The sequence below is a fragment of the Shewanella sp. Sh95 genome, assembly GCF_001308045.1.
In the GTDB taxonomy this organism is placed as follows: domain Bacteria; phylum Pseudomonadota; class Gammaproteobacteria; order Enterobacterales; family Shewanellaceae; genus Shewanella; species Shewanella xiamenensis.
Genome location: NZ_LGYY01000128.1, coordinates 1 through 57,671 on the forward strand (window position 1 = coordinate 1; position 57,671 = coordinate 57,671).

Genomic DNA, 57,671 nt, shown 5'->3' on the forward strand with positions numbered 1-57,671 from the left:
GAGGCCCGAAGGTCCCCCTCTTTCCCCCGTAGGGCGTATGCGGTATTAGCAGTCGTTTCCAACTGTTATCCCCCTCGACTGGGCAGATCCCTAGGCATTACTCACCCGTCCGCCGCTCGCCACCTCAGGAGTAAACTCCCTTGTGCTGCCGCTCGACTTGCATGTGTTAGGCCTGCCGCCAGCGTTCAATCTGAGCCATGATCAAACTCTTCAATTAAAAGTTTTTTTGTTTAACTCGCGTTAAACGACTCAATGAATTCTACTGTTTTGATCCGCTTTGCTCACTAAGAAGCATCGCGTTTCAATTCATACATTACTGTATGTACATATTGCTATGAACACTCATTCATTGATTTAATTCTTTGATTACTCGCCAAACGGCAGAGTAATTTCGATTAACTCAACACCTGTGAGTGTCCACACAGATTTGCTTGATAAATTGTTAAAGAGCATTGACCATCGCATTATCACAAGTGATTTCAGCGGGTCAGGGCTGCGTATTTTACGCATTCCCGTTTTTGCGTCAAGTAGTTTTTAAACTTTCTTTTCGCTCATCAAGGACTGAATCACTTGATGAACTGGCACTTGAAACTGCGTATCGCTGTCTGCCGTGTCAGTGGATGCGCATTATAGGCAGCGGAACTTTTTGTGCAAGCGCTTTTTTAGCCCCTAAAGACTGTACGCCGACATTTTAAGCATTATGTTTATTTTTTATCTATTTTGGCTTGGTTATTCAATTTTGATGTAAGTTTTTATCTGATAAATGATAATTCGCGCTCAATTTTTCGGCAGCAGTCTAGTGTAAAAGTAAATAATTCATTACCATATGACTTGCTGTTAACAGTTATTTATCATTTTCTATTTCATTCAGAGAGCATTTATATGCAAAAGTCATTTCTTATTGTTTTGGTTATTGCCATTCTTGGCGCAATTGCGCTATCTCAATTTGCAACAACATTACCCGCTTACATCGCCTTTGTTGCTGGCGTGATTATTACTACGCTTATCTTTAAATTTGTCCCTGATTTAGGTACCACTCAAGCTGCTGATGAACAATATGTCGGCCCGACAATGACACTCTATGTAGGTAACTTGCCTTATCGTGTGCATGAGGGAGAAGTGAAAGTCTTGTTTGGTGAATTCGGCCCAGTCAATTCAGTCCGTTTAGTTCGAGATCGTAAAACAGGCCGCCGTAAAGGCTTCGGTTTTGTTGAAATGTCCGAAGCAGGTGCTCAAAAAGCAATGGTTAAGCTAAATGACTTTAACTTCCAAGAAAGAACCTTAAAGGTTAGAGAAGCTAAGACTCAAGATTCGGAAGCCGCCGACCGTACAGGTACTGATGAATAATCTGCGTTAGCTTATCCGTTCTGGTTGATTGTGGTGATTCGCTCTAGGGCCGAAAAGCCACAATCGACTAACATAGTCATCAATCCCTCACTGATTTCCGCTTTAGTATAAAACGCCTGCATAACCGAATCTTGATGCGCGTCTTTTAGACCTTGCTGTTCGCTCTTAGTAGCTAACAGTGTTTTGACTCGTTTAGCTATTGCCTCACCTGAATCAAGCAGAGTCACACCTTGACCCAATACCTGCTGCAATTCATCACGCATCATTGGGAAATGAGTGCATCCAAGTACCAATACATCTAACTCCGCCTCGACAATCGGCGACAATATCTGCGTTAATCGCACCATATCCAGCTGACCAGTGGCAATCTTCTGCTCGGCCATCAGCACTAATTCCGAACATCCGAACAGCTCTACATGGCAGTCATCGGCAAATTGGCTAATGAGTTCGTGAGTATAGTGGCGCTTTACCGTACCTGGGGTAGCAAGCAACCCTATACGCTTACTTTTAGATAACTGCGCCGCAGGTTTAATGGCGGGGACAACACCGACAACAGGAACAGTTAAAGTGGCACGCAGCGCAGGCAGCACAACCGTACTCGCGGTATTGCAAGCAACGACAACAATAGCTGCATGGGTACGCTCGACGACTTGGTCGATTAGCGCGACACAACCCGAGACAAGTTCCTGCTCCTCCAATTCGCCATAGGGCAATCTGGCATTATCGAATAAATAGCAGTAATCATGGTGAGGAAGCAGTTTACGAATTTCTGCTAATACGGATAGACCGCCGATGCCAGAATCGAATACTAATATTGGTTGCGACAAGCCCATCTCCAGTTAATTCTTCGCCCCATGCGCGGGCGGATTTTCCCACAGCTTTGCTCAAACCGCAAAACCAAGATGCTGGACATTCGTGTCACCTAGTATAAAATTTGCGCCCCAATTTACAGCCACGGTGAATCAACAATGAATTTAGCAGCAATGGATCCCACGACCTATGATGCGCAACTTACTGCAAAGCGTATCAAGCTAGAGCAGGCCTTTGCCCAATTTGAGACGCCGAGTGTTGAAGTGTTTGCCTCTGAGCCTGCCAACTACCGTATGCGCGCCGAGTTTCGCGTATGGCATGAGGGCGACGATTTATACTATTACATGTTTGATAAAGTATTGAACGACAAAGTACGTTGTGATCAATACTTACCTGCGAGTGCGTTAATCAATCAAATGATGGCGGCACTGATCGCCGAGTTAAAACCTAACCACAGCCTACGCCACAAACTCTTCCAGGTTGATTTTTTATCAACGCTCAGTGGTGAGATTCTAGTATCACTGCTGTATCACAGACAGCTTGATGACCAATGGCGCAGCGAAGCCACCGCGCTCAAAGCCAGATTGAGCAGCCAATTTAAGGTCAATATCATTGGCCGTGCGCGCAAACAGAAAATCGATTTAGATAAAGACTTTGTAGTTGAGTCACTGCAAGTGAATGACAAAGTTTTCCATTACAAACAAATCGAAAACAGTTTTACCCAGCCAAATGCCAAGGTGGCAATCAAGATGCTGGAATGGGCTATCGACGTAACTCAACACAGCCAAGGCGATTTGCTGGAGCTTTACTGTGGTAATGGCAACTTCTCTATCGCGCTGGCACAAAACTTTAATCGCGTGCTCGCGACCGAGTTAGCTAAACCTTCGGTGGATGCAGCCCAGTACAATATCGAAGTCAACAATATCAATAATCTGCAGATTATTCGTATGTCGGCGGAAGAATTTAGCGATGCGATGGCGAAAAAGCGCAGCTTTAGACGCTTAGAAGGCATCGATCTGGATAGCTATGTGTGCAACACCATTTTTGTCGACCCACCACGAGCAGGTATTGACCCAGCCACGTTGGACTTAGTGCAAGGTTATGAGCGGATCCTGTATATCTCGTGCAATCCCGACACCTTAAAAGACAATTTGCAGCAATTAAATCAGACTCACAAGGTGACTCGTTTTGCGCTATTCGATCAGTTCCCTTATACCGACCATATGGAAACAGGTGTACTGTTAGAGCGTCGTTAGGCGACTCTATATACCTAAAAACAAAGGAGCCTGTGGCTCCTTTGTTTTTAGTCAAACCGTACCCAACTAACGATGTTCTACTTTATGTTGTAATGCTTCAGCGCCCTTGGCGACCATGCGCAGCTGCATTACTAATTGATCGGCAAGCACTTTACGATCGGCGCGCTTCATATCCAGTGCCGACGCTCCGGCGTTAAACACTAAGGTCACTAGCGCTTCTGCCTGCGCTCTGGCTAGCATAGGTGTACGGCCCGCCGTCGCTTCGGTGTAATGGGCCAATTCAGAAATAAAATGTTCAATCTCGCGAGCCACCGCAGCGCGGAATGCCGCCGAGGTACCTGAACGCTCATGCAGTAAAATTCTGAAAACGTTTGGATTAGAATCAAGAACTTCCATAAAGGTATCCACTGATATACGGATCACGCTACCACCCGCTTCAGCACGTTGACGCCCCTTGCGCATCATTTGCCTTAGGGTAAGCCCGCCCTCGTCGACCATAGTCAACCCGAGTTCATTCATATCCTTAAAATGACGATAAAAGGATGTGGGCGCAATGTTGGCTTCCCTCGCCACTTCTCGCAAACTTAAGCTAGAGAAGCTCCGCTCAGCACTGAGCTGGTTAAACGCCGCATCGACTAGAGCCCGCCGAGTTTTCTCTTTTTGCTGTGCACGAATACCCATTCTTGAATCCGCTAACTGAATGTAATGACGCGATAATACCGCTTTTGCGATTGAAACACAGCCCTATCCACCTTGACCAAACAAGATTGCTGGGCTAAATTAGCTTACAGTTGTACGCTCAAATGCGGATATTGGAAACTATAATGAATAAACCCCCTATCATCTGGCTTAATGTCACCCTATTTAGCCTAACCTTTCTCAGTGCGGTAATCCTCGTTCCTTGGTATGGCCTAGCCCACGGTTACGGTGCCAGCGAATGGATTGCTTTTGTGGTGTTAGCCTTTGCCAGTGGCCTGTCGATCACTGCGGGTTACCATAGACTCTGGTCACATAAAGCCTATAAGGCACATCCTGTAATACGTTTCATCTACGCACTTGGTGGTGCATTAGCATTACAAAACAGCGCGTTACATTGGGCATCCGATCATCGAGTGCATCATAAGCATGTCGATGACAATGACAAAGATCCTTACTCCGCCAACATGGGTTTCTGGTACAGCCATATCGGTTGGATGCTGCGCGAATACCAAGCCCAGCGTTACCATGACTACCAAAACGTGCGTGATTTACAGAACGACCGTATCGTGATGTGGCAACACAAGCACTATCTTGCACTTGTGCTACTTATGAATATTGGTCTGCCTGCTTTATTAGGCTGGTTCACTGGCAATATCGCGGGTATGTTACTGATGGCGGGACTTCTGCGCTTAGTGGTCGTGCATCACTGCACCTTCTTCATTAACTCCCTCGCCCACGTTTGGGGTAGCCAACCTTATACCGATAAAAATACGGCTCGCGATAATGGTTTTCTGGCTGTACTGACCTACGGTGAGGGTTACCATAATTTCCACCATATCTTCGAAAACGATTATCGTAACGGGATTAAATGGTGGCATTACGATCCGACTAAGTGGTTGATTAAGGCGTTATCTTGGGTGGGTTTAGCCAAAGACTTACGCACGAGTCCGCAGGAGCGAATCGAGAGTGCCCGCTTACAAATGCAACTGCTGCATGCTAAAAGCAAAGTGCTCAATTTGCCAAATGCCGATGAAATTATTGAAAAAATTCAACAAGAGTATGAGTTGATGAAACAACACTTACTCGAATATTATCAAGCCCAAAAGGCACTGTTAGAGGCCAAACGTAAGCAACTGGTCGATCAGCAATTATTGCAGCAAGTCGAAGAGCTAAAAACCCGACTCCTGAATCAGCAAAAAAGCTGGAAGAGCCTGACTGCAACTTATAGCTAGGCCACAATTATCGGTAAAAATCATACGGCCGCCTTGCATGGTGGCCGTATCCTATTATTATGATGCCTCATTCACTTTTTACAGGATGTTAGGCTCATGTCGAATTGTGCAGTATCTCCAACCGATAGCATTAAACTCACCGAATATAGTCATGGTGCTGGTTGCGGCTGTAAAATTTCGCCGAAGGTACTAACGACCATTTTAGCCTCCCAGCTCCCCGTATTTACCGATCCTAATCTGCTGGTCGGCAATCAGAGTCGCGATGATGCGGCCGTGTATAAGCTCAATGATGAAATTGGCATTATCAGTACCACTGATTTTTTTATGCCCATTGTTGATGACCCCTTTACCTTTGGCCGCATTGCTGCCACCAATGCGATTAGTGATATTTACGCCATGGGCGGCACGCCGATGATGGCGATTGCTATTTTAGGCTGGCCAATCAACAAATTGCCTGCCAAAATCGCGCAACAAGTGGTTGATGGCGGTCGTCAAGCCTGTATGGAAGCAGGCATTATGCTGGCTGGCGGTCATAGCATCGATGCACCTGAACCTATCTTTGGCCTTGCGGTCACAGGGCAAATCGCCCTTACGGATTTAAAACAAAACGACACTGCTAAAACTGGCGATCGTTTGTATCTCACAAAACCTATTGGCATTGGCATTCTTACCACGGCACAAAAGCAGAAGAAGCTAAAAGACGAAGATAGCCACATTGCGGTGAATGCCATGTGCCAACTCAATAGCGTAGGCGCTAAGATCGCTAAGATCAAAGGCGTAAACGCCCTGACAGATGTCACTGGCTTTGGTCTTGCAGGCCATCTGCTCGAAATGTGCCAAGGCGCTAAACTCACCGCCAAATTAACACTCGATGCAGTGCCGCTCTTACCTCGCGCCCTCGACTATCTTGCGCAAGGTTGTGTTCCCGGCGGAACCCACCGTAACTACGACAGTTATGGCGAACACTTACCCACTCTAACCGATTATCAGAAAGCCATTTTGTGTGACCCACAAACCAGTGGCGGCTTGTTAGTGGCGGTATCGAATGAGGCCGAAGCAGAACTGGTGGCACTGCTTAATGCCCATCAAATTGAGCCTATCTGCATTGGTTCGTTAGAAACGCCCACCTCCACCGCCAACGTGGTGCTGTGTTAATGACAACAACGATAATCCAGGCCCAGCAATACCACGATATCTTCGTCGCTGGGCAGCCATTAATCGACTTAAGAGCGCCAATCGAGTTTGACCGCGGCGCGTTTCCTTCCTCGGTAAATCTGCCGTTAATGGTTGATAAAGAAAGGGAAAAGGTCGGCACTTGCTACAAAGAGCAAGGACAGCAAGCCGCGATTACCTTAGGCCATTCACTCGTACATGGCGCAGTAAAACAACAAAGAATTGATGCTTGGTTACACTTTTTATCGGCCCACCCCGAAGCTTATCTTTACTGCTTTCGTGGTGGCCTGCGTTCACAATTAACTCAGCAATGGCTTAAAGAAGCGGGCGTTGTCGTACCTTATGTACAGGGTGGCTACAAAGGCATGCGCCAATATTTAATTGGTGTGATTGATGCCGTTCCTAGCCAACAACGCTTGTTAAGCCTAAGTGGTATGACGGGCTGCGGTAAAACGGATTTTTTAAGACAGCGCAAAGAGGCAGTGGATCTTGAGGGTATCGCCAATCACAGAGGATCGAGTTTTGGTAAAAACATCGACCCACAACCAACGCAAATAAACTTTGAAAATCAGCTCGCGATTGCACTACTCCGCCACCAACAGGGCAATCATTCCTGCTTACTACTTGAGGATGAAAGCTTTCTGATTGGCCGCTCAGCACTGCCGCAAAGCTTTTATAGCGCCATGCAGGCAGCCGATATTGTAGTACTCGAAGAAGATGATGACATTAGGCTAAGTCGCTTACTCGATGAATATGTTCATAAAATGCATCACGGTTTTGTTGAACGCTTAGGTATTGAGGCAGGCTTTGATGTCTTTAGCCAATATCTTTTGCAGAGTCTTACCAGTATTCGCAAACGTCTTGGTGGTAAGCAATATCAAGAGCTGCAAGACATCATGCAACAAGCTCTGACGCAGCAACTCAATCAAAACCAAACCTCACAGCATTTAACTTGGATAAGCCTGCTACTGCAAAAGTATTACGACCCTATGTATGAATACCAATTAGCAAAAAAAGCACATCGAGTGCTTTTTAGGGGAAATCACCAAGACATGCATCAGTGGCTGGATAACTTATCACAAAATAATCTTGGCTAAGCGAGTACAGCTCAACATGCTAAAACAAGAAAACCGTGTGCTAACGCCACGGTTTTCTTACTTACATCTACGCGTTAAGACTTATTAAGCAAATTCAAGACACTATCCCTGAGCGAGTGCCGATCAGCATTTTGCCCATCCACCACATCCGTTAAGCTTACCGATACTTTGGACCAGAAGCGTTTCGGCATTGTGGTCAATGCATGGCCATCTTTATGACTAAAGTAAGAGCCCCACAGGCCATTGAGCGCCATAGGGATTACGGGCACGGGATCGCGGGCCAAGATTTTATCGATACCAGGACGAAACTCGCCGAGTTCACCATCGGGGGTTAAACGACCTTCGGGGAAGATACACACCAACTCGCCATTCGCTAACGCCTCATGAATTGATTCAAAGGCTTGATTGTAAGTGGTCTCACTCTGGCGCGGCGAACAAATCGGAATCACTCCTGCATGGCGGAACAGATATTTCAGCACCGGAATTTCACTGATCGATTTATCCATCACAAAACGAATCGGCCGGGTCGACGCGCCCATAATGATCAACGCATCCACATAGCTCACATGGTTACAGACGATAATCCCTGCACCTTCCTTAGGGATCTTTTCTCGCCCAGTCACAGTCACCCGATACATCACATGGCTGAGTAAGTAACTGATAAATCGTTGTGTAAACTCAGGCACCTGCGAATAAACATAAAGCGCAACCACAAAGTTCATCACCGCCAACAGTAAGAATAACTGTGGAATACTCCAGCCAGCCACACCGAGTAACAGCATAGACAACAACGCTGACGCCACCATAAAGAGCGAGTTCATAATGTTATTCGCGGCAATCGCTTGCGCACATTCTCCCTTCGCAGAACGCGCTTGAATAAAGGCGTACAGAGGCACGATAAACAGACCACCGCTGACCCCAATCATAAAGAAGTCCAACATCACTCGATAATGCTTCTGCTCGGCAATAAAGCTTTGTAAGCCATAAACAAAACTAGCATCCGCAGGTGCAGGCGGAATCGCCCACAGCAAGTCCACACCAAACACGGTTAACCCGAGCACCCCAAAGGGCAACAAACCTAACTCCACATGGCCAAAGGAAAAACGCTCACAGACAAAGGAGCCCACCGCAATCCCGATTGAAAACATCCCCAGCAACAGCGACACCACAGTCGCGCCAGAGTGCAAATGCAGCTTGGCAAAGTTAGGGAATTGGGTCAGATATGTCGCCCCCAAAAACCAGAACCAGCTAATGGCGAGGATGGCCATCCAAATAGAAGGCGTTTGGCGTGCCTTCTTAATGGTGCGCCAAGTGCCTGATAATGGACGAAATTGGATTTTCTGTACAGTGCCCTGCGGCGGTAAAGCAGGGATCGCACGGCTAGACAAATACCCCGCCAAGGCAAGGGCTGCGACCGTGATGGCCGACCACAAAGTGGCGTTGTTTTCAGACACTAAAATCCCGGCACTCAAGGTACCGATCAAGATAGACAAAAACGTCCCCATCTCAACCCAGGCATTGCCCGTCACTAACTCATCCTCTTTTAAGGCTTGAGGCAAGAGGGAATATTTGACAGGTCCAAAATAGGCTGACTGGCTACCGGTTAAAAACAGCAGTAATAACATCATCATGTAATTCTCACTCACAATAGCGAGTGCGGCGCTGAACATAATGATGACTTCGAGCAGTTTTAAGCGACGGATAAGTTTGGCTTTATCCATATTGTCGGCCACGACGCCGGCATGGGCAGAAAACAGGAAAAACGGCAGGATAAAGACCCCTGCAGCCAAATTAACAAACATGTCGACGCTAATGGGTAAATCATTGACTTGGCTGAAGGTGACGAGCAACAACAACACATTTTTATAGATATTGTCGTTAAGTGCACCCAGACATTGGGTTGCGAAATACGGTAAAAAACGTTTTGTTAGCAGCATGATTTTTCCCTCTGATAACCCATTCCCTGTAAATACCCTGTCACATGACTCTCTAGTAAAGCGGGTAAAGATGCCGTATCGGCAAACAATTTATTATCCAGTGATAAGGCGGTGAGTCCGTGGATGCCGCCCCAAAGCACTCGGCTCATTTGAAGTTGCTGCTCAGCAGTCTTATTGGGGAACAATAGGGCTAACTCACGCTCAATTAAACTGAATAAACCCGCAATAAGTTGGCCTTGGGATTCGGGCAAAGGTTCGGAGTCGAGTAGCTGCAGTTCAAATACCAACTTAAAACATTGGCGCTGTGCATGGGCAAACTCAGCGTATTTTTGCGCCATGTTGATGATTTTATTGCGACTATTATCTGCATTTACCTCGGAGAGCTCATGCATCAGCGCCTGCAGCGTTGCCTCAGAAACGGCTAACAAAAGGTAGTTATAGCTACCAAAGATATTAATTAAGGTACTCGGCACATAGCCAATCTGGCTAGCAATCTTGCGTAAACTCAGTTCTTGTGTCCCTTGCTGTTGCAGCAGTGCCATTGCCGCTTCTACTGCCATAGTACGAATTTCATCATGACTATGTTCTTTGCGTCTCGCCATAGGTCTCACTCCCTGTTGAATGGTGTGAGATTAACAGCCTGAAAAATAAAAAACAACGTTCAAAATAAGTTTATTTTGCGTACAGCATGAAGTAAAAGGCATAAAAATGAGGAAAGAAAGTCTAACTCTGGGCAATCGCTCGATGCGAACCTTGGAGGGAATTTAACTTTTAACGCATAAAAAATGACGCCCTCAATTGAGGGCACCATTTCGAGATTGAACTTTTACCTAGCGGCAGTGATAACTCATCACGACTCTGTCGGCCCCAGCGCCAAAATAGTCCGCTTCGAAGGCAGTATCGACAAACCCTAAACGCTGATATAAACCATGGGCAGGATTATGGGGATCGACAGTTAAATCCACCCGCTTAACCAGAGGTGGTATTTGGCTTAAACATTGTTGTATTAATTGTTTACCAATGCCTCGTCCGCGGGCTTGCTCACTCACCGCCACGGACAGGATCCACATACAGGTAGGGTCGCCACTTTGAGCGCAGAGCACATAACCTAACAGCTTACCGCCATCATCTATGGCAACAAGAAAATGCTCAGGCCAACAATCAAACCCTTGGCGGAAGAAAAAATCGGGATAACAATGATCGCCAAAGATAGCCTGTTCAAGTTGAAAAACGTCGGCTAACTCTGACTTTAATACTGGACGAATCGACTGCATGTAAACCTATTCACCAATTAAAATTTTATCCCACTCTAAATTGGGCGCACCAACAACAATAAAGTTAGGATTTTCAAGCGTCTCACGCTCGTTATAAGTCAAAGGTTGCAGCTCGGTATCCATGAGCTGACCACCCGCTTCCTCAATAATGATCTGCGCGGCGCCGGTATCCCATTCACCTGTCGGCCCGACTCGCACATAACAATCGGCGCGTCCTTCGGCGACCAGACAACTCTTCAAGGCCGCACCGCCCATGACCACCAGTTCACAATGCTTAGGATGATTGAAGAGGGTCAACACGGATTGAGGATCCTGACGACGACTCACCGCTAACCTTAGGGAAACTTGCTCACGGTGCTGAATTTGCCGACTACTGATACGCACTTCTTGCTTATCGGTGCGTTTATAGGCACCTAATCCCGCGATGGCGTAGTAACACACCTGCGTCATCGGTACATAGACCACGCCCATTACTGGACGATTGTGCTCCACCAACGCAATGATCACCGAAAAATCACCACTACCGGCAATAAACTCTCCCGTGCCATCGAGAGGGTCGACTAACCAATAACGTTTCCAGCCTTCACGCTCACTCAGGGGAATATCGGCAGCCTCTTCGGACAAGATAGGAATCTCAGGCGTCAACGCGGCTAAGCGTTCACAGATGAGCTTATTCGCCGCTAAGTCCGCCGAGGTGACAGGGGTATTATCAGACTTAGTCTCTCGCTCAAAATTACCCTTAAGGTAAATCTCACGAATAGTGCGACCCGCATCCGTTGCTATCGCAATCACCTCGTCGATTAACTCTTCTGGCTTCATAACCACTCCAATCGCTAACATCGCGAATGATCCACAAGCACTCAATTGCTGAATGCTATAACAAAAAAGATTATTTAAGTTGTAAATGTTTCTGCGCTAAAAACAATGCGCTCACACTACGGGATTCCGAAAAATCGCTATTTTCGAGTAACGCTTCCCACTCGGCCAACGCCCAAGGCACCACATCTATGGGTTCTGGCTCATCGCCTTCGAGGCGGCTTTCATATAAATCTTCTGCTATGAAAATTTGCATCTTGCTAGAGAAATAACCCGGCGCAAGGCTAAGTTCTTTCAATAGGGTCAGCTTACGGGCCCCAAAACCGATTTCTTCCTGCAATTCTCGATTGGCCGCTTCGATAGCTTGCTCACCAGGGTCTATTAATCCCTTAGGAAAACCTAGCTCGTAATTGTCAGTACCAGCGGCATATTCACGGGCTAACAGCATGTTACCTTGATGAATGGGTACAACCATCACAGCGCCACGGCTTCCGCCCTTCATCCGCTCATACTGGCGCTCGACACCGTTAGAGAATTTAAGATGGACTTGTTCAATTTGAAACAAACGGCTCTTAGCGACAACTTCAGTATGCAAGATTTCCGGCTTGTGGTGCCGCTGTGACATAACTGCCCCTGGATAAAAATAGCAACAAACTAACTAGGATAAGTGACAATCTTACTATCCTGTCTTTAATCTACAACCTGAATTTAGTGCGGCTATTCCAAAGACCACCACCCAAGTAATGGGATTTAAGTAACGCACTAAGCAATAACAAAGGAGAAGCGGCTAAAACTTTCCCGCTTTTTATCGCGAAAATTCACCCACAAAAAAGGGGCTAAGCCCCTTTTGATGTCGACATCATTTAAAACTGATAACGCAGATTGAGTTGATAGCTCAATAGGTCATTCGGCTCTATAGCAAGGTATTGATAACCTAAACCCACAGACCAAGCATCACTAAATTGGTAACTAAAACGCACTCCCGCATACCAATCTGTGCCATCTAAATCGGTCGTTATCGTGGTATTGCCCATGGTACTACTAATATCCGCTTGCCAATGGAACAAGCCTACAGGCACTTCAAAGCGCCAACCTTGATGCTGCAGCAAGGTAAATCTCAAGCCCAACATAACCCCATCGGCAAGCACTGGGGTGACAGTTTTCACCAACTCATGGTATTGCGCTGGCGTTAGCGTTGCGCCCTTAATCCTTGCACTTCCTTCACCAAAATCGGCATAGCCCAGTTCTAACGCTACAATCGGTGTCCATTGATAACCTAGGCTCACCCCAAATGCGGTATCCGAGTCATCGACGCTGAGGAGTTGTCCCTCTCCGACTTGGGCGTTTAACTCAGGCAGTGTTTTATCGGCCTGCGCTTGTCCGATAAAACCCTCAACATACCAGTCTGTTGCCTGTGCCTGTTGCGTCACACTGAGCAATAACAGGCAGCCTAAGACCAATCGCTGTAACTTTCGGCGACGCAATATCGCGCATGCCAAGATAAATGCCAACGCCCATAAGGTCATACTGCCTCCTCCTGACTTATTATCGATAATGACCTCTTGATAGGCTTTCACTGTGATAAGCACCTGCCCCGTCGCTTCACTACCTTGGCCATCGCTAATCCTATAGGTCACGGTATCCACACCATCGAATCCTGTTTTAGGGATATAGCGCAGTTTATTGGCTTCGATAGTCACAGTGCCCTGTTGAGCCGTCGCACTTAATAGGGTCAACGTATTACCATCCACATCGGTGTCATTACTCAGCACATCGATAAGCAAGCTGGTACGGTCATCGGTAGCGGCGCTGTCATCGACAGTCACAGGTGCAGTGTTACCATTCACCACGATCGTCAGCTCACTACTTGCCGTACCGCCTTTGCCATCGGTAATGCTATACACCAACACATCGGTGCCGATAAAGTCTGTCGCCGGTGTGTAGCTGAGCTGCTGATTGGCCAGCACGGTGACTGTGCCAAACTCACTAATCACTTGCGTGACGCTCAAACTATCGCCATCGCTATCCGTATCGTTGGCAAGTACATTGACATCGATACTTTGGTTCCAAGCAATTGCTGCCGAGTCGGGATTGGCGACAGGCAAGTGGTTACCATTGAGCATCACAGCAACGCCACTTGGGTCGACGATAGTACGGTTAGCCACACCATCATCATCGTTAGGGCCACCGTCTTCGATAGTCAACTGCACACACCAATGGCCTTCGGTTAATCCCGGCGTCCAACGGCTATCCCCCGGTGGCGGGCAGAAACCACGTTCACCCTCAGTACTGGCAACAGTGTTGTTTGCATCAATCACAAAGTCTCGCCAGCCCGCTTGCGCATTAAACTTGCGGTAGACGGCATTCGCTGGAACGGGCGAGCGTTGTGGCAATACCAAGCTATAGCTTTGGCCCTGTTGTGGCAGACCCGTCGCGATAAAGTCGAAAATACCACCCACATTGGCAGCTAAAGCATCTTCAGCTACGGCTTCAGGCTGTAGTTGCACGCCGCTCTGTCCACGGCTTAGGGCAATATTTCCCAAACGTAAACAGACGCCCGCCTGCCCTTCGGCCAAGAAGTACACTGGCTGCAATTCCCCTTCAGGCATCACATTACAGTCATTGTTCGCATCCAAATAATCTGGGATGCCATCACTATCGCTATCGCTATAGCCTTCTTGAACATCAGGGATTAAATCGCCATCCGTATCGGCACTCGTCAATGCAGCTAAACTTGGACGCACTACGATGTACACTGTTTCGGTACTCGACAGCATAGGCGAACCATCATCGGTCGCTGTTAAGCTCACGGGATAAATCCCCGGCGTTACCGCGGCTGGAGAGAACATCATCCCCGTCGCATCCGCTTGCAAGCTTAACGCGCCGCTAGCCCACGTCAGCGTCAATGTATCTTGCTCATTGGCATCGGAGGCGGTGGCACGAATATGCACATCGCCGCCATTTTGCGCGACAATGACTTGTTGCTGGCCAGCTTGAGTCACCGCCAAACTAACCTGTGGTGCAATATTGGCTTCGGTAATCACCACTTGGGTCTGCTGCTTACTACCAAGATTCAGGCTTGGGTCAAGGCTGATTAGTACCTCTTCATTCCCTTCACTCACACCATCGTTCAAGGTAGTAAAGTGGATTTCTGCCATTTGTCCTGAGGCTATCTCCACTACGCCATCAACCAAATCATGGTCGCTGCTGTCAGCCGTTCCTGACACTGTGTAAGGAATACTCAGCGGATAGCTTGGTGCCTCTCCGTTGAGGTGAACACTCACGGTCACTTGATTCCCTTCTGCAATAACTTGATCTTTGCTCAGCGAAATCAATGGATTGACTTTGACCTTCTGCGCTTTAATCGCCTTATTGCCCTCGCTGTCTATAGCCTGCCAATAAGCTAAGTAGTTGCCAGGAGCGAAGAACAAGCTCTTATTCACCAGCGACACGGGTAATGGATGGCCATTACGGTCAACCGCCTTGGCAAAACCGAGTTTCACCCGCGTAAACAGGCCAGTCGCATTCACTTCCACATCATCAGGGAGGGTGATCACGGGTTGACTCGCTGAATCAGCGCCTTCAATCAGCAGATTCACTTTGGCGGTTGCTCGGCCTTTGTTGCCATCGCTAATGGTATAACGTAGTGCAACTGGCCCCACATAAGCCTCGGGCGCGGTAAAGCTGAGTCCATCAGCAGTGATTTGTACACTGCCAATATCCGCAGCAGCACCATCAATGCTTAAGGTGTCGCCATCGACATCCACATCGTTTGCCAACACAGCTAACGAATAGGTGTCATTTGCAGTACTGGTTAAGGTATAGCTGTCATCGATAGCTTGAGGATCGTCGTTCACTGGCGTAACCGTAACGGTGACTGTGGCAGGCTCTGAGCTCAGCTCTGCATCTTTAGCGATAAAGCCAATAGAGTCAGTACCATTAAAATCCTTCTCTGGCGTATAGAGCCAGACACTACCGTGCTGCTCTAAGGTACCGGAGGCAGGTTGGGCGCTGATCTCATAGGTCAGAGGATCATTATCGGCATCCTCACCCGCAAGCGTGATCATCACCGAACTGTCTTCCTCTAGCGTCACTGTCTGATTGGTAGCGACAGGTGCATCATTAACGTTTGCCACCACAATGCTGAAGCTTTGCTCTGCGGTTAAGCCATCCACATCGGTGGCGCGTAGCACTACCGCATGGCTGCCGACATTGGCATTAGTTGGGGTACCACTTAACACGCCAGTCGCGGCATTAAAGCTCAGCCAGCTTGGCAGTGTCACGGTGCTTAAGGTGAGACTGTCGCCGACATCGCTATCCGTCGCCACTAAGGTGTAGCTGTAGGCTGCATCTTGGGTAGCACTGGTTAACGCCGTTGAACTGATGGTCGGTGCATCATTAACGTTTGCCACCACAATGCTGAAGCTCTGCTCTGCGGTTAAGCCATCCACATCGGTGGCGCGTAGTTCCACGGCATGACTGCCAACATTGGCGTTAGTTGGGGTACCGCTTAACACGCCAGTGGCTGCATTAAAGCTCAGCCAACTTGGCAGAGTGACTGCGCTTAAGGTGAGACTGTCGCCGACATCGCTGTCGGTCGCCACCAAGGTGTAGCTATAGGCTGCATCTTGGGTAGCACTAGTCTGTGCACTAGAGATGATGGTTGGTGCATCGTTGACGTTTGCCACCACAATCGTAAAGCTCTGGTCAATCGTCAGACCATCCACATCCGTAGCGCGTAGCACCACGGCATGACTGCCAACGTTAGCATTAGTTGGGGTACCGCTTAACACGCCCGTGGCGGCATTAAAGCTCAGCCAGCTTGGGAGTGTGACGGCACTGAGAGTCAGACTGTCGCCCACATCGCTGTCCGTTGCTACCAAGGTGTAGCTATAGGCCGCATCTTGGGTGGCACTGGTTAACGCCGTCGAACTGATGGTCGGTGCGTCGTTGACGTTTGCCACCACAATGCTGAAGCTTTGCTCTGCGGTTAAACCATCCACATCGGTGGCGCGTAGCACCACGGCATGGCTGCCGACATTGGCATTAGTTGGGGTACCACTTAACACGCCAGTCGCGGCATTAAAGCTCAGCCAGCTTGGCAGTGTCACGGTGCTTAAGGTGAGACTGTCGCCGACATCGCTATCCGTCGCCACTAAGGTGTAGCTGTAGGCTGCATCTTGGGTAGCACTGGTTAACGCCGTTGAACTGATGGTCGGTGCATCATTAACGTTTGCCACCACAATGCTGAAGCTCTGCTCTGCGGTTAAGCCATCCACATCGGTGGCGCGTAGTTCCACGGCATGACTGCCAACATTGGCGTTAGTTGGGGTACCGCTTAACACGCCAGTGGCTGCATTAAAGCTCAGCCAACTTGGCAGAGTGACTGCGCTTAAGGTGAGACTGTCGCCGACATCGCTGTCGGTCGCCACCAAGGTGTAGCTATAGGCTGCATCTTGGGTAGCACTAGTCTGTGCACTAGAGATGATGGTTGGTGCATCGTTGACGTTTGCCACCACAATCGTAAAGCTCTGGTCAATCGTCAGACCATCCACATCCGTAGCGCGTAGCACCACGGCATGACTGCCAACGTTAGCATTAGTTGGGGTACCGCTTAACACGCCCGTGGCGGCATTAAAGCTCAGCCAGCTTGGGAGTGTGACGGCACTGAGAGTCAGACTGTCGCCCACATCGCTGTCCGTTGCTACCAAGGTGTAGCTATAGGCCGCATCTTGGGTGGCACTGGTTAACGCCGTCGAACTGATGGTCGGTGCGTCGTTGACGTTTGCCACCACAATGCTGAAGCTTTGCTCTGCGGTTAAACCATCCACATCCGTAGCGCGTAGCACCACCGCATGACTGCCGACATTGGCATTAGTTGGGGTACCGCTCAGTACGCCTGTGGCTGCATTAAAGCTCAGCCAACTTGGCAGTGTCACGGTGCTTAAGGTGAGACTGTCGCCGACATCGCTATCCGTCGCCACTAAGGTGTAGCTATAGGCTGCATCTTGGGTGGCACTCGTGAGTGCGGTTGAACTGATAACGGGGGCGCCATTAGGCTTCACTGCGTTACTCGCCGTGGAGGGGCTACCTGTTCCGGCTGAGTTTATTGCTGCAACCGTAAATGAATAGGAAGTCCCATTGGTTAATCCCATTATCGTGATGGGTGAAGAAGTGCCCGAGGCCGTAATACCGCCTGGAGTCGATACTAAGGAATAGCCCGTAATGGCATCACCACCAGTGAATGCCGGAGCACTAAAACTCACCGTTGCTTGAGCATTCCCCGCTGTGGCAGTGCCGATTGTTGGCGCGCTTGGCACAACGGCGTTGACACTGAATGAACGACTAACTTGAGTCGCCGCCAAATAACTCGCATTGCCCGCCTGATCAGCGTTAATCGTACACATGCCTGTGGCTACAAAGGTCAAAACACCACCGGAAGTAATCGTACAGACAGCGGGTGTTGATGAGGTAAAGGTTGGGATCAACCCACCCGTTGCGTCGGTCGTTGCAGTAAGTGTTGGCGATGTACTAAAATTCTGATCGCCCGGATTGAGGAAGGTAAGCGTTTGGATCGCTTTGGGCGTAATTGGGTTAGATGCGCTGGAGGCAGGGCCGAAACCCACTGCATTCTCAGCTTCCACCGTAAAGGTATAGGTCACACCATTAGTTAGACCACTCACCACAATCGGTGAATTTGTGCCACTGACAGGTAAGACATCATTTGGCGTCACCGATACAACATAGCCAAGAACATTGGATCCCCCGTTATTAGCAGGAGGCACAAACGCCACACTTGCTTGGGTATCACCCGCCGTTGCCACCACACTGGTCGGTGCCGTTGGCACTATGGGGTTCACAACAAATGACTGACTGACCTGTGATGCAGCCAAATAAGCAGCATCACCCGCCTGATTGGCATTGATTGTACAGGTGCCAGCGGTCACGAATGTTAGCGTAGTGCCGCTCACCGTACAGACACCAGGGGTGGATGAGGTGAAAGTGACAACATAACCACCGCCTGCAGACGAACTGGCTGTCAGCGTTGGTGTAGTCCCAAAGGTCTGTGCTCCCGGGTTGTTAAAGGTGATGGTTTGCGGTGATGCCGGGGTAATAGAATTCGATGCTGCCGAAGCCGCCCCCGTGCCCGCCGAGTTAGTCGCTGTCACCGTGAAGGTGTAGGAAACACCATTGGTCAAGCCGGTCACTGTAACCGGCGAACCGGAGCCAGTACCTGTTGCACCACCTGGACTAGCAGTGACGGTGTAACCACCAGCAAGGATCGATGCACCACCGGTACTGGCAGGTGCAGTAAATGTTACCGTTGCCTCGGCATCACCTGCGGTTGCCGTACCGATGGTTGGCGCATCAGGAACTACCGCATTCACCGTAAAGCTTTGGGTTACTGTAGTCGCCGCATTGGTTGCGCTATTACCAGCCTGATCGGCATCAATCGTACAGGTACCTGCGCTTACAAAGGTCAGAGCAACGCCACTCACCGTACATACACCAGTGGTAGACGACGAGAAGGTGACTGTGAGACCGGAGTCTGAAGTTGCAGACAAGTTCGGTGTGGTACCAAAGTTATAGTTGCTCGGCTGGGCAAAAGTAATTGTCTGGTCGGCTTTGGGGGTTGCCGAGTTAGATGCGGCCGAGGCAGTGCCTGTACCTATCCCGTTGGTCGCCGTCACAGTAAAGGTATAGGCAGTGCCGTTGGTGAGACCGGTGATGAGAATCGGTGAACTGGCACCCGTATTTGTAAATCCTCCGGGGTTAGAGGTCACGGTATAACCAGTGATAGCAGAACCACCGTTATTGCCGGGAGCACTGAAAGCAACAGATACCTGGCCATCACCTGCGGTTGCAGTGCCTATGGTTGGCGCATCAGGCACTGTCGGAATGGCCACAGTATGGGCGGAACCACTCGTATAGGCGGCTGGACCTACGTTGCCAGCAGCATCGCTGATATTCGTTGCGCCATTCAGGTTCAGCTTGATAGTACCGTTGCCGGTGATACCACTGACGGTCACCGTCACACTTGAGCCAGAGGTCGCGGAGACACTGGCGACAGTGCCGGTCGCGCCACCGGTAGTACCAAGCGCAAAGTCATCGGTAGAAATGTTGTTGACGGATTCACTGAAGTTGACCGTGAAATCGACACTGGTATCAGTCGAGACTGCGCCACCAACAGGAGCTGTGCTAGTTACAGACGGTGTAACGCCATCCACAACCAGCGCTTTATTGGCGCCCAATGAGTTGGCCGCTCCGGGCGATGCCAGTGTAAGCGTCGCATTATTCGTAGCCGCATCGCGAATAGTGCCGCCATTTAACGACAATGAATTGGTGGCGACATAATCCAAATCGCTGTTGTTGTCGCCCGCCTGAACCGTATAGCTGAAGATCAAGCTGCTTGAGCCACTACCACTCGCATAATTAATGGTGCGATCTGTTGTGCCTGTTTCAAGGGTTAATTGCGGCGTACCAGTGACATTGACCACTTCACTAAAGTTAACTTGGATACTGATGCTATCACCCACTTTATAAGTGCCATTGGCTGTACTGGCAGTCACAGAAGAAACGGTGGGGGCTGTACTATCCACAAGAACACTGCTTGTGGAGCCGACAGAATTTAGCGTCAGCGTCATGTCATTATTGGCAGCATCTTTCAAGGTTCCGCCGTTCAAACCAAGCGCACCTACGGTAATACCATCAGAATCAACCAAACCACTCTCAACCGTGTAACTAAAAACCAGCGCCGAGCTTCCAGAGCCCGACGAATAGGTTGCGTATTTGGTTGTGCCACCAATAGTCAATGCAATGCGAGGGGTACCTCCACCAGTATTCACGATCACGTTTTCGCTGGTGTTAACTGTGAAACTCAGTGATTGCCCAGTGATATAAGTTGCGCTGGAAGGAACGCTTACGCTGGTGACTGTTGGAGGGGTGACATCAGGAACCGTATTAAATACAAAGCTATCAAATACATCAAAATAACCGCCGCCATTTGAAGTAATAACTACCTTGTCAACATTATCAAAGGGATTGTTGTTTAACGTTACAGTAAATGAGCCATTAGCCTGACCAAAGCCAGACCCAGTACTTTGAGTCCCCACAGATGATCCGTCTCTAAAGCCCTCAACCGAGGCAAAACCACCACCAAATGCATTGATGTAAAAACTAACGAAGTCAAATTCATTGCCCGAGGTGGTTTCGACAGTAATTGTTTCAACTCCAGAATACATACCTGCAAATAACCCGGCAGAATTACTCTGACCATCATCCGTATCCTGAAACCAGTTAGCGGCGCTGTAAGTTATTTTAAAGTCACCCTGTGTAAAAACATTTGATCCATGGTCTGCACTCTCAACAAAACCAGAAGCATTGAAATCGACAATGACATTAGAAGGAATTGAAGCCGCATTGACACTCATACTTAGCAACACTACTGCTGCAAAACCCAGTTGAACGATCCACTTAATGCCTGTATTTATATTTACGAATCCACAAGCCGGAGTTTGATATCGCTCATCGGGATGATCTGTTTTGCAGCATGACATATTAAGCCCCTTAATAGCTGTGTACGAAAATTTTTGATTTAGCTAAAGTAGCTAAAACCAGCAATCCAGAAGATTTAATTCCCTCTGGATTACTGAATTAATTTAATAGCAATTATCCAACGTTAATTACGCGACGGATAAATACCCTCTAACGCGATAATAAAATTCATCCCCAGATAGGGATTGCGAATTCCGACAGGCTGTCCTCCACCAACAGGATTGACGGTTACGGTGCCAGCAGGTGTAACGCTACCATGCACTCCACCGAGGCTGCTCTTGGTAGAATCTGGCGCCGTACTGGTAAACAATCCATGAAACGCAACACTGGTAGGCCCCGCCTTAGCTGTCGTAGCAGAGAGGTAGGTAGTCGCGCCTGCTGCCGGAGGAACCATTGCAGTGGCCGTGGTGGTAGCAACATCAACCGTTGCTGTTACGCTACTTGCATTACCAATGAAAGTAGCTGTTGGTGCATGAATGGGTAGCTGATTGGTAGTGAGGTTAACGTTTTCAACACCGGCAACTTGTCCCAAAACAACATTACTTAACCCTGTCCCAGTTCCGGTACCCACAGGGGTACGGCTTTGCAGGTTAGGCAACCCAAATGTTGTTGTGCCATTGCCGCCATAGGTTGTGCCGAGGATAGAGAAAAGCGCGCTGTTGGTGGAAATGGCCAATAACTGTCCATTGCAAAGCGCCCAGCCACGCGGAGCGAAAGTACCAGCGAACATGCGGATTTCTCCAATAAATGGATCTGACATTGTATTTCTCCTGAAATAACGATTTTGTCTATGTAACGTCTTGCAATGACTTAATTACTCACGACAATTAATCGACAGCGAGTTCCTTTTGCTGATGACAACATCATTCACATCACACAATCGAAGGCCTATTGTGAAACATCATGAAAACAATTTAGCTACAACTAAACATATCTGAAAAATCGGCAAACACAATTACGCAGAAATAATTTTGTGTAAATTATCAGCCGACGTTTAAGGCCACAGCATTGACTCATAGGTTTCGGAACGGCTTTGAAACTGAAATCCATGCCGTAAATAAAGTGATTTAGCTTGAGTATTTTCACTCTCTACTGATAAATGAACAGGTAACTGACGTTGCCTCGCCTCAAGCTTGACCGCCTCTAATACCGCAGAGCCTAAACCGCGACCTCGCATACTTGGCGCAATAATAAAATCAACAAGATGAACCCTATGCTCATTGGTATCGAGCATCAGTTTGCCGACCGCTTGTTGCTGATAAAACAAAATGTAGATGATGGCATGTGGATATTGCTCCCGATAGGAGACTTGTTGCAGCCGATATTGTTGATCCAACATGTTCTGTACGACATCAAGGGGTAAACCAAGCTCATAGAAGAAGGTTTTAGTTGAATAAAAAAGTTCTGCCATAAATAGGTTATCGCTTGCATTGGCAGGCTTAATACTCAAGCCAGTGAATGGATTTAACTCAGCTAGCATCATGGTTTTTATCTCGAACTAAAGGTTGCAACAGTTGCTCATAAGCATTCAATAACAGCTGCCATGAGAGAGTTTGTGATTCATTTAATGGGGTAGATAGCACGGGTACCATGGGTACAAACAATTGCCCTTGTCGCTTTACATCAAAGCGCCAGTGGCCTTGCCAATGCTCAATATCTTCTGCGGCTAACGGCCATTCTAAAATGGCCGAAAGTGCGCTGGGTTTAAGCGCATTTAATTGTTGATAATCCATTAAGATGCAATGACTTGATTGATAAAGTGCAGCAGTTTGCTGGGCAAAACCATGTAACACACCCATTCGAAATGCATCTACACTAGGCTCACCATGTGTGTTTTCACTAAGCGGCAATGCATGGAGAAATACAGCCTTCACTCGCCCCGCCATATGCATCCCAGCCTCTCGTTGATGCGAAGCCAAAATATCTCTGGGATGGCGCATCAGACATAGCACTCGACTATTAGGATAGAGTTCTAGCAACATGGGCCAACAAGCTAAATCCCACGCATTCCACTTGATCACTAGCTCACGCTCATCAGGCCTCAACCGCCCTTGTAGCCTTAAACATAAATCCACCAGCAGTGGTGTTAAGGCCGAAGGCCAAGCATCATGGTGCATCACATCGCTGCAGAGCATAGATTCGGATAACACTCGGCAAGTTTTGAGTAGGGAAAAACTGCTTGAAACGAGTGTTGACCCACAACGAGACCAATGGAAAATCATCAAGTTAGGATTGATAGCGGGCAAACTTTCGCGTTGGGATAATAAGGGTTCGAGCAAGGTTTGAGGCTGGATAAAACTAGCCAGTAAACCACGACGAGCATCGCAGATATCGTCCTCCAAAAAAGGTTTTGATAACCGCTTAAAAACCGGAACCCAACTGATTGTTTTGGTTTGAGAATGATAACGAGAAGGAAACCACACTTGGCTGAAGCGTACTAAATCTGGAATGAAGCTTTGTTGCTGTAAGGCAATAAATGCCAGCATCTGTTCTAAATTTAGCTCGGGCCAATTGAGGAAGTCTGCCATCAGGGCAATAAAATGCTCAACATCCTGCGCTTGATGCAGTAAAAACAATGATTCAGGCTGATGCAGCAATTGCCAATAGTGTTGCTGCTGTTCATGCATATCAATCATTAGCTGGCCATTGGATAGAAGTTAATATACTGCACCATGCGGGGTAACACGCCTCGATTTGGCGTCGGTCCATGGGGCAAGGCATGGTGCCAAATAATTAAATCCCCTGCGTTTGCGGCAATGGGTTTAATGGGCCACTCTTCCCAAAGCTGTTGCTGCAACTCAATATCAGTCTTGTTTTGTTTCTGTAGCCAAGTTTCTATTTTTAGGTGAAAACCGGGTACACAGCAAAATGCCCCCTGTTCGGCAGGGGTATCCGTAAGATAAATCAATCCTTGAGTCCCAAATGGCACAGGTAGCTGCAGTGGCATATCCCAATGCATATTTGGGCCAGGAAACTGCCAAGTGGGCGTTTCAGGGGGATTAAAACTCACTCTATCAGTCGTCATCACTAAATCGGTACGCTGCCATAATTGTTCAAAGGCTTGGCGGATAAGAGGTATTTGCCGATTGGCATCGAGGATGGGATGGCGAAATAACTGCAGCATGATTTTCTGCATTAACTCATGGGACTGATACCAAGTTGATGGATCATTTTCATTCGCACCAAGCTGTTGCCAAATCACGGCTCGACTGGCCGCGCATTGGGCTTTTGACAACACTTGCGGGATGACTAAATAACCTTCCCGTTGCCAAAAGGCGAGTTGGGCATCGGTAAGCACTTGGGGTAAAGCGTTACCATAAGCTAACTCGGTATTGCCGCTTTCTAGCTCAGCTTGGGATAAGGCACGCAATTGCTGATTAATACCGACAATATCCGCGGTGGTCAGTTTAGTTTGTCTTTGAACGAAGGCGATAAAATCAGTTTTTTTATCACATTGATAGAGCGCCTTCATCCCAGGCTCTAATCCAATACCGCACAGATCCAGCAGCGCTTTATCTAGGCTCCATTCTCCCTCTGCCACCTCATTGGTTTGTCCACGCTTTTGCAGCTCAATTTTTTGCCATAGTCGCTGCAAGTGATAAATGCCCAAACAACTCAAATCCTCACTGCCAACAAGCGCCAATTTCTGCTGCTGATATTGGAAGATAAAATCGGGATATGCTCCCAGCTCGTAACGGAAGTCCACTCTGCTAAGAGGTTTAAGCCACAGGGATTTTTTATATTGGGAGAGGGTTAATTGTGATTGGTTTTCAAGTAATTGATGTTCGCCATAAACCCTGATTTTTGTCGTCAGTTTTAGGCTTATGGGTTGGGGTTCATAATCGGGTAACAATAAGCTCCCCACTAGCCCACTTCTGTCACCTTGAGCGAGCAAGCGGGCCTGGGCTAAATCGAGACAGAATAAAGGGCCCAAATAAATGGGTAGCCGCTCTTTTAGCTCGAGCCACGCATCCAACTCAATCGACTCAGGGATCAAACATCCATCCTCAGATAAAAAACGTTGTAGATGGCTAAAAATCTGTACCTGCGGTTCCTGTTGCAGTAGGTGTTTCATGGTTTCAGAAATTATCAGATCAAAGATTTGTGTTGATGCTGGCCGCCAAAGCGTAGCGTCAGCACAAATAAGCGCATCGACACGATCCGCTACATCGAAATATGCCAGCAGCTTTTCAACACTCTCCAATGACGCTCGATGAATGTCGAGTAAGGTTACTCGCACTTGCTTCGCCGTAAATAGCGGTAATAAGGCTAAGATTAACCAAGCAAAAGGCCCGGTTCCAGCATAGAGTATGTGCACAGGATGGTTCGAGTTAGCTTTAAGTTTGTCCTGTATCGCTTGATAAATTCCCTGAATAAACACTCTGCTACGTTCGGGATCTTCTGCACATTGCGCCGCAGTTGTCGGTGATACCGCCTTGCCAAAAGCCGTAATACTCGCCTCTGTATCGAGAAACAACGCCGGGTGCAGTTCCAACCCAGTCAATTGGCATAACTGCGCCAACATTGGATCGATAAGCCGCTTTGCCTCCCCCGCTGAATGGGATTGCAACAGCGCCTGAGCAAACAGCTTTAATCTTAGATACGCCTCGAGCTGCCCTGCATTAGGCTTTGATCTTGGCATCATGGATAAGCTCCTTTAACCACGAGTTGACTTCACAATCGATCACCAAATTAATTCTGGCATCCACGCCTTTATTCGCGACCCAATGGGTTTGGTCAGCATTGATATACCAAAGCTCTCCGGCCCGCATAGGTACACGTTTCTCATCCACATAAAAATAAAGCTGATCATGGGTTTGTAGGGGCAAATGTAATCTAGCCTCACCCTGTTCAAGTGATAATCCTTGATCCCTATGGGGCTTGATTTCAGCACCAGCGTGTAAACGCATTAAGCGCACCGATTTAACTGGGCAAGCAAGGGATTGAATAAACTGCAGCAGCGCGGGGCTCGATTCCAGTGAAGGCAAATTATCCCAATCTGTCGCGGCACTAATGGAAAAGGCTTGTAAAATGGGATGCGCGACTCGATATTCCTCGGCGCAGCGTAGAGCCAACACATCCCAACCGCCCTGAGAGCCCGCGTGATAATCACGTTGGTTAATGTGTGGCAACCACTCATGCAGCAACAAAGTCGTGAGTTCTTGCTGTAAACTAGTGATATTTGGAGCTTGGGTAAGTAAGGCGAATGAGCAGATATCCATATCCAAGTGTCTCATTTTTAGACAAAAACGAATTAATCAAGCCTAGCACAAAGTGTCATGCTGACAAGATAAGCTGATCTACAAGCCGACCTAACCACACAGGATATCCCATGTTTGACTGGAAGAAGATTGATACTGTACTGCTCGATATGGATGGCACCCTGCTCGATTTGCACTTTGATAACCATTTTTGGTTGAGTCTGGTGCCACAGGAGCTGAGCAAGCAGCGGGGATTAAGCCAGAGCCAGGCACAACAACTGGTGGAAGAAGCCTACGGCAGAGTCGCAGGCACGTTAGATTGGTATTGCCTCGATTATTGGCAGTCCGAGCTGCAGCTCGACATTATGGGGCTTCACCGCGACTTAGTTGACCGTATTCAACTGCGCCAAGACAGTATGCCTTTTCTCGATGCCCTCGCCGCCGCGGGCAAAAAACGCATCTTAGTCACCAATGCCCACCCTAAGAGTCTTGCTCTTAAGCTGGAGCACACTGAACTGGGGAGAGGTTTAGATGCGATGATCTCAAGCCATGAAACGGGTTATCCCAAGGAACACCCACAATTTTGGCAAACGCTATTCGAAAAATTCGCCCTCGTGCCAGAGCGCTGCCTGTTTATCGATGATAGTGAACCCATTTTAAATGCAGCGCGCTTAGCGGGCGTGGGGCATCAGCTCGGGATCAGCAATCCCGATAGCCAGAAACCTGCCAAAACCTTCAATGATTTTCCGGCCATTAGCGACTATCGTTTATTGCTTAACGATCTCGCGAGTTAACCCCTCGAAATAGAAAAGGCACCCAAGGTGCCTTTATCAAATCATGCATTAGGTTACATTACTGGCTAGATTAAAGCCCAGGAATACGCCCCTGATAAACAATAGGGAAGTAACCGTCATCTCCACGCTTGCCGAGGATATTAAGAGATTTACGCATATCTTCCGGCTGTTCGTTGGTCTCTTTGATCTTAGCGGCAACCTTGACCATATTCCCCTCGTCTAACTGTAAGGTACCGATAATTCCCAACTGGTTTTTGCTTTCGTCGGTAGCGAGCTGAGCTTTACCCTCAACACAGCTAAGGCCCAACTCGATATTACCCAGTGGATAATCGCCGAATTGATTCTTCACATTGGTTTGGTTTAAGAATAATTTACCCGATAATTGTTCGCACCAAGGTTTACCTTGTTCTAGGGTTTCCACCAGCAGGCTGACTTCACCATTAATTTCGGTTCTAAAGGGCAGCTTAGTATTACCAATTAAGAAGCTATCGGGCGCTTCAAAGCGCAATCCTTGAGCGCTGATACCGCCCATAGTCCAAGTGACGACACCTTTGGCACTCACAGGGGTTGCACGGCTACCCACTTGAAAATCCAGCTTCACTTTGCCTAAAAACAAAGACCAAGGGCTGAGTTCCCAACGCACTTGCTCCAATTGGCGCTGCTGAATATTCAAAGTTTCAATGCTACCCGCCCAAATACTGCCACTCACTCCAGAAATTCCCACATTCGCTGGGAGTGGTGCGAGGCGCACGGCCACACCGGCAGGAAACAACGCCACTAAAAACACGATATAAATTAGTACACCAATAATAATCTTTTTTATCAGACTCACAGCTACACCTTAACCTATTGCGCTAGTTGGATCCGTCTTACTTTGACATAGCCAGGCGCGTCAGCCTCCGCCAAATCAACACTCTCAAGGGATAAGCCCTTTTGCTGCACTAAATCATTCAAATAACTGAGTAACGCGTCGAATGGCACATCATCCATCCACACTTGGATTTTATCGCCCTGGGGCTGCATACGAGTGATCACTAAGCCATAACTGCCCGCTGTTTGGTTGACGACTGAACTTAAACTGCCGCTCATCGTCGGCTTAGCGCCGCTTTGTTTTAAGCCAGCGATTTTATTCGCCGTCTGCTTTACATAGGTCAAGGTTTGCTGCTGTGCCGTTAAGTTGCGCAGTGCATTGGCCTCAGCATTGGCGATTGGCGTCCAAATCCCCCAGTAAAATAGACCGATCACTAAAAATACGGCGCCAAAACCTACGATCTGCTGCTCGCGCGACGCAAGCCCTTGCCACCAAGTCCGCAAATTATCCATCTTATTTGCTCCTCAAGGTTAAGGTGCTGGTGACCTGATCTTCACCGCTATTCATCGTGCCACCATCCATTTGGAAACGACGGCCGACAATCTCTTTAAACTTCTCAATTTGTGCGTAATTTTTAGCAGTGACTTGCATGCGGATTTCATTACGGGCACTTTCAAATCGCAAGCTATTGGGTTTTAGCTCAGGTACTTGTTTAAAGGCGTCTTGTAACCCCGCCAGCATGGCAAAAAACTCTGCACCACTGCCTTGGCCTTGGAGTGCGCGCAGTTGGCTCTCCATCTGCGAGCGTAAATTCACGATGCGTGAATTGCCTGGTATCACTTGTTGATAAATGGCTTCACTTTGCGCCTTCAAATCGGCGATTTGGCCATTTACCTGATGAATGGTTAAGCCTTTATTTACCAAAGACAACACAATAGCAATGGCTAGTACAATTGCCGCATTTTTCCATTGCAACAGATGCTTACTGTATTCGCGCTTAGGCGTATAGACACCCGTCAGTAAGTTAATCGGCGCATGTAAAATGCCGCGCGCCAGCACCAACATAGGTAAGTCGAGTGGCTGTGGCTTAAGCTCGACACCGTCCAACTCCATCTCGGTGTAACTGGCTACCGACACCTCGTCTGTCTGAGCCGTCAGTTGCTTCATTGCCACTGGCAACCAAGATAAAGGCAGGCTATGGCCCGTTCCTAATCCTGTACGCAACAATAACTCGTTACCGAAACGCATGGCCGCCCATTGGCATTCCTGCAATGGCAAGGCCAAGCAATCAGGCACAATACGCTTCACTTTTAAGCCCGCTTCGGCCAAACAGCTGAGCCAAGTTTGCATTTGCTCATGGGCAACGGCGACCACGCTGAGGGCATCGCCATTGCGTGGACCAACGGTAAAGTGCATCGCATCCACATCCTCGGCGATGGATTCTTCCAACATAAAAGGCAGGGCCTTTAAGGCTTGGCGTTGGCCTTTTTCGGGCAGATTCACGCTGGTGAGCGTCATGGCGGAAGCTGGCACCAACACATCAATGGGGCGATTGCCCGCGCGCTCAGTTAAGGTTGATAAACCTTGGGCGTTGGCCAGTTCGCCTGAGGCGATAATTTCTTGTTCTTGTTCGGACCAAACCAGCCAAGAGCATGCCTGCTCTGCGGTTCTGCCTAAGCGAATAAATAGCCGTTCACTCACAGTTTTTCTCCACCAGCTTCAACCTTAAGGGATTGAGCTTGTTTGCTATTATTTTTGTCCACCAAACTGACGGGTGAGCACATCCATTTTGTTACCGCTGCCCTTTTTGAGCACACTCTCCATCCTAAAAATGGCGTTGTCGACCTTTGCGCCCGAGGCAAGGAGGAAATATTGACTGTCGATCACAAAAGTCGACTTCATCGCATCTTCCCATTTAATCGACCCCATTGAGGAGGATTCGTAAAAATCATCAATCTTGGCAAAACCATCGCCAGGGCGCTGGTTAATAATGCTCTCCGCCTCACCGACGGAAATCTGATTATCGAGCATGGCCGCCAGCAGCGCTGCTTGTTCGACATCAATGGTATTCACATTCAACAATTGCCTGTCATTCCCCGGGATGACACAAATATAGGGCAATAATTTCAAATAAATATCCTGTGTGTATCCCATCACTGCCCGCAGCTCACTCCGATGATTCATCAGAGTGTTGGCGGCACGGTATGGCACATGGCGAGCTTCATACTCGGCATCTTCAGCGCCATAGGGGCTGGTGATCGTGTCTTCGTCGATATAATCCTTTAGGGTTTGAGTGAGATGATCAGCGGTAAAATCATCCATACCTAAACTCACTAATAACGCCTTGTATTGCTTAGCCGCCAAGGGCAATTTAGGTTGACCGTTTTCCACATCTTTTGTGGTGACGGACAAGGCATTTAAGTTAAAACACGAACGCATATCGGTGATCTTGCCTGCAATCTCGCCATATTCTGCCGGAAATACCACATCGCTCATGGCCCAATATTGTTGCTTATGGACACGCCCCTCTGAATCGTCTAAGTCCTGCTTGAGGATCTTCTTCGCCAGCTCTTCGGCGGAAATAGCATACCAATAGGCCTGATCGTACTGAGCTAAGTTTAAGGTGCGGCGCATCGACAACTGATTACGACTGGTAATATTGGTGGCAATAATCACCACCATGGCCACGATCAGTAATACGACGATCAGCGCGACACCACGCTGTTTAGTAGGAGTTCGCCTTATCATGCGCCATCCTCATTTTCTGGCTCACCGGTGCCGGGATCTTCTTCCCCGTTACCGGAACCATCGCCGTTATTATCTTTGTCACCGTTGTCTTCTTTATTGTCTTCGGTGTTTTCGTCTTTGTTGTCTTCATCACTAGACTTTTCTGGCGCCGCCGCGCCCAGAGGCAGCATAAACTTACGCTGAATCTTACCTAGACCTTCAATCTCAATTTCGATTGCAATGGCTTTGGGTAACTTAGTCGCCTCAACCTTGCGCTCCCACTTATCCTCCATAAAGAAGGAATACTCGACCGAGAGCACCTTATCGATAATCACCGTCTTGATTGGCTCGGCGCCAAATTCCGGCTCAGGGTAAGGAAAATACCAGCGTTCTAATTTTCCTTCTCGTACGACATAGGCGACTGACTGCAAACTGCCACGGGGCAATAAGCCATCTGGATTGAGCCAGCCCAAGCGGTAAAAGACTAAAGCCTCGGATTCCGAATCTAAAAGGTCATTCCCCGTCTGAAATACCGTTGTTCCGCGGCCACCTTCGAGGAGTCTGGGTGTGCGAGCAACCATCTGTCCCAAGTCGCGCTCAATCGCTCCAAAGCCCTGTTGCAACGCTTTTAAACGGGTTGAGAAATTCTTTGTCACTTCATCATTGGTCAGAACTGTGCTGAGTACCGCATTGGCCGCTAAGCCCAACATGGCAAAAATCGCAATCGCGATCAGCATTTCCAGCAGGGTAAACCCCCGATGAGCATTAGTTTGTTTTAAGGACATAACTGCTCACTTGTGCTGCAATACGCTGATAACGCTCATCTTCACTGACACTAATACGGATCATGCGAAAATTATCATCGGTGGTTTTCACCACTTCTTTTCGCCAGTACCAATCCTTACCCGCCAGTTCTACTTGGCCCTCTTTTTTACCGATTTCCGGAAATTGAGGCTCGAGTCTGGCATCGACCATTTGATTGTCGGCTACCCACTGAGCAAGGGTGCGCGACTCCAAAATCGGCATATTCGCCATTTGCTCACCCAAGCTTTTGGTGATTGAAACGGCGGCAATCGCAAACACCGCCAAGGCGACGATCACTTCGAGTAACGTCATGCCCTTAGCGTATTTCATCGGGGCGCCCTAGGGTTAAACGGCCAAGGGCATCGCCCACCACCAATACGTCGAGGGGGCCTTTATCTGTCTTGGTAATAAAACTCAACTCAAAGGCGCTCATTTCGCCGCTGGGAAATAGCAAAATCTGTGGTTCAGGGTGCTTTTTCTTATCTTCCGCAGAGGGCTCGATTAAAGGTTCTTTAAACCAAGAGTCATCTTGTTCGTCCTCTTGTGCGAGCGGTAAACCATCGAGCACCAAATTAATCACCACACCAGGTTCCATTTGTTTTTCAGACAGAATTCTGTCCTTTTCCAATGGACTCCATTTACCATCTTTATAAAAAACAAACTGATAACTGGTTTTTTCCACCACGATACCGATAAATTGGCCGCTTAATACGGTTTCATCCAGCACTAACTCTGTAGCGGCGATAAATTGCTGCGCGGTTTTTTCCAGCGCCTGTTGTGGCCCCGAATTGCCAATAGACATGGTCACCGCCGCGGCGGTGAGTCCCATTAGCAAAATCACCAGCATCACCTCCATCAAGGTGAAGCCGGCGTGGCGCAGCGTTAACATCTTATTGGAAATTCTGTAAGTTCCAGTTACCGATATCATCTTCGGTACCTGGTTGACCGTCTGGGCCTGCACTAAAGATATCTAACTTGCTGTTTTCGCCAGGGCTTAACAGTAAGTAGTTATTACGCCATGGGTCCTGTGGTAAACGCTTTACATAACCTTCTTCGCGGTAGTTACGAGGCTCAGGTGAAATCGTTGGTTTTTGCACCAAGGCTTCTAAACCTTGCTCAGTCGTTGGATAAACACCGTTATCTAACTTGTACATATCTAAAGCGTTTTCGAGCGCGACTATGTCAGATACCGCTTTTTGTTGGTCGGCTTTATCTTTGTTGCCCATCAGATTTGGCACCACCATAGACGCCAAAATACCGAGGATAACGATTACCACCATCACTTCAAGTAAGGTAAAACCCTTGTGCTTTTTATTCATTTGCATCGATTACATCTCCTAAAAAACCTGTGCCATTCTCAGCCGTATGACTGAAAGGCAATATTCCATAATGTCAAAAACTAGCCACTAATCAAATTGTTCAGCGCCAATATCGGTTGCAGAATGGCCATTACGATAAAGAGTACAACCCCCGCCATACTCACCACTAACATGGGTTCGAATACGCCGAGGGCGAGCGTCACATTACTCTCAAACTCGCGATCTTGGTTATCCGCAGCACGCTCAAGCATGTCTTCGAGCTGACCACTCTTCTCCCCCGAGGCGATCATATATAACATCATCGCCGGGAATAGCTTAGTGTTAGTCAACGCGGTACTGAGGCTAGTTCCTTCCCGTACGCGCGCCGTTGCATCATCCACCGCCGCCCGTACCCGCATATTTTGCAATACCTCGCTGGCAATGCGCATCCCGTCCAACAAAGGCACCGAACTGGCGGATAAAATACTCAAGGTACGCGCAAAACGCGCAGTATTGAGCCCTTTACTCACTCGGCCAATCACTGGCATTTTCAGCAAAAACGTATGGTATTTCATCTTGAAAATCGGTGATTTGAGTAGACGCTCGAACACTACCAACAGAATACCAATCGCTAAAACAACAAACAGACCATAGTGTTGGACAAAATCCGAGGCGGCAATTAAGAAACGGGTCGTCGCCGGTAACTCGGCGCCCATATGCTCAAACTGGCCAACGACCTTTGGTACCACAGCCGCAAGTAACACTGATACCACCCCAATAGCGACAATCGTCAGCATGATGGGATAAATCATCGCCTGTTGCAGTTTAGATTTAAGCTGCTGGCGACGTTCGGTGTAATCGGCTAAGCGATTTAGCACCACTTCCAAGTGGCCGGATTTTTCCCCCGAGGCCACCATAGCGCGGTATAAGTCATCGAAAATATGCGGAAATTCAGCCAAGGAATCGGCCAGACTATAACCCTCAACGACCCGGGAGCGCACCGCCATGATCATACTGGCAAGTCGCGCCTTCTCACATTGCTGGCCTACCGCCTTAAGACATTCCTCGATCGGTAAGCCCGCCGCCACCAGTGTCGCGATTTGACGGGTGATCAGCGCTAATTCCGCCACTGAAATCCCGCGCTTAAAGGGCGAAAATCCCGCACCTTTCGCCTTGGCTTCTTTTTCAGTGACCGGCAGAATATCCAGCGGCATCAAGCGTTGATCGCGCAATTGGCTACGTGCGTGTCTGGCGGTATCCGCTTCGATCACGCCCTTAAGCTGCTTCCCCTTGGCGTCCAGCGCCTTATATTCAAATGCAGGCATAGCTTACTCCTCGCGGGTCACCCTTAGGACTTCTTCCAGAGTGGTGATACCTGAGAGCACCTTGCTCATGCCATCGTGGCGAATGCTTGGTACCGACTGGCGGATATATTTCTCAATCGCCAGTTCGCCACGTCCACCGTGAATAAGCTCGCGCACATTATCATCGACCAGCAATAGTTCGTGAATGCCAGTACGACCACGGTAGCCACTGTTACCACAGGCCTTACAGCCGTTGGCACGATAAATATGGCGTGGATCATCGGCAGTAATACCCAGCAGTTCACGTTCACGCTCATCGGGCACATGCTCTGTCTTACATTTTGGACAGAGGGTACGGATCAAGCGCTGAGCCAATACCCCAAGCAAACTTGATGAGACTAAGAAAGGCTCAACACCCATATCCTGTAAACGGGTAATCGCGCCCGAAGCGGTGTTGGTGTGGAGAGTCGAAATCACTAAGTGACCCGTCAAGGATGCCTGCACCGCAATTTGGGCGGTTTCAAGGTCACGGATTTCCCCGATCATCACTACATCGGGGTCTTGACGCAGAATCGCCCGTAGACCACGGGCAAAGGTCATGTCCGCCTTAGTGTTAACTTGAGTTTGGCCTATGCCTTCTAATTCGTATTCGATGGGGTCTTCAACGGTTAAGATATTGGTATCTTTAGAGTTAATCTCAGTAAGTCCAGCATACAGCGTGGTACTCTTACCCGAACCCGTAGGACCCGTTACCAAGATAATGCCGTGGGGACGACGAATAAGCTCATCGAATTTGGCTCGGATGCTGTCCGTCATACCCAGCTGTTTTAAATCCAGATTACCGGCATTCTTATCCAGCAAACGCAGCACCACACGCTCACCGTGGCTCGATGGCATGGTCGATACCCGCACGTCCACCGCGCGGCCCGCAATCCGCAGCGAAATACGGCCATCTTGTGGTACACGTTTCTCGGCGATATCGAGGCGCGCCATCACCTTAATCCGCGACACCAATAAAGATGACAGTTTACGGTTTGGCTTGAGCACTTCTTTGAGCACGCCGTCGATACGGAAACGCACGACTAGCTGCTTCTCGTAGGTTTCGATATGGATATCCGAGGCTTCTTCTTTAATCGCTTCTGATAACAGGGCGTTAATGAGCTTAATGATCGGCGCATCATCATCGCCTTCGAGCAAATCTTCGGTTTGTGGCAACTCTTCTGCAAGAGTAAATAAATCCATTTCATTGCCAATGTCTTCCATCAGCTGCTGCGCTTCGGAGGAATTGGCTTGATAGGCCTGAGTCAGTTTGACCTCAAACTTACTCGGCTCGAGCTGTACCAAAGGTAAATCCACGCCCGAGTAGCGACGCGCTTCAAGCATCGCCGCTAACGGGGTTTTGGCGGTATAAAACAGGTTCAAGGCGCCATCATCGCCATAGGCTAAAATCACCTCATGGCGGTGGGCAAAGGCAAAGGGTAAACGCTCTTTGCTGCTGGAGCGAAATACCTCATCACCTTCGGCTTCAATACCTAGTTCATTGGAAACTAAGCTTAAATCCTCGACTTGGGATACTTGTATTTCACTCATTGTGTTTTATCTTTGTTTTTGTTTTCATCCAGCGACTTGAGAGTCGGGTCAGTTTTACGCATCTGAGTCTCTAGCCCTTTGCCTTCTTTATAACGATCTAAAATATCGTTCACTTCTGGCGGCACATACTCAGACTGGTTCCACTCATCTAATACCGGCACTTTAGTCTCAGGCATTAGATTGACACCACGCTCTTGCTGTTCAAGCTGCAATGCTCTGAAATAGTTGTATTTACGACCTGCGATACCTTCCATCGTCACACCATCACGGATAATGGTGGGTTTGATAAAGATCATCAGGTTCTTCTTGGTCTTCTTACTGGAAGAAGATTTGAATAGATGGCCAAGTACTGGAATATCGCCGAGGAATGGCACTTTCTGCACGCTTTCTTGCACTTCTTCGTTAATCAAACCACCGAGTACCACGATTTGGCCTGAATCAGCCATAACAGTAGTGGTTAAACGGCGAGTCGCGAAGGAAATATCCACACCCGTGTTACCGTTTACGCCGGAGACTTCTTGCTCAATCGCAAGCTTAACCGCGTTACCTTCGTTGATCTGAGGCACCACTTTTAACTTCACCCCAACCTCTTTACGTTCAACGGTTTGGAATGGGTTGCTGTTGTTTGAGCTGGCGGTAGAACCAGTCAGAATAGGCACTTCATCACCGACGATGAAAGATGCTTCTTGGTTATCTAAGGTAGTAATAGAAGGTGTTGCCAGTACGTTTGAGTTAGTGTCACTCGATACGGCTTGTACTAGGGCACCAAAGTCACCCATGGCAACGCCCCATGCCATGCCATTCACTTTACCTAAGGCTTGAGCAAGTAAGGTAACATCGCCCTTTGTATCTGGGTTTTTACCAATCACGTCACCTGTGTTTGGATTGGTAATATAGGTTCCTTCTTTATCCTGCGCCTGCCATACACCCGCGCCAATCTCACCTATGGTTGGGCCTAAGTTATTGAACTGAGTGCCACCATCCGCTTTCGCGGCCCATTGCACCCCAAAGCCGACGTTATCGCCTTCGGCAACTTCCACGATAATGGCTTCGACTAATACTTGGGCGCGGCGAATATCGAGTTGGTTGATCACGCTTTCAATAGTGCGCATTTGATCTGGCTCAGCGCTGATCACTAATGCGTTAGTATCAGTGTGGGCCATAATATTGATTTCATTACGACGTTTGCCACCACCCGCTGCCTGAGCGCTAGGATCTTTTTCACCTTCCAACTTTTGGGCAAAACCAGTTAGCACTTCAACTAAGTCTTCGGCCTTGGCATACCGTAAATAACGTACTTTCGTATTGCCCGTGCTGGCTTGCTCGGCATCGAGACGGTGGATCAGCTCCACCACCCGTTGACGACTCTTTTCATCACCACTAACCACTACGGCGTTAATCCGCTCGTCGGCCACCACTTTGGGTGCTTGTCCGGGAAGCTGCGCTTGGTTAGCTGTCGCGCGGTACAGGGTATCGATAATTCGCACCATTTCGCCAGCAGAAGCATATTCAAGTGGCACGACTTGAACAGAGGTATCACCCTGTTTATCTACACGGCGAATGATTTCAACTAACTTATTAACCACCGCAGCGCGGCCAGAGAGCATCAGCACGTTTGATGGATCGTAGTTCACTACGTTACCACCACCAGCGTTATCGTTTAACTGACGTAATAATGGTGCTAATTGCTTGGCTTCGGTGTTATACAACGCCACGATGCGGGTAACCATTTCATCGCCTAGGCCAGGATCGTTGTCATTAGCAACACGAATCGCCGCGGTTTTCGCATCTTTGTCTTTGATCACTTTGATAACGTTATTTTCCATCTCGACGATGGCATAACCGTATACTTGCAGCACGTTGAGGAAGAACTGGTAATACTGCTCATCATTGAGCAGATCATAGCTGCGAACGTTGATCTTGCCGCGAATCGTCGGGTCAACAATGATGGTTTTGTTCAAGTTTTTACCAACAATATTGATAAACTCTTGAATATCAGTGCCTTTAAAGTTGGCCGCATATTGTTCAGACCAAACAAATTGCGAGGTCAGCATAGTGGCGCCCGCCACAACTCCAGCAATCAGTTTGCGTCGAATCCGTTTGTTATTCATTATTTTACTTTCCCCTAACGCGTGTTATTGCGGCAAACTAAACATGATTTCAACCAACTGTCCTTCCCGTTCAACCATAACAGAAACTTCAGTTAATTCAGACAATTGGCTCATCATTTCTAACGCCTGACTCATTACGGTCAGGTCGTATCCATTAATCGATTTAGCAAGGTCATTGGGTTTAAAGCCTGCTTGCTTAAATAGGTTCACATCTTTACCAGGATTGAGGCGATAACCAACAACGTTTTCTCCCTGTCTCACGGGCGAAATTGCAATATAGTCAGTAATTTTACTGGGATCGGCTAAGAGTTCACTGCGAGATTCGGCCAGTTCTTGAGAGATTTCAGCATTCTTGCGCTGATCCACTCGGCTAACCACTTCAGCTTTTCCGCTCTTGGCCTTTTGTAATTGTTGATTCGCTGGGCTTTGACTGGTGTAAACCAAACCATCAAGCATCAAGGTTTCATAGCGACCCGCATTGGTAATGATAATCCGGTCTGCATAGACTTCTTTTAACGAAGCGGATGTACCCTTAATTTTATCACCCAAACTGTAGGTTTCTTGGCTACCACTGGATTCAATAATCGCCAGACCTTTTTGGTCAGCGGTGGATGCCACCACCCCCGTCAGCTGAATAGAAAGGGAAGTCTTTGGCGCATCGGTTACGGTTTCGACCACTTCGACTTTAGGTTTATCCGCCTTGGCGTCGGCTTTGCCGAAAAGTGCGAGTTGCTGTAATCCTGCCAGATCAATTTGCCCAGCCCCTTTACCCGCCGTGGTCACCGCAGTGGGAGACCATGCTGTAGGAGAAGAGGTGGTAGGCACGAGTTTCCATGTAATTTGCGCGGCTAAGAGTAAACTCAGAATAAAACCAAGCCAGAAAACAACCTGACTCAACGGCTTATGCGGAATACCTGCAGCTTTTGCGATAACGTTATCTAATAAATCCATATTTATGTGGACCCTCAATACAGGTCTCTGTTCTGATTATAAAAATTATCATGTTCGCCACATGCTAACCTAGGCCGCATTTGGCAACAACCCCATAACAGTATTGCAATTGGCGAAAATTGGCCATTTATGCTAACTTTGCCCGCCTAAAAAGGGTGTGAAGCGCACCACTCTTTAACATAATAGCAATGCGACTTAGGCATTTTATTACTCAGCATGTGAACTCATCGATCTTTTATCTTGGAGACACTATGACACAAAGTTCAGGCGACAGTGGCTGCGTTCGACTCGATAAATGGTTATGGGCCGCACGTTTTTATAAAACCCGAGCCATAGCCAAAGAAATGATCAACGGCGGCAAAGTACATTACAACGGTGCGCGCACCAAATCTAGTAAGAATGCTGAGATAGGTGCCGTCCTTAAAATACGACAAGGTTATGACGATAAAGAGATCGTCATAAAAAAATTATCAGAATCACGCCAAAGTGCATCAATTGCACAGGAATTGTACGAAGAAACCGCCGCCAGCATCGCTAAACGCGCGTTAAATGCCGAAGCAAGACGATTGAATATTCTTAATAATCCTGCACCAGACCATAAACCGGATAAAAAGCAACGACGCCAACTTATCCGATTTAAAGAATGCTAAGAATTACGTAAAAGTTACCTAATAGTGAGATACAAAATGACCCAAGATATTTTACACCGCTACCTATTCGATAATGCCGATGTGCGTGGTGAACTGGTGCAATTGCAAGATAGCTATCAGCAGGTAATAGGCTCACATGCCTATCCTCCTGTGCTGCAAACCCTGCTCGGCGAGTTGCTAGCGGCGACCTCTTTATTAACCGCCACCCTAAAATTTAGCGGTGATATTAGCGTGCAGTTGCAAGGGAATGGCCCAGTATCGCTGGCGGTGATCAATGGCAATAACCAGCAGCAATTACGCGGTATCGCACGCTGGGATGGCGAGTTAGCCGACGATGCCAGCCTAGCCGATCTGTTTGGCCAAGGTTATATGGTTATCACCCTCACACCGGACGAAGGCGAACGCTATCAAGGCGTGGTCGCCCTTGATAAACCCACCTTAGCCGCCTGTGTCGAAGACTACTTTAACCAGTCAGAGCAATTACCCACAGCAATGTGGTTATTTGCCGACGGTAAACAAGCTGCTGGCATGTTCCTGCAAATATTACCAAGCCAAGAAGATCATAATGCCGACTTCGAGCATTTATGTCAGCTGACAGCGACCATCAAGGCGGAAGAGTTATTCACCCTAGAAGCGCAGGACGTATTACACCGCTTGTATCATCAAGAAGAAGTACGTCTGTTCGATCCTATCGAAGTCAGCTTTAAATGCACTTGTTCACGCGAGCGCAGCGCGGCGGCGATTAAAACCATCGATCAAGCCGAAGTCGAAGCCATTCTGGCGGAAGACGGTAAGGTCGAAATGGGTTGTGAATACTGCAATGCGAAATACGTATTCGATGCTATTGATGTTGCAGCAATCTATGCCAATGGCACCACTTCAAATACCCAGCAGTAAGTTTTTACTTACTGTCAAAAGGGCACCTTGGGTGCCCTTTTTTGTACCACCTCAATGATCCAGCTCACACTTTAGCTACGGATAGGATACAATCGGCACACTTTGTCCCCTAGCACGCCTCGGGCGATAAATAAAAGCAAAATCGGCAGACGATCGATAAAAAATAACCTTACAAATACAAGTCAATGGAGACCTCACTATGGCGGATGGATTAAACCGCGTTCATTACAACCCCTCAACAGCACAACTGGTCGAATTTGCCCTGCTCCGCGGCGAAGGTGAATTAACCGCCAATGGTGCGCTGGTTGCCAAAACTGGTACACGCACAGGTCGCTCTCCTGGCGATCGTTTTATTGTTAAAGAACCTAGTTCAGCGGCTGATATCGAATGGGGACCCGTCAACCAAGCATTTGAACCCGGTGCTTTTGAAGGATTATGGGCGCGTGTAGAAGCATTCCTCGCCGATAAAGAGTTGTTTGTATCTGACCTCGAAGTCGGTGCAGACCCAGAACATTACCAGCCAGTGCGCGTGACGACTCAATACGCTTGGCACCAACTGTTCGCCCGCAACCTTTTTATCATCCCAGAAGAATTTAACCGTCAAGACAAGCCTGTATGGCAAATCATCAACGCACCAGACTTCGTCTGTGTTCCTGAGCGTGATGGTACCAATTCAGATGCAGCGGTGATCTTAAACTTTGCCGAGCGCAAAGTGTTGCTAGCGGGCCTGAAATACGCTGGCGAAATGAAGAAGTCGATGTTCTCTGTACAAAACTTCCTGTTGCCAGCCCAAGGCGTATTGCCAATGCACTGCTCGGCAAACGTAGGTAAAGACGGCGACACCACCCTATTCTTCGGTCTGTCGGGTACGGGTAAAACCACCCTGTCTGCGGATCCAAAACGCTTCCTGATCGGTGACGATGAGCACGGCTGGGCACCGGGCGGCGTATTCAACATCGAAGGCGGCTGCTACGCCAAATGTATCGACCTGAGCCAAAAGAACGAGCCTGTGATTTGGGATGCGATTCGTTTCGGTACTGTGCTGGAAAACGTGGTAATGGACGAACACCGCGTACCTAACTACAAAGACAGCAGCCTGACGGAAAACACCCGTGCGGCTTACCCGCTCGAGCATATCGCCCAGCGTAAAGAAGACAACCGTGGCGCCGAGCCGCACGCAGTGGTGTTTTTAACCTGCGACGTGTCTGGCGTGTTGCCACCGGTTTCTATCCTGAGCAAAGAGCAAGCGGCTTACCACTTCCTCTCTGGTTACACCGCGAAAGTCGGTTCGACTGAAATCGGCTCAACCTCTGCGATTCAGTCAACCTTCTCTACCTGCTTCGGCGCGCCGTTCTTCCCACGTCCTGCGGGCGTGTATGCTGAGCTGCTGATGAAGCGTATCGAATCATTCGGTAGCCAAGTATACCTAGTTAACACTGGCTGGACTGGCGGCCCACACGGTATTGGTAAACGTTTCGACATCCCAACCACCCGCGCCATTGTCGATGCGATTGTCAGCGGCGAGCTGAAAAACGTTGAAACCGTTCATTTAGATACCTTAAACCTCGCGGTGCCTGTAGCGGTTAGCGGTGTCGACAGCAATCTACTCAACCCAGTGAACACTTGGAGCGATAAAGCACTGTACGCCGAATACGCCCAAAAACTGGCCGAAGCCTTCACTAAGAACTTCGCGAAGTATCAAGTGTCAGACGCCATCCGTAACGCTGGCCCAAAGGCATAAACGCGTAGCGGATTCATTTAGATAATGTAATCAAACACATTGTTGAGTAAAAAAGCGCGGATTCAGTGATGAACCCGCGCTTTTTATTTGTCGGTTAATTTTGTAACTAAAACCCACCCGCACTAACGTCGCTGCGTTAGATTTTTATGTGTTTTATTTCTTATCGATTAGTTAAACCAAGCTTAAATTAATGCTGCGTTTTTATAATCACCAATAACAATCATCATTTTTAGGAAGCGGCACCCAAATGGAAAATCATAAACCTGCCACAGGATTCCAGCGATTTCTCAATACTGTCGAAACAGTAGGGAATAAACTCCCCGACCCCGCAGTATTATTTGCACTATTTCTAGGCTTGGTCTGGCTGATCTCTTGGGGGTTATCGGGCGTCAGTTTTGATGAAATCGATCCCCGAACGGGTAACCCGATTCAAGTCGTCAATATGCTCGAAGGCGGTGCATTAACCGCCTTTACCTCAACACTCGTATCAACCTTTGTGACTTTTCCGCCGCTCGGTGTCGTGCTGGTTGCAATGCTTGGCTTAGGTGTTGCAGAACATACAGGCTTTATTAATGCGGGGCTGCGCTCAATTTTATCCGTGACACCCAAGATTTTACTCACTCCGGTACTGATCGCAGTGGGTATCCTGAGCCATGTCGCGGTTGACGCAGGTTATGTACTCGTTATCCCACTGGGCGCGGTGATCTTCTATGCTGCGGGTCGTCATCCCCTAGCCGGTATTGCCGCCGCTTTTGCTGGCGTATCCGGTGGTTTTTCTGCAACAGTGGGCGTGCCATCGAGTCTTGATCCTATGTTAGCGGGCTTAACTCAGGCGGCCGCAAGATTATCGGCCGACCCAGCTGCCGCAACATTAACAATTAACCCACTGAATAATATTTTCTTTACGTCAGCTTCAGCCGTGTTAATTATCTTAGTTGGCTGGTTTATTACCGATAAGATCATCGAACCGCGCCTAAAAAACACTGCGGTAAATGGCGATCCAGCAACACTCCCCACACTTGATGAGCTGCAACCCCATGAGCGCCGCGGACTCAGATTTGCGATGCTATCCATGTTATTGTGTGCATTAGGATTAGTATTCACCGCCTATGGTGACAACTCTGCTTGGCGCGCTACTGACGGCGCCTTAACCAGTGCCTCCGCACCATTAATGCGCTCCATTGTGGCGATTATTTTTGTGTTCTTCCTTATCCCCGGCATTGTCTATGGCTATGCCGCTGGCACGGCAAACAACCACAGAGCGATTATTCAGGGCATGAGTAAATCCATGAGCGGTATGGGTTATTACATCGTCATGGCCTTTTTCTGTGCTCAGTTTATTTATGCCTTTGGCCAATCCAATTTAGGCGCATTAATGGCCATTAAAGGCGCGTTGGCGTTAAAGGAATTGGCCCTTCCGATGGGGGTGACTTTGGTGGGGATTGTGTTTCTCACCGCGTTCGTCAATCTATTAGTCGGCTCGGCGTCGGCTAAATGGGCGTTGATTGGTGCCATTATGGTGCCCATGTTAATGGAGCTGGGCGTATCGCCCGATTTGACTCAAGCCGCTTACCGCGTAGGCGACTCGTCGACCAATATCATTACCCCGCTGATGCCTTACTTTCCGCTGATAGTGGTGTTTTGCCAAAAATACGTTAAGGAGTCAGGTATTGGCACCCTAGTGGCGCTGATGCTGCCGTTTTCAATCAGTTTTCTCCTGCTTTGGAGCGGTTTCTTATTGGCATATTGGGCATTAGGTCTGCCATTAGGTATCGGTAGCTCATTCACTTTCCCAGCAATGCCTTAGGGCGAAAAGAGTATCGAGTGCTAGCAACATTGAATTTATAATAAACAGGGCACTCGATCCTCAATAACCACTAAACACTGCACCACTTACCACCTCGCTTTAAACGCCGATGCCGACGTAAAACGTCGGCATTTTATCTGATTAAAAACATATAAATACAAATACTTAAATATCGATAAACGCATCTCGCTCATAGTAAAAGATAATAGCTTCAAGCAGTTCCTGTTCACTGGGCTGAGCTTTTTGCAGCTTAAGATTAGCAATGACATCCTCGATTTGATCCGTATTTAGCAGATAACCATAGTCACTCCGGCCTAAGCCATCCTCAAAGGCATCGATTTCGGCATCCGATAGATCCCTAGTATCAGCCACTATCGGGAACAACAATGTTGTCAGTTGAAGGGATTCACCTTGATCAAGATCTTGATAGACCAGCCAATAACTTAGTCCCGGTTGTTCGATGCATTTTCTTATCCAGCACTGTAACGACTCAGGTTTACCAAAGAATGAAGTGATATTCATAATGTCCTCGAAATGGTGTTGTCATAGGGAAAACCGAGTAAGTCAAAGAGTTGAATAGTCATGGAGGCTATTTGGCTATTCACCACTCTCAAGATTCATACAAGTAAAAGATGGGAATTATCGCGACTCAACCGGTGCCAAGAATACGAGAGGATATCTGCGCCCATCAAAGCCTAAATCACAATTCATCAATTCGATGGACAAAAAACAAGTCTAAATTAAATAAAAACCATTTTAATATGATAATTTTTAAACATTCTTTATTTATAGGTTATGTTATTTAGGTTTTGGTTATTTTCATACCAAGGTTGATGATGTTTCACAAAACCCGTTACAGCAACTGTGATACCTTAGGCGCCCAAAAAACCTGTCGGGGCTTAGCTTTTTACGCTAAAAGCAAAGGCTGACCTGTAAATAGATAACGAGTCTTAAGACACAAAATGCTGCGGCAACCGGGGAGTTTCGCAAGAATGAAGAGCAAGAGTTTATTAGGCAACATTGGTGTTCAAGTGGTTATCGCCATGATTATTGGCGCACTGGTGGGTTTTATGATGGGTGAAAGTGCGAGTATCTTCGCACCGCTTGGTACCATTTTTATCCATTTAATCAAAATGCTAGTGATCCCACTGGTACTGGTTTCTATCATCAGCGGTGCCGCCAGCTTAGGTGATAGCCCCTCGGCAGGTAAGATTGGTGTGGGCACTTTTGGCTTCTTTATTGTCACCTCAGGCCTTGCCGTCGCTTTGGCATTAGTGATGGGTAAGATGTTTACACCCGGCGCAGGTGTTGACTTTACCGCCCACAGTGGCAGTGGCTTGATGGAAGTGACCGCCGAACATGGCGCACTCCCCGGAGTGATCGACACCTTTATCGGCATGATCCCAACCAACGTGTTCGAATCGCTAAACGGCGGAAATATCCTTCAAATACTGGTATTTAGTATTTTCTTTGGTATCGCACTGACGAAGGTCAAAGGTGATGGCGCTAAGCCCATCATGGCGGCGTTAAATACCGTCGTCGACGCCTTTGTGTGGATGATCAACTGCGTGATGGTGATTGCCCCTATCGGTGTGTTTGGTTTGATGGCCGATTCCGTCGGCACTTTTGGTTTTGATGCCTTAGAAGTCGTATTTAAGCTGTTTGCCGTGTTTGTGGCCGCGATTCTGCTCTATGGTTTTGTGTTCTTCCCCATAGTGGTGCAACTGTTTTCTAAGGTCTCGGCACGCCAATTTATTTCGGCGATGAAAAAGCCGCAGGTGATGGCACTGTCTACCGCGTCATCAATGGCAACGCTGCCAGTAAATATGGAAACCTGCGAAGAAGATCTTAAGGTCTCTAAGGCAACCACCGCCTTTGTGCTGCCCTTAGGTGCCACTATCAATATGAGCGGCAATGCGATTTATTATGGTCTGGTCGCGATGTTTTTCGCGCAAATGTACAACATTGACCTCTCAATGACCGCCTATGCTGCGATTATCTTTACCTCCACCTTAGGCGCCATTGGCCAAGCGGGTGTGCCAGGTCCGTCATTTTTAGTGGTCGCAGTGCTATTGGCTGCGGGTATTCCCATTGATGGTTTACCGCTGTTATTCGCCCTCGACCGAGTGTTTGACATGATCCGCACCGCGCTTAACATCACAGGTGACGCCGCCTGTGCCGTGATTATGGATAAGTACACTGCGGAGCAACCGACTCAAGAACCGAGTTAGCACGCACGCGCATCCTAAGGCTTGAATAGGCTTGCTTATTCAAGCCTTTTTTATGACTGAGCCTTGTACAGACCGCATGCTATCTTACTGATTTAATATCAATTACCTAGCTTTAATGTGATCTTGGCGGTGCCTTGGACTAAGCTCAAACAGCGCCGCCTCGCAATTTGCATTTCTTTATCAGCCAAGCCACACGGGCGAAGTGCCTTTCTGCGATAATGGCTTGGCTACCATCAGTCCAAAGGAGTGTTGCATTATGTCCGTCTTTGCCCCTGCAAGCCCTTTTGCCGACTTTATATATCGCCATTTCCGCGCCATTCACGCCCTCAAACTCGGCCTCGCCCTGCTGATTGCCGTCACCATTAATGCCATTTGGTCACCGCCGCATTTTATTTGGAGCATGGTGACGATTGTGATCATTATGATGAGTCTGCCACAGGTGGGTGGTGCGATTGAAAAGTCACTGCAACGGGCGGTAGGCACTTGTTTAGGCTCGGCTTATGGCGTGATGTTAGTGGCCACACTCGACAGCTATTGGGTAATTATGGGGCTGTTAATTTTAGGGGTGACGCTGATTTGTTTTATCTCGGCGGGACGCTACAGTTATGCCTATCTGGTGGCAGGATTCACCATTATTATCGTGGTGGGCGATGCTAATCATGATACCTCTGAGGCGCTATGGCGCACGGCAAATATTCTGCTGGGTTGTGTTATCGCAATTCTGGTGTCGCTGTTTATCTTCCCGATTAAAGCCAAGCAGGACTGGCGTAGTCAGCTCGCCAATGCCATCGATAATATGGCCAAGGTGCTGACCCAACATTTACAGGCCCCCGCCAACCATGATTTAGATTTTCGCGCCGAACTCGAAGCGGCGATGAAGGCGGTATTAACTCAGAAGAAACTGTTTTTCTCCCTCGAGTGGGAAAGCCAAACCCTAAAAAAACATAAAGTGCTGCTGGCGGAATTAATCAATAAACAGGTGCGGCTGATCACCCTGCTCGAATTATTACCTTTGAGCCGCTGGCAGGAGGCCGACAAAGAGGCTTACCACCAAATCAACAAAGTCGCCGCCGAGCTTACGGCTTATCTGCAACGCCTTAGTGAATTTGTTGCGGGTAAAACCGCGGCTTTACCGACGCTGCCCACCGCCCTAGAGCAAGAGTTGCAACACAGATTACAACTTAGCTTGGCCAGCTCGGCACCGAATTCGCCCCCTTTGGCGAATGAAGTCGCACAGGGATTTGCCCTCACGGGATACGGCTGGCTTATCTATCAACTCGCCATCGCCGTCGAAGCGCTCTACGCCGATATCGAGATTATCGAAGTCGCCTATCGCGGACAAACCGTGTTACATAAAACTACCAAGCGCGCATAGGCCGTCACCACGGGAATAGCAGCGAAAAACCACTCCCTCAGACCAAGATAAACCCTTGGCAGCCCTTGCACTTGTAGGGGCTTAATGAAAAGATACCGCCCTAATAAAAATTCGATGTGTGGACTGTTTTCATGCGCTTGTTTTCCCCTTCCGTTATCGCCATTGCCTGCTTATCGGCGGGCTCATTATTCACAGCCCAGTTAGCCGTTGCCGCGAATACCGAAGTCGCACAACCCGAAGTGACTAATTCTGGAGCTGCCAACGCTGAAGTTGCCAGCACTGAGGCCGCTAAAACCGACGCGGTTGAAACCAGTGCTAGCAACAGCGCTTTGAGCGCGACAGAAACCGCTCCCGAAGTCGCAGCGACACCAACTCGCGCTAATACCTTTGTCAATGATGCCATTCTCCCGCCGAGTATTACTTGGCATGGTGGCAGCGAAGCTCTGTTACTCAGCGCCGATAACGAATGGGCGACGCCCTTCGAGCAAAGCAACGGCACCGAAAGCCCAAGCTATGACGACACCATCGCATGGCTCGACCGATTGGCGGCCGAAACCACCAAATTGCAAAAAGTCAGCCTAGGTCAGAGCCCTCAAGGCCGCGACATTTGGATTTATGTCGCCAGCAGTGAAGGCATTAACGAATCGGCACGCCTAAAGCAAAACACTAAGCCGACGATTCTGGTGCAAGCCGGTATCCATGCCGGTGAAATCGACGGTAAAGACGCGGGCATGATGCTACTGCGGGATATAGTCAAAGGTGACAAAAGCGAGCTACTCGAAAAAGCCAACCTGTTGTTTGTACCGATGTTTAGTGTGGATGCCCATGAACGCAGCGGCGAATTTAATCGCGTTAACCAACGTGGCCCGGTGAATATGGGCTGGCGCACCAATGCCAATAATCTCAACCTGAACCGTGACTATGCCAAGGCCGACACCTTAGAAATGCAGAATATGCTGCGGGCAATCAATGTGTGGCAACCGGATCTGTATATCGATGTGCATGTCACCGACGGCATCGATTACCAATACGACATCACCTTCGGCTACAACCTTGCCCAAGGCTTGAGTCCCGCCAGTTTCCGCTGGCTCGAAAATAGCTATCGCCCAGCGGTAGAAGCGGCCTTAACCGCCCAAGGTCATATCCCTGGTCCATTGATTTTCGCCATCGACAATACCGATATCACTAAAGGCATGTCACTGTGGAACCCGAGCCCACGCTTCTCTAATGGTTATGGTGATGCCCGCCATCTGCCGACTATTTTGATTGAGAACCACAGCTTAAAACCCTTTAAGCAGCGCGTACTTGGCACCTATGTAATGCTTGAGCAAACCCTTAAAACCGTGGGCGACCAAGCGACCAAGTTAAAGAGTGCGATTCAAGAGGATAAATACCGCGCCTCGCCACTGATCACGTTAACGTGGAAATCAGCGCCACTGGCTAAAGGCTGGGATTTTAAAGGCATCGACTACACTCTTGAGAAAAGTCCGATTAGCGGCACCGAGGTAGTGCGTTGGACAGGCGAGCCTAAACTGTACCCGAATTTACCAGTGATGGCCGAAAGCGTGCCGGATATCAAAGTCACTCGCCCGAGTGCTTACTATATTCCCGCCCAGTGGACACAAGTGATCGACCGCTTGAATCTACACGGCATTAGGATGACACGTTTAAGCAAACCGACTGAGCTTAAATTGCAGCAATATAGCCTGAGCAATCCGGTGTTTAATACCAAGGCGTTCGAGGGGCGACTCACAGTGAAGGCCGACTCGACACTGGCGAAACTGACCACCACCTTGCCCGCGGGCACAGTGAAAATCAGCACAGATCAACCCTTAGGCGATCTGGCGATTTTACTGCTTGAGCCACAATCACCGGACTCGTTACTGCAATGGGGCTTCTTTAACCCTATCTTTACCCGTACCGAATACATTGAGGACTACGCAGTAGAGCCGCTGGCCGCTAAGATGCTTAAGGAAGATCCAAAGCTACAGGCGGAATTTAACAAAGCGCTGGAAAACCCAGAGTTTGCCGCCGATCCCGAGGCACGCTTACGCTGGTTCTATGAACGCAGCCCTTACTACGATAATCAATATCTTAAGTATCCAGTCTACCGTAGCCGTTAATCCCGCAGTTAAAAACGGCAAGGATTAAGCAGGCTTACGCGCGCTAATGCTATATACCAAGGGTACCTGTTGCCCTTGGTGTTTTAGTACATAACGGCCATCGGCTTGAGCCTCTAGCCCTGCAAAACAGTTATAGGGGCTAAACGCAAATTCGTGGAAGAACGCTAACTCCAAACCCGCCTGCAATAAGGCATTGATCACCTCAGACAAGCTATGCGACCAGCACATTAAGGTGTGCTGCTCATCACCGGCATTCTCAGTATAAGTCCCTTCCTGCTCAATATCTGGCTCTCCGCGATTAAAATAGCTATAGCCATCGAATAGCTGCTGCGCCGGATGAAACTCGGCCATGTAAAACTGTCCGCCGGGCTTTAAACACGCCGCAATGGTCTGCGCCCACAGTGTTAAATCCGGTAGCCACACAATGGCACCATAGGAGGTAAAAACAATATCTTGCGGCTCAACCTTGCCCGCTACGCTGTAGACATCACTACAAATAAACTCGCCAGACAACTGCGTCTGCTGCGCCAACTTGCGCGCCTCAGTAATCGCCACCTCGGATAAATCAACCCCAATCACTTTTGCGCCCATTCGCGCCCACGACAGCGTATCTAAACCAAAATGACATTGCAGATGCAGTAGACTTTTGCCCGTCACCGCAAGCTCACTCTGCTCGATTTCCGTTAAGGATGTGTTGCCACTCAAAAAGCCTTCAACATCATAAAAATCAGAGGTTAAATGCACCCGAGTGCGGGCATCCCAGGCGGTTTTATTGGTCGTTAAGTAATCCATATGAATCCTTTCTGGTTACGCTTTTTATCAAGCTGGAATGTTGGACACACGCTAACTGAATAAGTGAGTAATTTCACCACTCTTTGGGAAAAATCACTTATTCAGCGGACATGTCCGCCTGCGCCCAAGCGGACACATTTAACTTATCCGTATGATTATTAATACATTTTAAAATTGGCATAGGATGTGCAATCTCGACTGATATCAAGCTTATCGCTAATAGCTCAGCACTCAGTCGGTCGTCGAGTGTCGATAACAAGGAAGAAGAAAATGTCACTACGCCCTTTTATATTCACCCTCGGATTTGTCGCCCTCTTTACGGTTGGCGTGTCACTCACTGGCTGCATTATCAATGTGAACGCCGCTGGCATGCCGGATTTAGACCACCAGCAACGTGAACTCAGCCTCGATGCTCAAGACTTACAGGAGCTCGTTGCCGAAACAGGTGCGGGCAGCCTTGAAATCATCGGTGTCGAAGGCCTAACCCAAATTAAGTTAGTCGCTGATATCTATAGCAATGACGATAGCAAAGTCATTCTCACCCTTGAGAAAAAGGCCAACAAAGCCAAGCTTAAGGCCGACTTTGAATCCCATAGCAGCTTTAACAATTACTCACCCTATATCGACCTTAAGTTACAAGTCCCCGCCGGATTAGCGCTGGACATAGACGATGGTTCGGGTGCGATTTTGATCAACAAGATGACCGCGGATATCAAGGTCAAGGATGGCTCGGGCGAACTGGCAATCCATGGTGGCAATAATGTCAGCATCGACGATGGTTCTGGCGCGATTGAAGTCAGCCAAGTCAACGGCAACCTAGCGATTGTCGATGGCTCTGGCGGCATCCAAGTCAATGATATTAAAGGCAGCATCACCATCGATGACGGCTCAGGCGAAATCAACGTCGCCAATGTGCAAAGCACAGTCACCATTAACGATGGCTCAGGCAATATCAATGTGGTGAACACTAAGGGCTTAACTATTCTCTCGGCAGGTTCAGGGGATGTGAGCTTCGATAAAATCGATGGCCCAGTAAGCAAACACTAAGCCCGTTAGACCAATATCAACCAACTTCCCGGCGTAGAGACTGATGTTGCAGTACCCAACCAAATGTCAGTCTTCTACCCACCCCTTTTGCGTTACCGTTCCATGGACATTCTTATGCACTTTATGCCACTAACCCCTTGTAGTGGCATCTTTTTTGTGTCTGAGACTTTCTCAGGCTCAATTCAGGTAAGCCTTTGGTAACGTTTTACCTATTTGTTTTTCGGAGCAAAATTTAGCAATGAGTATATAAATAAGGCTTTATTTTGTTTGTTGATATGTTTAAAAAAGTCAAAGTCGTGGGGCTTAACCCCACACCCGACCAAGGAGGACTGCTCGTCCTATCCTCCTTGCTAATGTTTTCACAAGCAGCCAAGACGCCCCTAGCGAAGTTACATGCATTAATTACTGGCTTCGTGCTTATTCGAAAATAGCTAACGCTTCCGATGGGGCATCCCTTCCCCCCGAAAGCTACGCAGACATCCTGTCTGCGTCACGCTATTTTCTTCAACGCCCTTCAGCAACTTCGCAGGGGAGATGAACTTCTGGACCATCTGGGCAAACTGTTAATTCTGAAAGAGTTTTTCCAGTCCTATCATTCCTGTAAGAAAATTTAACAGTGGGTGTCTCGATAAACTTTACTGCTTTGATAACATTACTTTTTATGATTTTTTGAGCAACTAACCTAACATTTCAACTAATTTTACTGTAAATTCTGTATGTCGATGACAGATAAACTTTTGATTTAGGTCTTATTATGAATCTTGTGCAAGAAATTCATCAAGCTCACTTCTTTACTGATAACCAAGATGTCACAGCAAGTCCACCAATTGTGACAGCATTAATGAATTCTATTGGTAAATTCAATTTGATTCCTAATATGGGGCAAGAAATAAACGCGATCACTGGAGAACGAAAACTAATCCCAATGATGGTAAGTCCTGACCAGTCTTTGCACGTTGAATTTCCTAGAAATGAAATTGTGATTATAGGAACAGTTGGATCTCAACATGAGTTTATGGGCAAATCTCTTGGAATTTTCGAAGCTCTCGCATCAGTATTCCCTGAGAAAAAAGGAAACCGACTGTCGATACTAAATAGCAGAATTTTCAAGGCTGAGGAGGATACTTATAGCTGCCTTTATAGACAACTTTTTACTCATCATAAAGCGCAACCCTTTGAGTGGGATAACCGTATAGTAGAAAGACGAACACTTCCTAAATGTGGTGAAACTATAAATAGTATAAGTTCAATTCGTAGATGCGAAATAATGGGACAAGCGCCTAGTCTAGCAGAGCCAATGGATTGTGTTATTTTTGACCTAGATAGCAACACTGTACAACACAACACAAAACTCCGCTTTAGCCTAGAGCAAGCTCATGTGGTTTTTAAAGAGTTACATGAGAATAACTTAGCATTATCTAAACAACTGAAAAGATATACAGAGTAAATTATGGCCATCAACGCAAATTTACGTTCTAGAAGCACCCAGATAATGAATCTAATGGAGCTACTATCAAGTAGTACCTCAAAACCAATAATTACGTCCTCAAGTTCAACATTAGGTATTAGCCAAGTTCGCGATGCAAAAGTTAACCAATGTGCTGAGCTTATTGTTGATTTTGTACTAGATGATGAATACATAGAAGGACAAACAAGTAAATCTCAGTTATATATTGAAAACTTATACTACCAAGATCCTCAAGTTCTCAAGGATAGCTTTCAGAAAGCTTGGTTAAATATTTACTCACATGGTGAACACGCAATGTTCACATTTATAAGTATTGCATCTTCAATTCGTTATGAGTGGTTAGAGGATCGTGCAGACACCTTGATTTTTGCTGGTTACTGTCATGCCAGTGGATTGGTCAATGAAGCAACTATTAGAGCAGTTGAATCTTGGGAGCAACCTGGGCACATAGCTTTATTAAAAGAAATGAAGCCCTTAAACATACTGTGGCTAGAAGAATATAAACAAAATGTAATCAGGTACTTAGAGACTTTGTGATGGCATATTTATTACGAAAATTCTCCCTTAGCAAATGGCAAAATAATCTCGAAAACAACCATGAAAATTATGAAGCAGACGCCATTACAGGCTGCACAAGAACAAAAGGAAATACACTTTCAGTTTGGCAATCTGCCACTACAAACTTTGATGATGATGAGGTAAAAGATCTCATCGTTGCTTTGGCTATTTCAATGGATGAGCCAGCGACTATAGATGTACTTTGGTTAGAAGAAAATTGGCTAGCTGAAAGTGGACTCGAAATTGAGTCCAAGCTTGCAAATACTAAATTTTCACGTATTAATGACAGACATAAAGATTTAGTTAATCTTGATCACAGCAAGCTAGGTATTATGGCTCATCATATTGTGAATCAGGCTAAAGATACTAATAAGCGTAAAAAATTTTTGAAATCAGAAGTTATAGAACTTGTTGCCACATGGTCAATGAAAGAAGATACCTTTCATTTAGAACAACTTAAACCTAAATGGCAAGAAGCAGTAACAGAAAAGATAAAAAGAATGAACGATAAAAAGTAGTATCATATTCTTCGCCCACTACCTTAAGTGATTAATATAAATTGGGTTCTGCTTTGCTCCAGTCAAAATTATATTTGACTACCGTATACTATATCTCATACCACATCATCTGGACGCATAGACAAATTTATCAAGAAACCCACGGTTAAATTCTGCGGTGAAACAACAGAATTGGGGCAGGTAGGGCAAAAAATACTCCGAGGTTAACGGGATTAAGCACTGACATGGAAGTGACCGTCCGTGACATGGATGTCACGGTCGAGCATACAAGGACGTACTTGCTGCGTGTCACTGAAATGATAGTGCTTAATCATTTTACAAGTACATCAAGGATGTGAGTACGGCTCTAGGGAGCTATGCTCGACAGATTCAATCAACGCCAACTTCTGAGCGCGGCTTAACTTTTTAACTGCGATTTCACGCCTTAGCGCATCCCCGTGACTGCCGACGACTTCTTGATACATCAAAGTTAATGGCCCTTTACCACGCAGGTACTTTGCTGCCTTGGGGCTGCTTGATTGATGTTCGTCAAAGCGGCGTGCGACATCTGTGGTGATGCCGGTGTATAAGTGGCCATTGGCGCAGCGGATAAGATACAGATACCACGTTGATGCTTGTTCAATCTCTGATGTTGCGCCTTGCTCCGAAGTCACAGCTTGCTCAGCACCTAGCGCTTCTGGCTTGCTAGAAAGCGGAGCTTGGTTAACAGCTTGCGCTTGGCTAGCCCCTTTTTGGGGGCTAGCCGAAGGAGTTGAAATAGCGGCTTCAATCACTAAATCGGTCACCCGTTGGCGCCTACTTGGTCATGCCTAGCAGACTTAAGAAGAAGGCATATTCCTGCGCTGTATCTTGGTACTGGCGGTAACGACCACTCTTACCACCGTGTCCTGCATCCATATCAACGTGGAATAACAACACCTTATCGTCCGGTTTGTACCATTTATTTTGCACTTCACGCAGTTTTGCTACCCATTTAGCGGGTTCAAAATACTGCACCTGTGAATCATGCAAACCTGTGGTCACCAATAGGTGGGGATACTCATGGTCGGCAACATTGTCATAGGGCGAGTAGCTGAGCATATAGTCGAAATAGGTCTTGTCGTTTGGATTACCCCATTCATCGTACTCATTGGTGGTGAGCGGAATCGACTCATCGAGCATAGTCGTCACCACATCCACAAAGGGCACGTGTGCTGCAATGGCAAAGTACTTTTCAGGCGCCATATTGGCAATCGCGCCCATTAGCAGCCCACCAGCACTGCCGCCCGAGGCCACCACTTTATTTTTATCGCCATAACCTTGTTCGGTTAAGGCGCTGGTGACATCAATAAAGTCATTAAAGGTATTCTTTTTATTCAGTAATTTGCCCGCATCGTACCAAGGGCGGCCTAACATTTCGCTGCCGCGCACATGGGCGATGGCATACACAAAACCGCGATCGAGCAGACTGATCACCGATGAAGAAAAGTCAGGCTCAACAGTATAACCATAGGAACCATAACCATATTGGTACAGAGGGTTGGTGCCGTCTTTCTTGAACTTATCCTTACGATACACCAAGGACACTGGCACCTTAGCGCCATCGCGGGCGGTGACAAATAAACGTTCGGCGCGATATTGGCTGGCATCGAAGCCGCCGAGTACTTGTTCCTGCTTAAGCAGATCGCGTCTATCGGGATTGCTTAGGTGGTACTCATAAATCGCCTCGGGCGTGGTCAGACTGGAGTAGAAAACCCGCAACTTATCGCTATCTTGCTGGGCGTTAACATCTAAACCCAGCACATAGGCGGGTTCATCGAAACTCAGCTCAAAGGGCTTTTGGCCATTGAATGGCATCACTTTAATCCGTGTCAGGCCATTTTCACGGGTTTGAATAATCAGGTAATCCTTCAGCACCAGCTCATCTTCAAGCCGCGCATTGGGATTGTGAGCAACCACTTCCTGCCATTTGGATTTATCGGCGGCATCCTTAATCGCCACTTTCATCAAACGGAAGTTAGTCGCCTGCCAATTGGTGAGAATGTAATAACTGTCACCCAGCTTAGAGACACTGTATTCATGGCCTTCTTCCCGCGCCAGTACAGGTTTGAACAGGCTTAAAGGATCGTTTGCATCCAGCACTGACACTTCGCTGGTTGTGGTGCTCTCGTGGAACAGCACGATTTGCGACTCATCTAAACTCTTGCCGAGAGAGATGTAATAAGCATCGTCTTGCTCCTCATACACCAACACATCTCTCGATTGTGGCGTGCCGAGTTCGTGGCGATACACGCGATAGCCCAGCAGGGTTTGCAGATCTTTGGCGATATAAAACACATGGCGATTATCATTGCCCCAAACGATACGACCCTCTGTGTTTTCAAGCACATCGGTGATCATGGCGCCGGATTCAATATCTTTAAAGTAGATGTTATACACGCGGCGGCTTAACACATCTTCACCGAAGGCCAACATGGTTTCATCTGGGCTGACGCTAACGCCACCTAAACCATAAAACTCATGGCCCTTGGCGCGTTCATTCACATCGAGCATCATTTGCTCAACCCCGTCACTGCCTTTGCGGGCGATCAGCGGATATTCGCTGCCCTCTTGGTAGCGGCGGTAATAGCTATGCTGGTGCCATTGGTACGGCACACTCGACTCATCGGCCACTAAGCGCCCAGTCAGCTCGTTAAACAACCCGTCTTGCAATGACTTAAGCGGCTTAAAGTAAGCTTGGGTATAACGATTCTCAGCCTTAAGGTGCGCCAATACTTTGGGATCTTGGCGTTTATCGTCGCGCATCCAATAGTAGTCATCGGTGCGTGTGACGCCGTGCAAGGTCATCACATGGGGGATTTTTTCCGCAACGGGCGCAGAGACTTGCCCTTTTGGAGTGGAGCAACCGGGTAATAACATAGCAAGACCTAAAGTAAGCAGCAGAGTGCGCATGTATACGTCCTTGTGACGTTCAAACACCATCGTGGGGCACGACGGCAAGCCAATAAGTTGATGTGCCGGATATGATATACCCAAGCTAGCTCAAGTTGCGAGTTTCCTAAAGATTGCGCTTGCTTAAGGATCACAAGGCATTGTGCGCTTGCGCAAACATTGCCCAATTTCAGGCGCGATGTTGTTGCCATCACCAATAATTAGGCGCAACATAACCGCGTTTTTAGGCTAAAGCCTAACAACAATTCTCAGGGCGGGGTGAAACTCCCCACCGGCGGTAAATAGTGAGGTGAATAAAATTTCCCCACACTAAAGCCCGCGAGCGCCCGAACGCAATTCGGGGTCAGCAGATCTGGTGTCCTAGCTTGTCTCGCCATGGTTAATGCCTATCGAGCGCTACTATTCCAGAGCCGACGGTAATGGACTGTTTGCCGCAAGCAACAGTACTGAGTCCGGATGGAAGAGAATGTAAGACAACACTTGGATAATTGGCATTAACTTGAGCTAAGTATCCCTGCTGTTAGCCTCATATTTTGCAATCACGTTTTTAAGCCTGCGCTTAAAGCGGGTCGATTGCTACAGCACAATCCCCTTTAGGGTAATGGCTGTATTTCTGCACGCCCTGATTCTGGATATTCCCATGTCGTATTTTTGAAGGATATTAACCATGAATCAGTCTTTACTTGCTCCTTTTGGTACTGCTATCGAACGCGTTGAAGCGGGTCTTAATGCCCTGCGCCAAGGCC

47 protein-coding genes, 1 rRNA gene and 1 riboswitch (1 of these 49 running past the window's edge) are annotated in these 57,671 nt (G+C 47.9%); of the genes, 18 read left to right on the forward strand and 30 right to left on the reverse strand.

Annotation, left to right across the window (positions count from 1 at the left end; genetic code table 11):
* A 16S ribosomal RNA gene (locus tag AEA42_RS09350) occupies nt 1-217 on the reverse strand; the annotation flags it as partial.
* Nucleotides 218-882: 665 nt separating this feature from the next.
* Between AEA42_RS09350 and AEA42_RS09355 the strand changes: the two genes are divergently transcribed.
* Nucleotides 883-1,347, forward strand: a complete 465-nt coding sequence (locus AEA42_RS09355; protein ID WP_037430549.1) for an RNA-binding protein — start codon at nt 883-885, stop codon at nt 1,345-1,347.
* 11 nt (nt 1,348-1,358) lie between these two features.
* Here the strand turns inward: AEA42_RS09355 and murI are convergent, their stop codons facing one another.
* Nucleotides 1,359-2,174 (reverse strand): glutamate racemase, encoded by an 816-nt coding sequence (gene murI, locus AEA42_RS09360; protein WP_037430551.1) that lies wholly within the window; start codon nt 2,172-2,174, stop codon nt 1,359-1,361.
* 141 nt (nt 2,175-2,315) lie between these two features.
* Here murI and trmA point away from each other — a divergent pair, with 141 nt between their 5' ends.
* Nucleotides 2,316-3,413 carry a tRNA (uridine(54)-C5)-methyltransferase TrmA gene (gene trmA, locus AEA42_RS09365; protein ID WP_037430545.1) on the forward strand — a complete coding sequence of 366 codons (1,098 nt, stop codon included), beginning with the start codon at nt 2,316-2,318 and terminating at the stop codon, nt 3,411-3,413.
* A 66-nt stretch (nt 3,414-3,479) separates the two neighbouring features.
* On the opposite strand, the gene fabR is transcribed toward trmA, so the two are convergent.
* Complete coding sequence (fabR, locus tag AEA42_RS09370) at nt 3,480-4,094, reverse strand: HTH-type transcriptional repressor FabR (RefSeq protein ID WP_011070594.1); 615 nt, start codon at nt 4,092-4,094, stop codon at nt 3,480-3,482.
* A gap of 143 nt (nt 4,095-4,237) precedes the next feature.
* On the opposite strand from fabR, the gene AEA42_RS09375 reads away from it, so the two are divergent.
* From AEA42_RS09375 to mnmH, 3 genes are all read left to right on the forward strand, one after another.
* Nucleotides 4,238-5,344, forward strand: a complete 1,107-nt coding sequence (locus AEA42_RS09375) for a fatty acid desaturase (RefSeq protein WP_037416479.1) — start codon at nt 4,238-4,240, stop codon at nt 5,342-5,344.
* Between the two features lie 96 nt (nt 5,345-5,440).
* On the forward strand, nt 5,441-6,499 hold the full coding sequence (gene selD, locus AEA42_RS09380; RefSeq protein WP_055647575.1) for a selenide, water dikinase SelD: 1,059 nt from the start codon (nt 5,441-5,443) through the stop codon (nt 6,497-6,499).
* Nucleotides 6,499-7,614 (forward strand): tRNA 2-selenouridine(34) synthase MnmH, encoded by a 1,116-nt coding sequence (gene mnmH / locus AEA42_RS09385; protein ID WP_055647576.1) that lies wholly within the window; start codon nt 6,499-6,501, stop codon nt 7,612-7,614. Before selD ends, mnmH begins: the two co-directional genes overlap by 1 nt.
* Nucleotides 7,615-7,688: 74 nt before the next feature.
* On the opposite strand, the gene AEA42_RS09390 is transcribed toward mnmH, so the two are convergent.
* From AEA42_RS09390 to AEA42_RS09440, 11 genes are all read right to left on the reverse strand, one after another.
* On the reverse strand, nt 7,689-9,551 hold the full coding sequence (locus AEA42_RS09390; RefSeq protein ID WP_055647577.1) for an MFS transporter: 1,863 nt from the start codon (nt 9,549-9,551) through the stop codon (nt 7,689-7,691).
* Nucleotides 9,542-10,153 carry a TetR/AcrR family transcriptional regulator gene (locus tag AEA42_RS09395; RefSeq protein ID WP_055647578.1) on the reverse strand — a complete coding sequence of 204 codons (612 nt, stop codon included), beginning with the start codon at nt 10,151-10,153 and terminating at the stop codon, nt 9,542-9,544. Before AEA42_RS09395 ends, AEA42_RS09390 begins: the two co-directional genes overlap by 10 nt.
* A gap of 228 nt (nt 10,154-10,381) precedes the next feature.
* Nucleotides 10,382-10,825: an N-acetyltransferase gene (locus tag AEA42_RS09400; protein ID WP_055647579.1), complete on the reverse strand. Its 444-nt coding sequence runs from the start codon at nt 10,823-10,825 to the stop codon at nt 10,382-10,384.
* Between the two features lie 6 nt (nt 10,826-10,831).
* Complete coding sequence (gene cysQ, locus AEA42_RS09405) at nt 10,832-11,644, reverse strand: 3'(2'),5'-bisphosphate nucleotidase CysQ (RefSeq protein WP_055647611.1); 813 nt, start codon at nt 11,642-11,644, stop codon at nt 10,832-10,834.
* Between the two features lie 70 nt (nt 11,645-11,714).
* The gene (gene nudE / locus AEA42_RS09410; RefSeq protein WP_037430523.1) at nt 11,715-12,266 is read right to left on the reverse strand and encodes an ADP compounds hydrolase NudE; all 552 of its coding nucleotides are present in this window, start codon (nt 12,264-12,266) and stop codon (nt 11,715-11,717) included.
* A 238-nt stretch (nt 12,267-12,504) separates the two neighbouring features.
* The gene (locus AEA42_RS09415) at nt 12,505-21,198 is read right to left on the reverse strand and encodes a putative Ig domain-containing protein (RefSeq protein ID WP_055647580.1); all 8,694 of its coding nucleotides are present in this window, start codon (nt 21,196-21,198) and stop codon (nt 12,505-12,507) included.
* Nucleotides 21,199-21,320: 122 nt separating this feature from the next.
* Nucleotides 21,321-21,956 (reverse strand): tail fiber protein, encoded by a 636-nt coding sequence (locus AEA42_RS09420; protein WP_055647581.1) that lies wholly within the window; start codon nt 21,954-21,956, stop codon nt 21,321-21,323.
* A 234-nt stretch (nt 21,957-22,190) separates the two neighbouring features.
* Nucleotides 22,191-22,679 carry a GNAT family N-acetyltransferase gene (locus tag AEA42_RS09425; RefSeq protein WP_055647582.1) on the reverse strand — a complete coding sequence of 163 codons (489 nt, stop codon included), beginning with the start codon at nt 22,677-22,679 and terminating at the stop codon, nt 22,191-22,193.
* Nucleotides 22,666-23,832: a hypothetical protein gene (locus tag AEA42_RS09430; protein ID WP_055647583.1), complete on the reverse strand. Its 1,167-nt coding sequence runs from the start codon at nt 23,830-23,832 to the stop codon at nt 22,666-22,668. The genes AEA42_RS09425 and AEA42_RS09430 overlap by 14 nt, the downstream gene beginning before the upstream one ends.
* Nucleotides 23,832-25,841 carry a phytanoyl-CoA dioxygenase family protein gene (locus tag AEA42_RS09435; RefSeq protein ID WP_055647584.1) on the reverse strand — a complete coding sequence of 670 codons (2,010 nt, stop codon included), beginning with the start codon at nt 25,839-25,841 and terminating at the stop codon, nt 23,832-23,834. Before AEA42_RS09435 ends, AEA42_RS09430 begins: the two co-directional genes overlap by 1 nt.
* Nucleotides 25,819-26,418 (reverse strand): aspartyl/asparaginyl beta-hydroxylase domain-containing protein, encoded by a 600-nt coding sequence (locus AEA42_RS09440; RefSeq protein ID WP_055647585.1) that lies wholly within the window; start codon nt 26,416-26,418, stop codon nt 25,819-25,821. The genes AEA42_RS09435 and AEA42_RS09440 overlap by 23 nt, the downstream gene beginning before the upstream one ends.
* A 110-nt stretch (nt 26,419-26,528) precedes the next feature.
* On the opposite strand from AEA42_RS09440, the gene yrfG reads away from it, so the two are divergent.
* Nucleotides 26,529-27,191 (forward strand): GMP/IMP nucleotidase, encoded by a 663-nt coding sequence (gene yrfG / locus AEA42_RS09445; protein ID WP_055647586.1) that lies wholly within the window; start codon nt 26,529-26,531, stop codon nt 27,189-27,191.
* A 70-nt stretch (nt 27,192-27,261) separates the two neighbouring features.
* Here the strand turns inward: yrfG and AEA42_RS09450 are convergent, their stop codons facing one another.
* The 12 genes from AEA42_RS09450 to gspC all read right to left on the reverse strand — a co-directional run bounded on the left by AEA42_RS09450 (nt 27,262) and on the right by gspC (nt 38,787).
* Nucleotides 27,262-28,023, reverse strand: a complete 762-nt coding sequence (locus AEA42_RS09450) for a type II secretion system protein N (protein WP_055647587.1) — start codon at nt 28,021-28,023, stop codon at nt 27,262-27,264.
* Between the two features lie 14 nt (nt 28,024-28,037).
* Entirely contained in the window at nt 28,038-28,514 is a 477-nt protein-coding gene (locus AEA42_RS09455) for a type II secretion system protein M (RefSeq protein WP_037416438.1), read from the reverse strand.
* 1 nt (nt 28,515) lies between these two features.
* Nucleotides 28,516-29,703: a type II secretion system protein GspL gene (gene gspL / locus AEA42_RS09460; protein WP_037416436.1), complete on the reverse strand. Its 1,188-nt coding sequence runs from the start codon at nt 29,701-29,703 to the stop codon at nt 28,516-28,518.
* Between the two features lie 48 nt (nt 29,704-29,751).
* On the reverse strand, nt 29,752-30,750 hold the full coding sequence (gene gspK / locus AEA42_RS09465; RefSeq protein ID WP_037416434.1) for a type II secretion system minor pseudopilin GspK: 999 nt from the start codon (nt 30,748-30,750) through the stop codon (nt 29,752-29,754).
* A complete protein-coding gene (gspJ, locus tag AEA42_RS09470) occupies nt 30,747-31,514 on the reverse strand; it encodes a type II secretion system minor pseudopilin GspJ (protein WP_037416432.1) in 768 nt (255 codons plus the stop codon). Before gspJ ends, gspK begins: the two co-directional genes overlap by 4 nt.
* A complete protein-coding gene (gene gspI, locus AEA42_RS09475) occupies nt 31,495-31,863 on the reverse strand; it encodes a type II secretion system minor pseudopilin GspI (RefSeq protein WP_037416429.1) in 369 nt (122 codons plus the stop codon). The genes gspJ and gspI overlap by 20 nt, the downstream gene beginning before the upstream one ends.
* Nucleotides 31,850-32,422 (reverse strand): type II secretion system minor pseudopilin GspH, encoded by a 573-nt coding sequence (gspH, locus tag AEA42_RS09480; protein WP_082389634.1) that lies wholly within the window; start codon nt 32,420-32,422, stop codon nt 31,850-31,852. Before gspH ends, gspI begins: the two co-directional genes overlap by 14 nt.
* A gap of 1 nt (nt 32,423) precedes the next feature.
* Nucleotides 32,424-32,858, reverse strand: a complete 435-nt coding sequence (gspG, locus tag AEA42_RS09485; protein ID WP_011715426.1) for a type II secretion system major pseudopilin GspG — start codon at nt 32,856-32,858, stop codon at nt 32,424-32,426.
* Nucleotides 32,859-32,932: 74 nt separating this feature from the next.
* On the reverse strand, nt 32,933-34,156 hold the full coding sequence (gspF, locus tag AEA42_RS09490) for a type II secretion system inner membrane protein GspF (RefSeq protein ID WP_055647589.1): 1,224 nt from the start codon (nt 34,154-34,156) through the stop codon (nt 32,933-32,935).
* A gap of 3 nt (nt 34,157-34,159) precedes the next feature.
* Nucleotides 34,160-35,725, reverse strand: a complete 1,566-nt coding sequence (gene gspE, locus AEA42_RS09495) for a type II secretion system ATPase GspE (protein WP_055647590.1) — start codon at nt 35,723-35,725, stop codon at nt 34,160-34,162.
* Nucleotides 35,722-37,836: a type II secretion system secretin GspD gene (gspD, locus tag AEA42_RS09500; RefSeq protein ID WP_055647591.1), complete on the reverse strand. Its 2,115-nt coding sequence runs from the start codon at nt 37,834-37,836 to the stop codon at nt 35,722-35,724. The genes gspE and gspD overlap by 4 nt, the downstream gene beginning before the upstream one ends.
* Nucleotides 37,837-37,860: 24 nt before the next feature.
* Nucleotides 37,861-38,787, reverse strand: a complete 927-nt coding sequence (gene gspC, locus AEA42_RS09505; protein ID WP_037427535.1) for a type II secretion system protein GspC — start codon at nt 38,785-38,787, stop codon at nt 37,861-37,863.
* Between the two features lie 251 nt (nt 38,788-39,038).
* On the opposite strand from gspC, the gene hslR reads away from it, so the two are divergent.
* The 4 genes from hslR (at nt 39,039) to AEA42_RS09525 (ending at nt 43,882) form a co-directional block, all read left to right on the forward strand.
* Nucleotides 39,039-39,437, forward strand: coding sequence for a ribosome-associated heat shock protein Hsp15 (gene hslR, locus AEA42_RS09510; RefSeq protein WP_055647592.1), 399 nt, complete (start codon nt 39,039-39,041; stop codon nt 39,435-39,437).
* Nucleotides 39,438-39,473: 36 nt separating this feature from the next.
* On the forward strand, nt 39,474-40,334 hold the full coding sequence (gene hslO / locus AEA42_RS09515) for an Hsp33 family molecular chaperone HslO (protein WP_037416407.1): 861 nt from the start codon (nt 39,474-39,476) through the stop codon (nt 40,332-40,334).
* A gap of 199 nt (nt 40,335-40,533) precedes the next feature.
* The gene (locus tag AEA42_RS09520; protein ID WP_037416403.1) at nt 40,534-42,075 is read left to right on the forward strand and encodes a phosphoenolpyruvate carboxykinase; all 1,542 of its coding nucleotides are present in this window, start codon (nt 40,534-40,536) and stop codon (nt 42,073-42,075) included.
* Nucleotides 42,076-42,322: 247 nt separating this feature from the next.
* The gene (locus AEA42_RS09525) at nt 42,323-43,882 is read left to right on the forward strand and encodes an AbgT family transporter (protein WP_055647593.1); all 1,560 of its coding nucleotides are present in this window, start codon (nt 42,323-42,325) and stop codon (nt 43,880-43,882) included.
* A 165-nt stretch (nt 43,883-44,047) separates the two neighbouring features.
* On the opposite strand, the gene AEA42_RS09530 is transcribed toward AEA42_RS09525, so the two are convergent.
* On the reverse strand, nt 44,048-44,404 hold the full coding sequence (locus tag AEA42_RS09530; protein ID WP_055647594.1) for a hypothetical protein: 357 nt from the start codon (nt 44,402-44,404) through the stop codon (nt 44,048-44,050).
* A 470-nt stretch (nt 44,405-44,874) separates the two neighbouring features.
* On the opposite strand from AEA42_RS09530, the gene AEA42_RS09535 reads away from it, so the two are divergent.
* The 3 genes from AEA42_RS09535 (at nt 44,875) to AEA42_RS09545 (ending at nt 49,611) form a co-directional block, all read left to right on the forward strand.
* A complete protein-coding gene (locus tag AEA42_RS09535; protein WP_055647595.1) occupies nt 44,875-46,113 on the forward strand; it encodes a dicarboxylate/amino acid:cation symporter in 1,239 nt (412 codons plus the stop codon).
* Nucleotides 46,114-46,369: 256 nt separating this feature from the next.
* Complete coding sequence (locus tag AEA42_RS09540; protein WP_055647596.1) at nt 46,370-47,488, forward strand: FUSC family protein; 1,119 nt, start codon at nt 46,370-46,372, stop codon at nt 47,486-47,488.
* Between the two features lie 131 nt (nt 47,489-47,619).
* Entirely contained in the window at nt 47,620-49,611 is a 1,992-nt protein-coding gene (locus tag AEA42_RS09545) for a M14 family metallopeptidase (protein ID WP_055647597.1), read from the forward strand.
* A gap of 24 nt (nt 49,612-49,635) precedes the next feature.
* Here the strand turns inward: AEA42_RS09545 and AEA42_RS09550 are convergent, their stop codons facing one another.
* Complete coding sequence (locus AEA42_RS09550; RefSeq protein ID WP_055647598.1) at nt 49,636-50,403, reverse strand: class I SAM-dependent methyltransferase; 768 nt, start codon at nt 50,401-50,403, stop codon at nt 49,636-49,638.
* Between the two features lie 270 nt (nt 50,404-50,673).
* On the opposite strand from AEA42_RS09550, the gene AEA42_RS09555 reads away from it, so the two are divergent.
* From AEA42_RS09555 to AEA42_RS09570, 4 genes are all read left to right on the forward strand, one after another.
* Nucleotides 50,674-51,450, forward strand: coding sequence for a hypothetical protein (locus tag AEA42_RS09555; RefSeq protein WP_055647599.1), 777 nt, complete (start codon nt 50,674-50,676; stop codon nt 51,448-51,450).
* A 754-nt stretch (nt 51,451-52,204) separates the two neighbouring features.
* Nucleotides 52,205-52,897, forward strand: a complete 693-nt coding sequence (locus AEA42_RS09560) for a hypothetical protein (RefSeq protein ID WP_055647600.1) — start codon at nt 52,205-52,207, stop codon at nt 52,895-52,897.
* 3 nt (nt 52,898-52,900) lie between these two features.
* Complete coding sequence (locus tag AEA42_RS09565) at nt 52,901-53,455, forward strand: hypothetical protein (RefSeq protein ID WP_055647601.1); 555 nt, start codon at nt 52,901-52,903, stop codon at nt 53,453-53,455.
* The gene (locus AEA42_RS09570; protein ID WP_055647602.1) at nt 53,455-53,994 is read left to right on the forward strand and encodes a hypothetical protein; all 540 of its coding nucleotides are present in this window, start codon (nt 53,455-53,457) and stop codon (nt 53,992-53,994) included. The genes AEA42_RS09565 and AEA42_RS09570 overlap by 1 nt, the downstream gene beginning before the upstream one ends.
* Before the next feature lie 326 nt (nt 53,995-54,320).
* Here the strand turns inward: AEA42_RS09570 and AEA42_RS21795 are convergent, their stop codons facing one another.
* A complete protein-coding gene (locus tag AEA42_RS21795) occupies nt 54,321-54,779 on the reverse strand; it encodes a GIY-YIG nuclease family protein (protein WP_082389635.1) in 459 nt (152 codons plus the stop codon).
* Between the two features lie 10 nt (nt 54,780-54,789).
* Nucleotides 54,790-56,925, reverse strand: coding sequence for an oligopeptidase B (locus tag AEA42_RS09580; RefSeq protein WP_055647603.1), 2,136 nt, complete (start codon nt 56,923-56,925; stop codon nt 54,790-54,792).
* A gap of 240 nt (nt 56,926-57,165) precedes the next feature.
* Nucleotides 57,166-57,397: riboswitch (FMN riboswitch) on the forward strand.
* A 195-nt stretch (nt 57,398-57,592) separates the two neighbouring features.
* Here AEA42_RS09580 and ribB point away from each other — a divergent pair.
* A protein-coding gene (gene ribB / locus AEA42_RS09585) for a 3,4-dihydroxy-2-butanone-4-phosphate synthase (RefSeq protein WP_055647604.1) crosses the window boundary here: on the forward strand, nt 57,593-57,671 show its 5' portion. It continues 575 nt past the right edge of the window; 79 of the gene's 654 nt are visible here — the first part of the coding sequence; the start codon lies at nt 57,593-57,595; its stop codon lies off the right edge, out of view.

What these genes read in the sequence shown, in the direction of transcription:
- AEA42_RS09535 (WP_055647595.1), top strand. Translation starts at nt 44,875, where the DNA reads ATGAAGAGCAAGAGTTTATTAGGCAACATTGGTGTTCAAGTGGTTATC.
- yrfG (WP_055647586.1), top strand. Translation starts at nt 26,529, where the DNA reads ATGTTTGACTGGAAGAAGATTGATACTGTACTGCTCGATATGGATGGC.
- AEA42_RS09435 (WP_055647584.1), bottom strand. Translation starts at nt 25,841, where the DNA reads ATGATGCCAAGATCAAAGCCTAATGCAGGGCAGCTCGAGGCGTATCTA.
- AEA42_RS09425 (WP_055647582.1), bottom strand. Translation starts at nt 22,679, where the DNA reads ATGATGCTAGCTGAGTTAAATCCATTCACTGGCTTGAGTATTAAGCCT.
- AEA42_RS09420 (WP_055647581.1), bottom strand. Translation starts at nt 21,956, where the DNA reads ATGTCAGATCCATTTATTGGAGAAATCCGCATGTTCGCTGGTACTTTC.
- AEA42_RS09570 (WP_055647602.1), top strand. Translation starts at nt 53,455, where the DNA reads ATGGCATATTTATTACGAAAATTCTCCCTTAGCAAATGGCAAAATAAT.
- fabR (WP_011070594.1), bottom strand. Translation starts at nt 4,094, where the DNA reads ATGGGTATTCGTGCACAGCAAAAAGAGAAAACTCGGCGGGCTCTAGTC.
- selD (WP_055647575.1), top strand. Translation starts at nt 5,441, where the DNA reads ATGTCGAATTGTGCAGTATCTCCAACCGATAGCATTAAACTCACCGAA.
- AEA42_RS09555 (WP_055647599.1), top strand. Translation starts at nt 50,674, where the DNA reads ATGTCACTACGCCCTTTTATATTCACCCTCGGATTTGTCGCCCTCTTT.
- gspH (WP_082389634.1), bottom strand. Translation starts at nt 32,422, where the DNA reads ATGTTAACGCTGCGCCACGCCGGCTTCACCTTGATGGAGGTGATGCTG.
- gspI (WP_037416429.1), bottom strand. Translation starts at nt 31,863, where the DNA reads ATGAAATACGCTAAGGGCATGACGTTACTCGAAGTGATCGTCGCCTTG.
- AEA42_RS09395 (WP_055647578.1), bottom strand. Translation starts at nt 10,153, where the DNA reads ATGGCGAGACGCAAAGAACATAGTCATGATGAAATTCGTACTATGGCA.
- hslO (WP_037416407.1), top strand. Translation starts at nt 39,474, where the DNA reads ATGACCCAAGATATTTTACACCGCTACCTATTCGATAATGCCGATGTG.
- AEA42_RS09550 (WP_055647598.1), bottom strand. Translation starts at nt 50,403, where the DNA reads ATGGATTACTTAACGACCAATAAAACCGCCTGGGATGCCCGCACTCGG.
- AEA42_RS09455 (WP_037416438.1), bottom strand. Translation starts at nt 28,514, where the DNA reads ATGGATAATTTGCGGACTTGGTGGCAAGGGCTTGCGTCGCGCGAGCAG.
- AEA42_RS09440 (WP_055647585.1), bottom strand. Translation starts at nt 26,418, where the DNA reads ATGGATATCTGCTCATTCGCCTTACTTACCCAAGCTCCAAATATCACT.
- AEA42_RS09520 (WP_037416403.1), top strand. Translation starts at nt 40,534, where the DNA reads ATGGCGGATGGATTAAACCGCGTTCATTACAACCCCTCAACAGCACAA.
- gspC (WP_037427535.1), bottom strand. Translation starts at nt 38,787, where the DNA reads ATGGATTTATTAGATAACGTTATCGCAAAAGCTGCAGGTATTCCGCAT.
- AEA42_RS09525 (WP_055647593.1), top strand. Translation starts at nt 42,323, where the DNA reads ATGGAAAATCATAAACCTGCCACAGGATTCCAGCGATTTCTCAATACT.
- AEA42_RS09415 (WP_055647580.1), bottom strand. Translation starts at nt 21,198, where the DNA reads ATGTCATGCTGCAAAACAGATCATCCCGATGAGCGATATCAAACTCCG.
- AEA42_RS09580 (WP_055647603.1), bottom strand. Translation starts at nt 56,925, where the DNA reads ATGCGCACTCTGCTGCTTACTTTAGGTCTTGCTATGTTATTACCCGGT.
- AEA42_RS09545 (WP_055647597.1), top strand. Translation starts at nt 47,620, where the DNA reads ATGCGCTTGTTTTCCCCTTCCGTTATCGCCATTGCCTGCTTATCGGCG.
- hslR (WP_055647592.1), top strand. Translation starts at nt 39,039, where the DNA reads ATGACACAAAGTTCAGGCGACAGTGGCTGCGTTCGACTCGATAAATGG.
- cysQ (WP_055647611.1), bottom strand. Translation starts at nt 11,644, where the DNA reads ATGAAGCCAGAAGAGTTAATCGACGAGGTGATTGCGATAGCAACGGAT.
- nudE (WP_037430523.1), bottom strand. Translation starts at nt 12,266, where the DNA reads ATGTCACAGCGGCACCACAAGCCGGAAATCTTGCATACTGAAGTTGTC.
- AEA42_RS09540 (WP_055647596.1), top strand. Translation starts at nt 46,370, where the DNA reads ATGTCCGTCTTTGCCCCTGCAAGCCCTTTTGCCGACTTTATATATCGC.
- mnmH (WP_055647576.1), top strand. Translation starts at nt 6,499, where the DNA reads ATGACAACAACGATAATCCAGGCCCAGCAATACCACGATATCTTCGTC.
- AEA42_RS09560 (WP_055647600.1), top strand. Translation starts at nt 52,205, where the DNA reads ATGAATCTTGTGCAAGAAATTCATCAAGCTCACTTCTTTACTGATAAC.
- AEA42_RS09355 (WP_037430549.1), top strand. Translation starts at nt 883, where the DNA reads ATGCAAAAGTCATTTCTTATTGTTTTGGTTATTGCCATTCTTGGCGCA.
- AEA42_RS09400 (WP_055647579.1), bottom strand. Translation starts at nt 10,825, where the DNA reads ATGCAGTCGATTCGTCCAGTATTAAAGTCAGAGTTAGCCGACGTTTTT.
- gspG (WP_011715426.1), bottom strand. Translation starts at nt 32,858, where the DNA reads ATGCAAATGAATAAAAAGCACAAGGGTTTTACCTTACTTGAAGTGATG.
- AEA42_RS09375 (WP_037416479.1), top strand. Translation starts at nt 4,238, where the DNA reads ATGAATAAACCCCCTATCATCTGGCTTAATGTCACCCTATTTAGCCTA.
- gspF (WP_055647589.1), bottom strand. Translation starts at nt 34,156, where the DNA reads ATGCCTGCATTTGAATATAAGGCGCTGGACGCCAAGGGGAAGCAGCTT.
- gspD (WP_055647591.1), bottom strand. Translation starts at nt 37,836, where the DNA reads ATGAATAACAAACGGATTCGACGCAAACTGATTGCTGGAGTTGTGGCG.
- gspE (WP_055647590.1), bottom strand. Translation starts at nt 35,725, where the DNA reads ATGAGTGAAATACAAGTATCCCAAGTCGAGGATTTAAGCTTAGTTTCC.
- gspK (WP_037416434.1), bottom strand. Translation starts at nt 30,750, where the DNA reads ATGATAAGGCGAACTCCTACTAAACAGCGTGGTGTCGCGCTGATCGTC.
- AEA42_RS09390 (WP_055647577.1), bottom strand. Translation starts at nt 9,551, where the DNA reads ATGCTGCTAACAAAACGTTTTTTACCGTATTTCGCAACCCAATGTCTG.
- AEA42_RS09565 (WP_055647601.1), top strand. Translation starts at nt 52,901, where the DNA reads ATGGCCATCAACGCAAATTTACGTTCTAGAAGCACCCAGATAATGAAT.
- AEA42_RS09530 (WP_055647594.1), bottom strand. Translation starts at nt 44,404, where the DNA reads ATGAATATCACTTCATTCTTTGGTAAACCTGAGTCGTTACAGTGCTGG.
- gspJ (WP_037416432.1), bottom strand. Translation starts at nt 31,514, where the DNA reads ATGTCCTTAAAACAAACTAATGCTCATCGGGGGTTTACCCTGCTGGAA.
- AEA42_RS09430 (WP_055647583.1), bottom strand. Translation starts at nt 23,832, where the DNA reads ATGATTGATATGCATGAACAGCAGCAACACTATTGGCAATTGCTGCAT.
- trmA (WP_037430545.1), top strand. Translation starts at nt 2,316, where the DNA reads ATGAATTTAGCAGCAATGGATCCCACGACCTATGATGCGCAACTTACT.